The 56,508-nt window shown below is 68.8% G+C and carries 56 protein-coding genes and 1 other RNA gene (1 of these 57 only partly in view); 31 read left to right on the forward strand and 26 right to left on the reverse strand.

The genetic code is table 11. From position 1 onward, the window contains the following. Positions 1 to 112: 112 nt before the first annotated feature. On the forward strand, positions 113 to 1,498 hold the full coding sequence (locus BHQ18_RS02220; protein ID WP_109789159.1) for a glycoside hydrolase family 183 protein: 1,386 nt from the start codon (positions 113 to 115) through the stop codon (positions 1,496 to 1,498). Between the two features lie 4 nt (positions 1,499 to 1,502). On the opposite strand, the gene BHQ18_RS02225 is transcribed toward BHQ18_RS02220, so the two are convergent. From BHQ18_RS02225 to BHQ18_RS02240, 4 genes are all read right to left on the reverse strand, one after another. Next, positions 1,503 to 1,808, reverse strand: coding sequence for an STAS domain-containing protein (locus BHQ18_RS02225; protein WP_069411910.1), 306 nt, complete (start codon positions 1,806 to 1,808; stop codon positions 1,503 to 1,505). Then, positions 1,808 to 5,962, reverse strand: a complete 4,155-nt coding sequence (locus BHQ18_RS02230; protein WP_069411911.1) for a SpoIIE family protein phosphatase — start codon at positions 5,960 to 5,962, stop codon at positions 1,808 to 1,810. The genes BHQ18_RS02225 and BHQ18_RS02230 overlap by 1 nt, the downstream gene beginning before the upstream one ends. Continuing rightward, a complete protein-coding gene (locus BHQ18_RS02235; RefSeq protein WP_069411912.1) occupies positions 5,959 to 6,309 on the reverse strand; it encodes an STAS domain-containing protein in 351 nt (116 codons plus the stop codon). The genes BHQ18_RS02230 and BHQ18_RS02235 overlap by 4 nt, the downstream gene beginning before the upstream one ends. Positions 6,310 to 6,408: 99 nt before the next feature. After that, the gene (locus BHQ18_RS02240) at positions 6,409 to 7,104 is read right to left on the reverse strand and encodes a PAS and ANTAR domain-containing protein (protein ID WP_069411913.1); all 696 of its coding nucleotides are present in this window, start codon (positions 7,102 to 7,104) and stop codon (positions 6,409 to 6,411) included. 842 nt (positions 7,105 to 7,946) lie between these two features. Here BHQ18_RS02240 and BHQ18_RS02245 point away from each other — a divergent pair. Further along, positions 7,947 to 9,275 (forward strand): hypothetical protein, encoded by a 1,329-nt coding sequence (locus BHQ18_RS02245; RefSeq protein WP_069411914.1) that lies wholly within the window; start codon positions 7,947 to 7,949, stop codon positions 9,273 to 9,275. A 74-nt stretch (positions 9,276 to 9,349) separates the two neighbouring features. Here the strand turns inward: BHQ18_RS02245 and BHQ18_RS02250 are convergent, their stop codons facing one another. Continuing rightward, complete coding sequence (locus BHQ18_RS02250; RefSeq protein WP_069411915.1) at positions 9,350 to 11,110, reverse strand: N-acyl-D-amino-acid deacylase family protein; 1,761 nt, start codon at positions 11,108 to 11,110, stop codon at positions 9,350 to 9,352. Positions 11,111 to 11,175: 65 nt separating this feature from the next. Here BHQ18_RS02250 and BHQ18_RS02255 point away from each other — a divergent pair, with 65 nt between their 5' ends. Then, positions 11,176 to 12,528, forward strand: a complete 1,353-nt coding sequence (locus BHQ18_RS02255) for an aromatic ring-hydroxylating oxygenase subunit alpha (protein ID WP_372516619.1) — start codon at positions 11,176 to 11,178, stop codon at positions 12,526 to 12,528. Continuing rightward, positions 12,521 to 13,168: a TetR/AcrR family transcriptional regulator gene (locus BHQ18_RS02260; protein ID WP_069411917.1), complete on the forward strand. Its 648-nt coding sequence runs from the start codon at positions 12,521 to 12,523 to the stop codon at positions 13,166 to 13,168. Before BHQ18_RS02255 ends, BHQ18_RS02260 begins: the two co-directional genes overlap by 8 nt. 18 nt (positions 13,169 to 13,186) lie before the next feature. Here BHQ18_RS02260 and BHQ18_RS02265 read toward each other — a convergent pair whose 3' ends face one another. The 4 genes from BHQ18_RS02265 to BHQ18_RS02280 form a co-directional block, all read right to left on the reverse strand. Then, on the reverse strand, positions 13,187 to 15,397 hold the full coding sequence (locus BHQ18_RS02265; RefSeq protein ID WP_069411918.1) for an acyl-CoA dehydrogenase family protein: 2,211 nt from the start codon (positions 15,395 to 15,397) through the stop codon (positions 13,187 to 13,189). After that, entirely contained in the window at positions 15,394 to 16,401 is a 1,008-nt protein-coding gene (locus tag BHQ18_RS02270; RefSeq protein ID WP_069411919.1) for an NAD-dependent epimerase/dehydratase family protein, read from the reverse strand. Before BHQ18_RS02270 ends, BHQ18_RS02265 begins: the two co-directional genes overlap by 4 nt. 158 nt (positions 16,402 to 16,559) lie before the next feature. After that, positions 16,560 to 16,970 (reverse strand): pyridoxamine 5'-phosphate oxidase family protein, encoded by a 411-nt coding sequence (locus BHQ18_RS02275; RefSeq protein WP_069411920.1) that lies wholly within the window; start codon positions 16,968 to 16,970, stop codon positions 16,560 to 16,562. A 98-nt stretch (positions 16,971 to 17,068) separates the two neighbouring features. Then, positions 17,069 to 17,905: a universal stress protein gene (locus BHQ18_RS02280; protein WP_069411921.1), complete on the reverse strand. Its 837-nt coding sequence runs from the start codon at positions 17,903 to 17,905 to the stop codon at positions 17,069 to 17,071. Between the two features lie 141 nt (positions 17,906 to 18,046). On the opposite strand from BHQ18_RS02280, the gene BHQ18_RS02285 reads away from it, so the two are divergent. Next, a complete protein-coding gene (locus BHQ18_RS02285) occupies positions 18,047 to 18,892 on the forward strand; it encodes a mycofactocin-coupled SDR family oxidoreductase (RefSeq protein ID WP_069411922.1) in 846 nt (281 codons plus the stop codon). A 6-nt stretch (positions 18,893 to 18,898) separates the two neighbouring features. Here BHQ18_RS02285 and BHQ18_RS02290 read toward each other — a convergent pair whose 3' ends face one another. Both BHQ18_RS02290 and BHQ18_RS02295 read right to left on the reverse strand, forming a co-directional pair. Beyond that, positions 18,899 to 19,750 (reverse strand): SDR family oxidoreductase, encoded by an 852-nt coding sequence (locus BHQ18_RS02290; protein WP_069411923.1) that lies wholly within the window; start codon positions 19,748 to 19,750, stop codon positions 18,899 to 18,901. Between the two features lie 271 nt (positions 19,751 to 20,021). Further along, positions 20,022 to 21,245 carry a TerC family protein gene (locus BHQ18_RS02295; RefSeq protein ID WP_069411924.1) on the reverse strand — a complete coding sequence of 408 codons (1,224 nt, stop codon included), beginning with the start codon at positions 21,243 to 21,245 and terminating at the stop codon, positions 20,022 to 20,024. A 137-nt stretch (positions 21,246 to 21,382) separates the two neighbouring features. On the opposite strand from BHQ18_RS02295, the gene BHQ18_RS02300 reads away from it, so the two are divergent. Then, on the forward strand, positions 21,383 to 22,147 hold the full coding sequence (locus BHQ18_RS02300) for an SDR family NAD(P)-dependent oxidoreductase (RefSeq protein ID WP_069412014.1): 765 nt from the start codon (positions 21,383 to 21,385) through the stop codon (positions 22,145 to 22,147). Positions 22,148 to 22,207: 60 nt separating this feature from the next. Here the strand turns inward: BHQ18_RS02300 and BHQ18_RS02305 are convergent, their stop codons facing one another. Together BHQ18_RS02305 and BHQ18_RS02310 are read right to left on the reverse strand one after the other, a co-directional pair. After that, positions 22,208 to 22,918 carry a DUF4189 domain-containing protein gene (locus BHQ18_RS02305; protein WP_069411925.1) on the reverse strand — a complete coding sequence of 237 codons (711 nt, stop codon included), beginning with the start codon at positions 22,916 to 22,918 and terminating at the stop codon, positions 22,208 to 22,210. Between the two features lie 145 nt (positions 22,919 to 23,063). Beyond that, the gene (locus BHQ18_RS02310; protein ID WP_084293823.1) at positions 23,064 to 24,458 is read right to left on the reverse strand and encodes a serine hydrolase domain-containing protein; all 1,395 of its coding nucleotides are present in this window, start codon (positions 24,456 to 24,458) and stop codon (positions 23,064 to 23,066) included. A 161-nt stretch (positions 24,459 to 24,619) separates the two neighbouring features. Here BHQ18_RS02310 and BHQ18_RS02315 point away from each other — a divergent pair, with 161 nt between their 5' ends. From BHQ18_RS02315 to BHQ18_RS02325, 3 genes are all read left to right on the forward strand, one after another. Beyond that, positions 24,620 to 25,294, forward strand: a complete 675-nt coding sequence (locus BHQ18_RS02315; protein WP_276045618.1) for a DUF1906 domain-containing protein — start codon at positions 24,620 to 24,622, stop codon at positions 25,292 to 25,294. Between the two features lie 98 nt (positions 25,295 to 25,392). Then, the gene (locus tag BHQ18_RS02320) at positions 25,393 to 25,986 is read left to right on the forward strand and encodes a VOC family protein (RefSeq protein ID WP_069412016.1); all 594 of its coding nucleotides are present in this window, start codon (positions 25,393 to 25,395) and stop codon (positions 25,984 to 25,986) included. Then, positions 25,983 to 26,903 (forward strand): acyl-CoA thioesterase, encoded by a 921-nt coding sequence (locus BHQ18_RS02325; RefSeq protein ID WP_205866016.1) that lies wholly within the window; start codon positions 25,983 to 25,985, stop codon positions 26,901 to 26,903. Before BHQ18_RS02320 ends, BHQ18_RS02325 begins: the two co-directional genes overlap by 4 nt. 3 nt (positions 26,904 to 26,906) lie before the next feature. On the opposite strand, the gene BHQ18_RS02330 is transcribed toward BHQ18_RS02325, so the two are convergent. From BHQ18_RS02330 to prfB, 10 genes are all read right to left on the reverse strand, one after another. Continuing rightward, complete coding sequence (locus BHQ18_RS02330; protein WP_069411928.1) at positions 26,907 to 27,686, reverse strand: SDR family NAD(P)-dependent oxidoreductase; 780 nt, start codon at positions 27,684 to 27,686, stop codon at positions 26,907 to 26,909. Between the two features lie 126 nt (positions 27,687 to 27,812). Further along, positions 27,813 to 28,181: a transfer-messenger RNA gene (gene ssrA / locus BHQ18_RS02335) on the reverse strand. A gap of 181 nt (positions 28,182 to 28,362) precedes the next feature. Continuing rightward, positions 28,363 to 29,196 carry a maleylpyruvate isomerase family mycothiol-dependent enzyme gene (locus tag BHQ18_RS02340; RefSeq protein ID WP_069411929.1) on the reverse strand — a complete coding sequence of 278 codons (834 nt, stop codon included), beginning with the start codon at positions 29,194 to 29,196 and terminating at the stop codon, positions 28,363 to 28,365. Between the two features lie 30 nt (positions 29,197 to 29,226). Next, positions 29,227 to 30,072: an EamA family transporter gene (locus BHQ18_RS02345; protein ID WP_084293824.1), complete on the reverse strand. Its 846-nt coding sequence runs from the start codon at positions 30,070 to 30,072 to the stop codon at positions 29,227 to 29,229. Next, on the reverse strand, positions 30,069 to 30,569 hold the full coding sequence (smpB, locus tag BHQ18_RS02350) for an SsrA-binding protein SmpB (RefSeq protein ID WP_069411930.1): 501 nt from the start codon (positions 30,567 to 30,569) through the stop codon (positions 30,069 to 30,071). The genes BHQ18_RS02345 and smpB overlap by 4 nt, the downstream gene beginning before the upstream one ends. A 4-nt stretch (positions 30,570 to 30,573) precedes the next feature. After that, positions 30,574 to 31,470 (reverse strand): permease-like cell division protein FtsX, encoded by an 897-nt coding sequence (gene ftsX / locus BHQ18_RS02355; RefSeq protein WP_069411931.1) that lies wholly within the window; start codon positions 31,468 to 31,470, stop codon positions 30,574 to 30,576. Then, a complete protein-coding gene (gene ftsE, locus BHQ18_RS02360; protein WP_069412018.1) occupies positions 31,470 to 32,159 on the reverse strand; it encodes a cell division ATP-binding protein FtsE in 690 nt (229 codons plus the stop codon). The genes ftsX and ftsE overlap by 1 nt, the downstream gene beginning before the upstream one ends. Positions 32,160 to 32,194: 35 nt before the next feature. Beyond that, complete coding sequence (locus BHQ18_RS02365) at positions 32,195 to 32,650, reverse strand: Rv3103c family proline-rich protein (RefSeq protein ID WP_069411932.1); 456 nt, start codon at positions 32,648 to 32,650, stop codon at positions 32,195 to 32,197. Then, on the reverse strand, positions 32,647 to 33,624 hold the full coding sequence (locus BHQ18_RS02370; protein ID WP_069411933.1) for a mechanosensitive ion channel family protein: 978 nt from the start codon (positions 33,622 to 33,624) through the stop codon (positions 32,647 to 32,649). Before BHQ18_RS02370 ends, BHQ18_RS02365 begins: the two co-directional genes overlap by 4 nt. A 3-nt stretch (positions 33,625 to 33,627) precedes the next feature. Continuing rightward, positions 33,628 to 34,734, reverse strand: a complete 1,107-nt coding sequence (prfB, locus tag BHQ18_RS02375) for a peptide chain release factor 2 (protein ID WP_069411934.1) — start codon at positions 34,732 to 34,734, stop codon at positions 33,628 to 33,630. 153 nt (positions 34,735 to 34,887) lie between these two features. Between prfB and BHQ18_RS02380 the strand changes: the two genes are divergently transcribed. After that, positions 34,888 to 36,252, forward strand: coding sequence for an FAD-dependent oxidoreductase (locus tag BHQ18_RS02380; protein WP_069411935.1), 1,365 nt, complete (start codon positions 34,888 to 34,890; stop codon positions 36,250 to 36,252). Here the strand turns inward: BHQ18_RS02380 and BHQ18_RS02385 are convergent, their stop codons facing one another. Beyond that, a complete protein-coding gene (locus tag BHQ18_RS02385; RefSeq protein ID WP_069411936.1) occupies positions 36,253 to 36,594 on the reverse strand; it encodes a hypothetical protein in 342 nt (113 codons plus the stop codon). A 23-nt stretch (positions 36,595 to 36,617) separates the two neighbouring features. Here BHQ18_RS02385 and hisN point away from each other — a divergent pair, with 23 nt between their 5' ends. The 3 genes from hisN to BHQ18_RS02400 all read left to right on the forward strand — a co-directional run bounded on the left by hisN (position 36,618) and on the right by BHQ18_RS02400 (position 40,136). Continuing rightward, a complete protein-coding gene (gene hisN / locus BHQ18_RS02390; RefSeq protein ID WP_069411937.1) occupies positions 36,618 to 37,400 on the forward strand; it encodes a histidinol-phosphatase in 783 nt (260 codons plus the stop codon). 100 nt (positions 37,401 to 37,500) lie between these two features. Next, a complete protein-coding gene (locus BHQ18_RS02395) occupies positions 37,501 to 38,895 on the forward strand; it encodes an acyl-CoA dehydrogenase family protein (protein ID WP_069411938.1) in 1,395 nt (464 codons plus the stop codon). A 29-nt stretch (positions 38,896 to 38,924) separates the two neighbouring features. Next, complete coding sequence (locus BHQ18_RS02400; protein WP_069411939.1) at positions 38,925 to 40,136, forward strand: acyl-CoA dehydrogenase family protein; 1,212 nt, start codon at positions 38,925 to 38,927, stop codon at positions 40,134 to 40,136. Between the two features lie 148 nt (positions 40,137 to 40,284). On the opposite strand, the gene BHQ18_RS02405 is transcribed toward BHQ18_RS02400, so the two are convergent. Further along, on the reverse strand, positions 40,285 to 41,262 hold the full coding sequence (locus BHQ18_RS02405; RefSeq protein WP_069411940.1) for an esterase family protein: 978 nt from the start codon (positions 41,260 to 41,262) through the stop codon (positions 40,285 to 40,287). A 295-nt stretch (positions 41,263 to 41,557) separates the two neighbouring features. Between BHQ18_RS02405 and BHQ18_RS02410 the strand changes: the two genes are divergently transcribed. The 11 genes from BHQ18_RS02410 (at position 41,558) to BHQ18_RS30365 (ending at position 51,481) form a co-directional block, all read left to right on the forward strand. Further along, positions 41,558 to 42,115, forward strand: a complete 558-nt coding sequence (locus BHQ18_RS02410) for a TetR/AcrR family transcriptional regulator (protein WP_069411941.1) — start codon at positions 41,558 to 41,560, stop codon at positions 42,113 to 42,115. A gap of 113 nt (positions 42,116 to 42,228) precedes the next feature. Beyond that, the gene (locus BHQ18_RS02415) at positions 42,229 to 43,401 is read left to right on the forward strand and encodes an acyl-CoA dehydrogenase family protein (protein ID WP_069411942.1); all 1,173 of its coding nucleotides are present in this window, start codon (positions 42,229 to 42,231) and stop codon (positions 43,399 to 43,401) included. A gap of 9 nt (positions 43,402 to 43,410) precedes the next feature. Continuing rightward, positions 43,411 to 43,812: a nitroreductase/quinone reductase family protein gene (locus BHQ18_RS02420; protein ID WP_069411943.1), complete on the forward strand. Its 402-nt coding sequence runs from the start codon at positions 43,411 to 43,413 to the stop codon at positions 43,810 to 43,812. A 64-nt stretch (positions 43,813 to 43,876) separates the two neighbouring features. After that, entirely contained in the window at positions 43,877 to 44,983 is a 1,107-nt protein-coding gene (locus BHQ18_RS02425; RefSeq protein ID WP_069411944.1) for a homogentisate 1,2-dioxygenase, read from the forward strand. 2 nt (positions 44,984 to 44,985) lie between these two features. After that, positions 44,986 to 46,167 carry an alpha/beta hydrolase family protein gene (locus BHQ18_RS02430; RefSeq protein WP_069411945.1) on the forward strand — a complete coding sequence of 394 codons (1,182 nt, stop codon included), beginning with the start codon at positions 44,986 to 44,988 and terminating at the stop codon, positions 46,165 to 46,167. Continuing rightward, positions 46,164 to 47,375: a CaiB/BaiF CoA transferase family protein gene (locus BHQ18_RS02435; protein WP_069411946.1), complete on the forward strand. Its 1,212-nt coding sequence runs from the start codon at positions 46,164 to 46,166 to the stop codon at positions 47,373 to 47,375. Before BHQ18_RS02430 ends, BHQ18_RS02435 begins: the two co-directional genes overlap by 4 nt. Beyond that, on the forward strand, positions 47,372 to 48,286 hold the full coding sequence (locus BHQ18_RS02440; RefSeq protein ID WP_069411947.1) for a hydroxymethylglutaryl-CoA lyase: 915 nt from the start codon (positions 47,372 to 47,374) through the stop codon (positions 48,284 to 48,286). The genes BHQ18_RS02435 and BHQ18_RS02440 overlap by 4 nt, the downstream gene beginning before the upstream one ends. A gap of 6 nt (positions 48,287 to 48,292) precedes the next feature. After that, positions 48,293 to 48,907: a TetR/AcrR family transcriptional regulator gene (locus tag BHQ18_RS02445; protein WP_069411948.1), complete on the forward strand. Its 615-nt coding sequence runs from the start codon at positions 48,293 to 48,295 to the stop codon at positions 48,905 to 48,907. A 20-nt stretch (positions 48,908 to 48,927) separates the two neighbouring features. Further along, entirely contained in the window at positions 48,928 to 50,166 is a 1,239-nt protein-coding gene (locus tag BHQ18_RS02450) for an acyl-CoA dehydrogenase family protein (protein ID WP_069411949.1), read from the forward strand. Further along, positions 50,163 to 51,134, forward strand: coding sequence for a phosphotransferase family protein (locus BHQ18_RS02455; protein ID WP_069411950.1), 972 nt, complete (start codon positions 50,163 to 50,165; stop codon positions 51,132 to 51,134). The genes BHQ18_RS02450 and BHQ18_RS02455 overlap by 4 nt, the downstream gene beginning before the upstream one ends. Continuing rightward, positions 51,131 to 51,481 (forward strand): DUF6285 domain-containing protein, encoded by a 351-nt coding sequence (locus BHQ18_RS30365; RefSeq protein WP_069411951.1) that lies wholly within the window; start codon positions 51,131 to 51,133, stop codon positions 51,479 to 51,481. Before BHQ18_RS02455 ends, BHQ18_RS30365 begins: the two co-directional genes overlap by 4 nt. Here the strand turns inward: BHQ18_RS30365 and BHQ18_RS02465 are convergent. Beyond that, positions 51,462 to 52,112: a class I SAM-dependent methyltransferase gene (locus BHQ18_RS02465; protein ID WP_069411952.1), complete on the reverse strand. Its 651-nt coding sequence runs from the start codon at positions 52,110 to 52,112 to the stop codon at positions 51,462 to 51,464. The genes BHQ18_RS30365 and BHQ18_RS02465 overlap by 20 nt on opposite strands. Positions 52,113 to 52,160: 48 nt before the next feature. Here BHQ18_RS02465 and BHQ18_RS02470 point away from each other — a divergent pair, with 48 nt between their 5' ends. The 7 genes from BHQ18_RS02470 to nuoD form a co-directional block, all read left to right on the forward strand. Continuing rightward, positions 52,161 to 52,556 (forward strand): nuclear transport factor 2 family protein, encoded by a 396-nt coding sequence (locus BHQ18_RS02470; RefSeq protein ID WP_069411953.1) that lies wholly within the window; start codon positions 52,161 to 52,163, stop codon positions 52,554 to 52,556. 9 nt (positions 52,557 to 52,565) lie between these two features. Further along, positions 52,566 to 53,099 (forward strand): YceI family protein, encoded by a 534-nt coding sequence (locus BHQ18_RS02475; RefSeq protein WP_069411954.1) that lies wholly within the window; start codon positions 52,566 to 52,568, stop codon positions 53,097 to 53,099. Between the two features lie 15 nt (positions 53,100 to 53,114). Continuing rightward, complete coding sequence (locus BHQ18_RS02480) at positions 53,115 to 53,516, forward strand: Rv3143 family two-component system response regulator (RefSeq protein WP_069411955.1); 402 nt, start codon at positions 53,115 to 53,117, stop codon at positions 53,514 to 53,516. Between the two features lie 165 nt (positions 53,517 to 53,681). Next, the gene (locus tag BHQ18_RS02485; protein WP_069411956.1) at positions 53,682 to 54,056 is read left to right on the forward strand and encodes an NADH-quinone oxidoreductase subunit A; all 375 of its coding nucleotides are present in this window, start codon (positions 53,682 to 53,684) and stop codon (positions 54,054 to 54,056) included. Further along, the gene (locus BHQ18_RS02490) at positions 54,047 to 54,601 is read left to right on the forward strand and encodes a NuoB/complex I 20 kDa subunit family protein (RefSeq protein ID WP_069411957.1); all 555 of its coding nucleotides are present in this window, start codon (positions 54,047 to 54,049) and stop codon (positions 54,599 to 54,601) included. Before BHQ18_RS02485 ends, BHQ18_RS02490 begins: the two co-directional genes overlap by 10 nt. Continuing rightward, the gene (locus BHQ18_RS02495) at positions 54,598 to 55,296 is read left to right on the forward strand and encodes an NADH-quinone oxidoreductase subunit C (protein WP_069411958.1); all 699 of its coding nucleotides are present in this window, start codon (positions 54,598 to 54,600) and stop codon (positions 55,294 to 55,296) included. Before BHQ18_RS02490 ends, BHQ18_RS02495 begins: the two co-directional genes overlap by 4 nt. Further along, positions 55,296 to 56,508 carry the 5' portion of an NADH dehydrogenase (quinone) subunit D gene (gene nuoD / locus BHQ18_RS02500; RefSeq protein WP_069411959.1) on the forward strand. 125 nt of this gene lie beyond the right edge of the window, so the window shows 1,213 of its 1,338 coding nt (coding positions 1-1,213); its start codon is at positions 55,296 to 55,298; its stop codon lies beyond the right edge, outside the window. Before BHQ18_RS02495 ends, nuoD begins: the two co-directional genes overlap by 1 nt.

Below are 56,508 nucleotides of genomic sequence, written 5' to 3' on the forward strand. Positions count from 1 at the left end.
CACGGATGCATACCTATCCGCACACCAAGATCACTTTCGCCACAGCGGTCACTAACGTCACTTGCGCCCTATCGCTGACGTCGCCGCGACGTCCGCCGCGGAAAGGTGTGACATGGCGCCGCGCTCCCCTCTCCTGCCGCTCTCGGTGGCCACCGTGATCGGCCTGGGCATCGCGTTCGGGGTGGCGCCGGATGCGCTCGCCGAACCCTGCACGGGCGCGGCCGCGGCCGCGCAACCACCCGCGGCGCCCAACGCCGGTGCGACACCGGCGCTGCCGGGCGGTCCGCCGGTCGGGCACCGGCCGCGCGGCACCAACGACGGCGCCCCACTGCCGCCGCTGGGCCAACTCCCCCGCTCGGCCCAGATGCAGCAGCAGGCGGCGGTCGTACCGGCCCCTGCGCCGGTCGATGCCACCGCCCGTCAGGTCGCTGCGCCCGACCCGCCACCGCCGCCCGCCCCGCCGGGCACCTCGCTGGTGGGTTGGGTGACCGGACCGGAGAGCCCCAACGACACCATCGGGCGGTTCGCGATCACCGGCACCGACCTCGGGATCATGTGGGACAACGGCGATCCCGCCAACCGGCAGGTGCTGATGGCGTTCGGCGACACCTACGGCTACTGCGGTGTGCGCGGGCAGCAGTGGCGGTACAACACACTGTTCCGCACCCAGGACGGGGCGCTGTCGAAGACCGTCGCGGTGCCCGACGGCACGGTGGGCAACCGGTACTCGGGGTCCCCGCTGTGGGCGCCGGGGCTGTCCAAGCAGATCATCAACACCACCAAGTGGGCGTCGACCGAGAAGGGCATCATCCCGACCGCGGGCATCGCGGTGGGCGGTAATCAGTACGTCAACTTCATGTCGATCAAGAGCTGGGACAGCGACGGTCGCTGGACGACGAACTACTCGGCGATCGCGGTCTCACCGGACAACGGCGAGCACTGGGGCGTCTACCCCGGCTCGGTGCGCACCCCGCACGACGGCAGCATCGAGGGCGCCCGGCACATCCCGGGCAACCAGAACTTCCAGCAGGGCGCGTTCCTCAAACCCGGGCCCGGCGACTCGTACCTGTACTCCTTCGGCACCCCCGCGGGGCGGGGCGGTGCGGTGTACGTGTCGCGGGTGCCCGCCGACGGAGTGGCTGACCTGGGCCGGTACGAGTACTGGAGTACCGACCGGAATGCTTGGGTGCCAAGAGATCCTGGTGCCGCCACCGTCGTGATCCCGGGTCCGGTCGGTGAGATGACCGCACAGTTCAACACCTATCTCGACCAGTACCTGGTGATGTACTGCAACGGCGCCAACGACGTGGTCATCAGGACCGCGCCCGCGCCGCAGGGGCCCTGGAGCCCCGAACGGTTGCTGGTGAGGTCAACCGAGATCCCCGGCGGCATCTACGCGCCGTTCCTGCATCCGTGGTCGACGGGCAAGGAGCTGTACTTCAACCTGTCGTTGTGGTCGGCCTACAACGTGATGCTGATGCGTACGGTCCTGCCGTGATCTCTCAGTCCCCGTGCGCGGCTTGCACGTCGGCCACCTGAGTCAGCCCGCTCACGGTCAGCACCGGCATCAGGATCGGGTTCGCGACGATCCGCCTGATCCGGCCGGCATGTTCGAACAGCGCGTTGATGGCCCCGCTGTCGAGATACTCGATTCCGCTGAAGTCGACCACGACCGCGTCCGAGTCTCGAGCGGCCGCAATGGCTTCGGTGAACGCCTCGACGTTGCTCAGGTCGAGTTCACCGGCGACGCGCAGCAGCAGCGTGCCGTCATCCGCGCGGCCGGTGTGCACTTCCACTGAGGTGGCCATCACGCGATCCTGGCTTGCATGTTGATCGTGGTACCGCCGTCTCCGGGTTCGATCGTGACATCCTGCATCAACGCCCGCATCAGCTCGATCCCCCGGCCTCGGTGCGCTGCCGGGTCGAAGTGCGGCGGCTTCCAGACCCCGGTGTCGACGACCGCCACGTGCAACCGGTCGGCCAGCACGGTGGCTCGCAGGGACACGGTGCCGCCGGGGCGGTCACGGTGCCCGTGTTCGATGGCGTTGGCGAGCGCCTCGCCGACGGCGATCAGCACGTCGAGCGTCTGGGTCGGTGCGACGCCGGCCTTTTTCAGCCATCCCCGCAGGGCGCTTCGGGTGGCCGCGAGTTCGCCTGCGTCAGCGGCGAATTCGATTTCCAGAGGTGCGGGTTGGCGGTACAGCATGAGGGCCACGTCGTCCTGATATCCGTAGGTCGGGGTCAACTGCGTCATGATCTGGTCGGCCAGGTCGTCGAGCGCCACGCCGCGATGGTCGAGCAGCACCTCGGACACCCGGCCGATCCCGGTGTCGAGTGACTCGCGCCGACGCTCGACCAGACCGTCGGTGTAGAGCAGCAGCGTCGCCCGCGGCGGTATCACGTCGCGGCTCTCGGGCCGGACGTGGTCATACGGCAACCCGAGCGGGGTCACCGAGGCGTCGTCGAGGAGCCGGATGACGCCGTCCGGGGACACCAGCACCGGCGGCGGATGGCCCGCGCTCGAGTACAGGAGTTCACCGCTCTGCGGGTCGAGCACCGCGCAGAACGCCGTCGTGCACCGCGCGCCCGGCAGCCGGGCGGCGAACCGGTCCAGCGCCGACAGCGCAGCCGCCGGGCTGGGATGCTCGAGAAGCAGTGCGCGGCAGGCACTTCGGAGCTGGCCCATCACCGTCGCGGCGGGTAGCCCGTGGCCCACGCAGTCACCGACGATCAGCGCGATCCGGCCGTCGTCGAGGTCGACGACGTCGTACCAGTCCCCGCCGACCTGAAGCGGGCGGGTCGCGGGTTGGTATCGCACCGCGAACCCGCTGGACACCGTCGGGCCGAGGATCGCGTGCTGCAACGCCAGCGCGGTCTCACGCTGCTGGTCGAGCTGATGCACCCGTTGCAGCCCCTGCCCGAGCCGGCCGGCCAGCACCGTCAGCAGCGTGTGGTCCTCGGGCGTGAACGGGCGCCGCTCGGCCAGTTCGAGGTGCAGCACCAGCACCCCCTGCGGATGCTGCAGCGCGATGTGGGCCGTGCCCGGCCTGGTCTCGGCGACGAGCGAGTCGGCGGTGCGCAGCGCGAGGATCTCCCGCTGTGCCTGTGCGGGCAGTTCGTGCCACCGGACCGGTTTACCGGAGGACACGAAATCGATCGGCTCGCCGACGTCCTCGACGTCGGCAGACGGGAACGTCACCGCCAGTACCCGGTGGGCCCACCACACCGCGCGCAGCTCCTCGGCGGCCGCGCGGACCGCGTCGCGAAGGCTGTCCGCCTGGGCGAGTTGCTGGTTCAGCGCGGCCAGCGCGGTCTCACGCTGCACGGTGTAGTGCTCGGCGGTGACGTCGCGGAAGGTGCCGACGAGCACCTTGCGTCCGGTGTCGATCTCCTCGATCCGGTTGAACGCGATGGTGATCCACAGCCGGTGCCCGTCGCGGTGGGTGACCGGCATCGTGTGACGCCCCTGCGGTTCGCTCAGCATCCGGTCGAACGCGTCGCGGGCCTGCCGGTGCGCCTCGGGATCGTTGTCGGCGGCCGGCCACCACGGATGCTCCGGTAGGTAGGGCAGCCCGTCGACCCCGAACCCGAGGATCTCGGTGAACGCCGCGTTGATCTCGATCACCGCGCCGTCCTCGTCGCAGACGAAGAACGCCTCCTGCAGCGAGTCGATCAGCGCGGTGCGCCACCGGGCATGGTGGTTGCGCAGCCGGGCCAGCTTGACGTTGGTACGGACCCGGGCCAGCAGTTCGGCGGCGGCGAAGGGTTTGACCAGGTAGTCGTCGGCACCGGCCTGCAGACCGTCGATTGCGGCCTCCTGCCCGGCGCGCGCGGACAGCAGCAGCACGGGCACGGCGGCGGTGCGCGGATCGGCCCGCAGCGCGGCGACGAGTTGCAGCCCGTCCAGCCGCGGCATCATCACGTCGCTGACCACCATGTCGGGCGTGCCGGCGCGGATCGCGTCCAGCGCGCTCTGCCCGTCGGTCACCGCGTCGACGAGGTAGCCGTCGTTGCGCAGCAGCCGAGCCACGTAGTCGCGCATGTCGGCGTTGTCGTCGGCGATGAGCACCCGCGGTGTGGCGCCGATACCGGGCGCCGAGGACATCACCGGCTCCGACGCGGGCGGCGGGTCGGCCCCGTCGCGGTGCTCGGGTAACCAGCGCAACGCTTCCTGCAGATACGCTTCGGCACCCGCGGTCGTCGCGCGGGGATCGGACGCAGACCCGATCGCGTCGGCGGGCAGATGCGCGCTGCCGATCGGCAGCCGGATGGTGAATGTGGTGCCCGCACCCTCGGTGCTGTCGACGTCGATACTGCCGCTGTGCAGTTCGATGAGTTCCTTGACCAGCGCGAGGCCGATACCGCTGCCCTCGTTGGAGCGGGCCCGCACGTTGTCGATGCGGTGGAACCGCTCGAACAGCCGTGGCTTCTCCGCCGCGGCCACCCCGATTCCGGTGTCGCCGACGGTGACCACGGCGTCCGCACCGTCGCGGCGCACACTGATCGAGATCTCGCCCTCGAAGGTGAACTTCAGCGCGTTCGACAGCAGGTTGAAGACCACCTTCTCCCACATGTCCCGGTCGAGGTAGACCACCTCATCCAGTTCGGGGCAGTCGACGGTGAACACCAGCCCGGCCCGTTCGATCGCCGAGCGGAAGACGCTGGCTAGCTCGGCGGTGACCGCACCGAGGTCGACCGGTACGTACCGCGCCCGCATCCGGCCCGCCTCGATGCGGGAGAAGTCGAGCAACGTGTTGACCAGCTTGGCCAGCCGTAACCCGTTGCGCCAGACGATGTCCAGTTCACCGCGGGTGGCGTCGTCGAAATCGGCACCGCGGGTGCGTAGTTCGGCGACGGGGTCGAGGATCAACGTCAGCGGGGTGCGGAACTCGTGGCTGATGTTGGAGAAGAACGTCGTCTTGGCCCGGTCGAGTTCGGCCAGTTCCTCGGCCCGCTGCTGCTGCGCCTGGTAGTTGCGCGCGCTGCCGACGCCCGCGGCGATGTGTCCGGCGACGAGCGTGACGAAGCCGCGATACGCCTCGTCGAGTGGTCGGTACCGGTTCAACGCGGCGACCAGCAGTCCGCTCGGCGAACCGCCCTGCTGCAGCAGCGGCACCACCAGCGCCTGGGTGGGCGGAAGATCCCAGGCACCGGACGGCAGATCCCCGTGGCGGTCCGGGTCGAGTTCGACGACCGTCACCTCACCGCGCACCGCGGGGCTCATCGGCCACACCCCCGAGTCGTCGCCCGGCAGGTGTGGCGGCGCAATGCGGTGTCCGGCAACGACACCGGTCGAGCCGGCCAACCGCGCACCGCCGTCGTCGTCGAACAGATAGGTCAGCGTGAAGGGCAGGTCGCGCGTGTTGTTGCCGAGTTGACGGTCGGCGTAGGCGAGGATCTCCGCCTCGGTGCGCACCACGCTGGGGTCCGACCCCAGATCGCGCAGCGTCGTCATCTGGCGCTCGCTGATCACCTTCTGGGTGTCCTCGCTGACCACGCAGAGCATGCCGACGACCGCGCCGCCGTCGTCGCGCAGCGGGCTGTAGGAGAAAGTGTGGTAGGTCTCCTCCTGGTAACCGGACCGCTCGAGGAACAGCAGCAGCGCCGAGTCCCAGGTGGCCTCGCCGGTGGAGAGCACCCGGTCGATGCGCGGTCCGATGTCGGGCCAGATCTCGGCCCACACCTCGCGGGCCGGCCGCCCGAGCGCCCACGGGTACTTTCGGCCCAGCGTGTCGCGACGGTAGGCGGCGTTGCAGAAGAAGGTCAGTTCCGGACCCCACGCCATCCACATCGGGAACCGCGACGACAGCAGGATGCTGACCGCGGTGCGCAGGCTCTGCGGCCAGCCCCGCACCTCACCCAGCGGGGTGGTCTCCCACGGCACGTCGGCCAGGTCGGCACCGACGTGGGGGTCGGCGCTGAAGAGCGCGGGGACGGGCGGACGCCCCTTCGGCGCGCTCACCCGTCCACCGCGTCGGCCACCGACTTGTAAGGGCGAAGCACTTTGTCGAGGCGGGTCACCTCCAACGGCCGCACCACTTCGGGGCCGGTGGCCACCACCCGCACCGAAACGCCCGCTGCAGAACCCTTCTCGTAGCAGTCGAGGACGGCGTTCAGCCCCGCACTACCGAAGTAGGTGACCGCGCCGAGGTCGACGACCAGCAGCTTGGCCGGATGCCCGCCCGCGGCCTGCAGAGCCGCATCGAAGTGGGGTTCCAGCGTCGCCACGGTGCCCGAGTCGATCTCGCCGCCGACCCACACCACCACCGCGGCGTCGCGCACGTCTCGCTTGACCTCTAACAGCGCCACTGCCGCTCACCCGCCGCCACCGGCACAACCGGGCCTTTCGTCATGGATTCTTGATACCCCCACCGGAGCGATTTCAGCCGTGGAATACACGTGCTCTGCTCACCGGGTCTGGGCGTCGGCGTCACCGCCGGTGATGCGGGTGTGCGCGGTCAACAACAGATGGTCGAACTGGCGGCGCAGATCATCGCGCTGCGCGTCGACCGAGGTGAGATCCGCGACGACCTGAGCGGCCAGCACCCGCAGTTTGGTGTTGGTCTCCTGCGACCGCCACATGAGCAACTCGAACGCGGCCTCGGCGTCGATCTGGTAGACGAGCATCAGCGCGCCCTTGGCCTGTTCGATCGCCGCACGCGCCTCGAACAGTTCAGGCAGGGTCTCCGACAGCGCCTGGCGCCGCGTCTGGGCGAAGGTGTCGGTCAGGTCGATGTAGAACCCCTCGGTGCCGGCGACGGCGCCCGACTCGTCGACCATGCGGTCACCCAGCACGATGACGGTGTGCACTCTGCCGTTGGTGTCGATGAACCGGTGCCGGCTGGAGAATGACCCGCCGGCGTGCAGAGCGTGGTCCAGTAGATCCTGCACCTGCTGCCGGTCGTCGGGATGTTTGTGCGACAGCAGCAGTTCGGTCGTCGGCTGCACCGAACCCGGTTCGTAGCCGTGCATGCGGGCCACCTCATCGGACCATTCCCACCGTTGTCCGACGAACCAGAAGCGGAAGGTCCCGACGTTGTGGTCCGCGATCGCCCGGTCGGAGGCAGCCGGCACCGGGCTGTCTGCGGCGGCCGGGTTCGACATGCGCCCATCATCGCATTTCAACCGCTTCCAGGAGTCGGATCACGACGAGCCTTCTGCCCCGGCGGAGTTGTTCACCGTCGAGCCCGCGGCCGCACCGAGGTCACCTGTCTCGCTGATTATTGTTGTGACGCAACGGGTTTCATGTAGACGACGAGATCGACGACATTGACCACGGCGCCGAAGCGACGCGAGAGCGCAGCAGGGCCGAAATCAACGGTGCGGTAAGCGAATCGGCGTCCGGCCGGGGTGGCAGTCGTTCCCCACGAGCGATCAGGCCACCAGACCCACAGGCGAACCGACCACGGTTTGTTCGCATCCACCTTTGCTCACGGGGGCCGTCGCGCCAGTCAATCCCCACTCGCGGTCATCCCTGGTTGACGGCACGCGCGCCCTGCGCGAAGCGGGCATATACCACGCCAGGCCGGGGGCAACGGTGGACCGTCGGCCGTGGTGAAGACGATCCGGGCGGCCGACGAGGGTAGCTCTGGACAAGCGATGACTATCCGGTAAATTTCATCCGCGTCGGTGTATGACTCGTCAAGAACCGCAATCCAGCTGCGAATTCACCTCCTGGAATACGGCGCGGCCGGTGGTCATAAGTCCCCTTACTTAGTGACACAAACCACTTGTGTCTTAGGTAAGGCTCAGCTAATCTTCAGCTGCCGTTCGGCAAAACCACAGGCACAACAGGAGAAATCGTGCAGCTAGCAGTTCAGGCTGATCCGCCGGTCTATGGCCCCTCGCCCAGTTACTCACCTACGTCTCGCCGCAGCTCGAAGCTGATGGTTGCTGGCGTTGCGGTGGCAAGTGCTGGTGTTCTCGCGGTCAGCCCGGTAGCCCCCATGCCCAACATCCAGGACGTCTCGGAGCGCGCGGCACAGGCCGCGGCGGTCCAGTTGACGGCGGCCACCAACCCGTTCGTGGTGTGGGGCCAGTCGATCGCCGACACCTTCGACAGCCTGTCGACGCTGACGGCGGGCGCCACCGGCGCGACGTCGAACCTCGTCAGCGCCTTGGGTACCGGCTACATCTTCCAGGAAATCGCCAACGTCCTGGTGCAGAACGTCCTGAACCCCGGGCCTCTGCTCAACGAGTTCATGAACTTCAACACCAACTTCGGTCCCGTCATCGAGACCGCCCTCTCGGGCACGGCCACCGCGATGCAGACGGCGTTCGCGCAGCTCCCGGGCGTGCTGGAGGATTCGCTGGGCCACCTCGGGCAGGGTCAGTTCTTCGAGGCGTACTCGAAGATCAACGGCTGGTTCGTGCTCCAATACCTCGGTGGGATGCGTCCGCTCATCCCGATCCTGTCGATCCCCGCGCAGTTCGTGGCGAACCTGCCCGGCGCGGTGCAACTGCCCGCCCTGCTCGACGTCATTTCCGAGTTCGCGGTCACCAAGGCGATTTTCGAGCCGATCGTGGGCTCGATCGTCCAGACCACGGAGGTGCTCGACGCGGTCCGCGAGGCGGTCGTGGCGGGCAACCTGCTCGACGCCGTCACCAACCTGGTGAACCTGCCGGTTCTCGCGGTGAACGCTCTGTTCAACGGATTCACCCCGGCCGTCTCCACTGCGGAGTGGCAGGGCCTGCTCGACCGTGGTCTGTTCACCTACCTGGCGGTCACGCTGCCGAACCAGATCGCCAACGCGATCAAGCCGCCGGCTCCCCCGGCTCCTGAAGTGAGCACGTTGGGCGGACCGGCTGAGTTCAGCCTCGGCGCCGACACGGTCGGGATCAGCATCGTCAGCGAAGGCGAAGGCGAAGGCGAAGGCACCGGCGAGGGCACCGATGAGGGCGCTGCTGCCGGCGAAGGCGAAGGCACCGGTGCGGACGGGGGTGCCGCCGGCGGTGAGGGTGAAGGCTCCGGCGCAGGCGAGAACGCCGGCGGCGGAGGCACCGGCGGCGAGACCGGCACCGGCACCGACGAGACCGACGAAGGTGACGACGACACCGACGAGACCGACGAGGGTGACGACGACACCGAGACCGACGAGGGCGATGACGACACCGACGCCGGCGAGGGCGACGACGACACCGACGCCGGCGACGACGACAGCGACACCGGTGCGGGCAGCGGCTCGAACACCGGTGGCGGCTCCAACGGGGGCGGCGACTCGGACGGCGGCTCCAACGGGGGCGGCGACTCCGACGGTGGCTCCGACGACAAGTAAGTAGGTACGACGAGACGGCCCCCTCGGCAACGAGGGGGCCGTCTCCCGTGTGGGTCAGTAGCCGGGGCGCGCGGTCAGCGCGCGCCGCGCACCAGCCGGCCGGGGCGGGCCCCGGTGTCGGTGCCGTTGCGACGGGTCACGACGCCGGTGACGATCGTTGCGTCGTAACCGGAGGCGCCCTGCACCAACCGTTTTCCGCCCGCGGGCAGGTCGTAGGCCATGTGCGGGGCGTGCAAGGTCAACGCGTCCATGTCGATGACGTTGAGGTCGGCCTTCTTGCCCACCTGGATCACCCCGCGGTCGGACAGGCCGAACAGTTGCGCGGTGTCGTGGGACTGTTTGCGGATCACGTACTCCAACGGGAGCTTGTCGCCGCGGTGCCGGTCCCGCGCCCAGTGGGTGAGCAGGAACGTCGGATAGGACGCGTCGCAGATCATGCCGCAGTGCGCGCCGCCGTCCGACAGCCCGACGACGCCCGCCGGGTGCAGCAGCATCTCCCTGATCGCGTCGTGATTTCCGTAGAAGTAGTTGAAGAACGGCAGCATCAGCATCGCCGACGCATCCCGCTCCAGCATCAGGTCGTACAGCGTCGCCAGCGGATCCTCGCCGCGCTCGGCGGCGATGGTGGCGACCGCGCGGTCCGGTGTCGGCTCGTAATCCGGCGGCTCGCCGAGCGTGTAGATGCGTTCCAGCGAATACTGGACGAGCGCGAACATGTTGTCGAACAACAGGTTCGGGTCTGGCGGCAGATCGCCCTCGGCCAGGATCGCGGCCTTGACCGCGGGATCGGCAAGGCGCTCAGCCAGCTCGTCGCGGCTGCATTCGGCCTTGAGCCGGCGGAAGGTCGGGCGGTGGGTGAATGCGTGGTGGCCCGGGAATCCGAACAGCATCCCGAACGGGCGCGCGGCGATCTGCGGGTACAACTGGCTTCCGGCCGCGTGGGCCTCGGCCGAGATGTCGAGTTGTTCGCGCCACAGGTCGGGTGCGGCGTCGACCTGGATCATCCCGAATGAGATGGGGCGGTCGATCTCGCGGCCCAGCCGCGTCATCCACTCCAGTTCCTTCTTGGGCCCGATGATGTCCTCACCCGCGACGCCCTGCGGCGCGAGTTCGAACACCGCCCGCCCGCCGGCCGCCATCGCCCGGCCGAGGCCGAACAGTTCCTCTTCGGCGGCGAACGTGCCCGGCACCGGCTCACCGTCGATGGCCCGGTGCCCCAGCGTGCGCGAGGTCGAAAAGCCCAGCGCCCCAGCCTCGACGGCCTCCTGCACGATGCGGGCCATGGCGGCGATGTCCTCGGACGAGGCGGGCTCGTTGCGGGCGCCGCGCTCGCCCATCGCGTAGGCCCGCACCGCGCCGTGCGCGATCTGGCTTCCGACGTCGATGGCGAAGTGCTGGTCTCCGATGACGTCGAGGTACTCGGGGTAGCTCTCCCATCCCCACGAGATGCCCTCGGTGAGCGCCGTGCCGGGGATGTCTTCGACGCCTTCCATCAGCCCGATCAGCCAGTCCTCGCGGCCCGGCCGCACCGGCGCGAACCCGACGCCGCAGTTGCCGGTCACGACCGTGGTGACGCCGTGACCGCTGGACGGTTCGAGCATGCTGTCCCAGCTGACCTGCCCGTCGTAGTGGGTGTGGATGTCGACGAACCCGGGTGCGACGAACTTGCCTGTCGCGTCGATGGTTTCGGCGGCCTCCCCCTCGAGCGGCGGGTCGGCCGGACCGCGCCGGCGGACCTCGACGATCGCACCGTCCTTGATGCCGACGTCGGCGGTGAACCGGTCCGCGCCGGTGCCGTCGACGACCGTTCCGCCGGTGATCTTCAGATCGAACACGATTAGCCTCCGAAAGCACGCGTCAGCGGATACCCTCGGCGGGACTGTAACACCGTTACAGGGCGGTGGCGGCGACTTTGGGAGGACCGATCGTGACGCGTACAGCGCCGGATGTCCGCCGTGAGGACGCCATCGGCGTGCCGCCCGCGCGCCCCACCCTGGTACCCGCCCACCGCTACTACTCCGCCGAATTCGCCGGCCTCGAAACCGAGCGGATGTGGCCTCGGGTGTGGCAGGTGGCGTGCACGGTCGACCATGTCGCCGAGCCGGGTGACTTCTTCGAATACCGCTGCGGCTCTTATTCGGTACTCATCGTCCGCGGTGACGGCGGCGTACTGCGCGGCTTCCAGAACGCGTGTCGGCACCGCGGCAATTCGCTGTGCTCGGGCGCCGGCTCCGGCCTGCGCGAGGTGCGGTGCGGCTACCACGGCTGGACGTGGGACCTGGCCGGACAGCTGCGCCGGGTACCGAACCGCAAGGGGTTCGGCGAACTGCGGCTGCACGATCTGCCGCTGGTTGCGGTCGCGGTCGACACCTGGGAGCGGCTGGTGTTCGTCAACCTCGACCGCGACGCGATGCCGCTGCTGGACTACCTCGAGGAGATGCCCGGCGACGTGGCCTGGTGCCGGCTCGGCGACTTCCGCTGCTACGCGACGATGACCATCGACGTCGACGCGAACTGGAAGACCATCGCCGACGGATACAGCGAGACCTACCACATCCAGACCCTGCATCCCGAGCTGCACCGGTGCATGGACGACGTGTACGCGCCGCAACGGATCTGGGGCCACACCGGCAAGTCCGAACAGGTCTACGGCGTGCCGAGCCCGCAGCTGAAGGAACAGCTCAGCGACGCCGAGGTGTGGGACGCCTACGTCAGCACCCAGGGCGCGCTGATGGGCGTCGAGGAGGGCACGCCGCTACCGGATGACCGCGAGCCCGGCGCGTCGGTCGCCGACGTGATCGCCGCGCGCACACGGACGTTCGCCGCGTCGCGCGGGGTCGACCTGGGCTGGGCCACCACCGATCAGGTGATGCGGCTGCACCAGTACAACGTGTTCCCGAACATGACCTTGTTGGCCAACGCCGATCATCTGACGGTGATGACGTCGCACCCGGGTCCGGATCCGGATCACGGCGAGCTGGTGATGCTGCTGTGGTCGCGGATACCGCCGGGGTCGCCGCGCACCAAACCGGTCGACGTGCGGATGTCGGCGGACGAGGCCCACCCCGGGCTGGTCCTCACCCAGGACATCTCGGTGCTGCCCGGCCTTCAGCGCGGCCTGCACCAGCCGGGTTTCACCCACCTGACGCTGTCGAACGAGGAGCGCCGGGTGATCAACATGCACCGCAACCTCGAGCGCTATCTCGATCTGCCCGAGGCCGAGCGGATGACCGGAGGCGAGTCCGGTGCCTGAACCGGCGGTCACCGCCGAGGCCGTCTTCGACGCCGCCGCCGCCATGATCGAACTCGACGGCGTGGACCGCTTCACCATGCGCGGGCTGGCCAACCGGCTCAACGTCGCGGTGACGTCGATCTACTGGCATGTCGGCGGACGGGACAAACTGTTCGACGGCTTGGTGGACCGGCTGCTCGACGAGATGGCGCACCTGCCGATGACCGGGGACACGGCGGTCGACCGCATCGCCTCACTGGCGCACGCACAGCGGCGGCTGCTGATCCAGCGGCAGCACCTGCTGGCCATCGCGCACTCCCGCGACACCACCCCGAAGCTGTTCCTGCCGGTTCAGCGCGCGCTGGCAGGCCAACTGGCCGAACTCGGCGTGACCGGCGCAGACGCGGCGCTGGTGTTGCGCGCGGTCGAGGTGCACGTGATCTCCTCGGCGGTCATGCAGTTCGCCGCGGTGCGCGGCGACAAGCACGACGAGGAGGACCCGTCGCTGTGGACCGACGACTGGCCGGACCGGGCGCTGGTCGAGGCGCTGCAGTCACCGACCGACTACGACGCGGTGTTCACCTACGGGCTGCAGGCTCTGCTGGCACCGCTGCGGGCCGGGCAGCCCGATCCAACCGACGACGGCGGCGTCACCGCGTAGTCCCCTGCGAGTCCTGTCCTACTTGCGCGGCAGCCCGAGGATCATCTGGGCGATGATGTTGAGCTGAATCTCCTTGGTGCCACCGCCGATGAGTTCGGCGGGCACCCGCAGATACGGCCGCACGACGTCGGAGTCGACGGCCATCGCCGATCGGCCCGCTGACTCAAGCGTGGCCGGAAACGTGCGCCGCAGCAGCACGTTCATCGCGACTTTGGCGATGCTGGACGCCGGGCCGGAGGCCTGCCCGTCGAGCAGCCGGATGGTCTCGCGCACCCCCAGCGCCTTGATCGCGTTGGCGTACGCGTCGAGTTCGCCGAGTTGGCGCAGCACATCGCTGTCGGGCGCCCGGTCCAGCGTCCGCAGCGGCGCCGCGCGGTCGAACTGCACGTAACCGCTGATCGCGGAACGCTCTTCGGCCATCGTCGCGATGGCCAGCGCCCACCCCCCGGTCGGCTCGCCGAGCAGCATCGCGTCGGGCACGAACACGTCGGTCAGGAAGACCTCGTTGAACTCCTCCTCGCCGCTGGCCTGTTTGATCGGTTGGACTTCGATGCCGGCCGAGCGCATGTCGACGATGAAGTACCCGATGCCGCGGTGTCTGGGCGCATCCGGATCGGTGCGCGCCAGAAGTGCACCGTAGTCGGCCCGGTGCGCCGAGGACGTCCAGATTTTGTGCCCGTTGATCCGCCATCCGCCGTCGACTCTGGTCGCCCTGGTGGTGAGCGCGGCCAGGTCCGAGCCCGCACCCGGTTCGCTGAACAACTGGCACCAGGCGAGTTCACCGCGCTGTGTCGGCGGAATCAGCTGCTGGGCAAGCTCTTCGGAGCCCGCCCGGATCAGTGAGGGCAGAATCCACTCGGCGATCCCCAGCGACGGCCGCACCAGCGACGGCCGTTTGGTGAACTCCTCGTCGATGATCAGCTGCCGCAGCGGGCTGGCGTCGAGGCCCCACGGCGGCGGCCAGTGCGGCGCGATCAGACCCGCTTCGGCGATCGCCGTGCGTTGGGGCCCGGTGGCGAAATGCTCGTAGTCACCTTGTCGGCCGTGACCGTCGTTGCGCAGTGCGGCCGCCTCGTCGAGGGTCCGGGCCACGTGCGCCCGGAACTGCGCCTCGGCGTCGCCGAGGTCGACGGAGAAGTCGCGCGCGTGGGTGGTGGCGGTCTCGCCGAGCCGTCGGGCCCACCCGGTCCTGGCGCCGATCGACGCGGCCAGGCTGGTGGCCCGCCGCCAGTACAGATGCAGGTCGTGCTCCCAGGTGAAGCCGATGGCGCCGAACATGGTCAGCGTGTCGAGCACCAGGTCCGGACACGGCGCGACGGCCATCAGTGCGGCTCCGGCCGCGGCGATCGTGTGCTGTTCGATCGGGCCGCCTGCCGCGCGCACCGCGTCCCAGGTGGCGGCGCCGGCCAGTTCGCTGTTGACCAGCAGCATCGCGGCGTTGTGCTGCAGTGCCTGGAAGGTGCCGATCAGCCTGCCGAACTGCTCTCGGGTGCGCAGATGTGCGGTGGCCGCTTCCACGCACCAGCCCATGATCCCGGCGGCCACGGCCGCGGTCAGCGCGGTGGTGATGTGTCCGGCGCGTTCGGCGGCGATACCGTCGAGCACGTCGTCGGTTCGGACGGGGTAATCACGCAGGCGGAGCCGGCCCAGGTCGGTCAGCAGGTCGGTGCCCGGCACGGCGTCGACGGTGGCCGCCGGATGGGTGGTGTCCACAGCCAGCCACACGGTTTTCCCGTCATCGGTGGCAGCTCCGAGCAATACCATTGCGGCCGAGCAGATTCCGGCGGCCAGGTCCGATGTCCCGGAGAGGGTCCAGCCGTCTCGGCCGCGCCGCGCCGTGATACCCGAGTGCTCCGGGAGCAGCACCGCGGCCGCCGCCCCCTGCGCGAGACGCGTCAGCACCGACTCGGCAGGGCCGGCTTTGTCGGCGAGCAGCGTGACCGCGCCCGCGCAGACCGTGGGTAGCAGCGGACCGGGTAGCGCCGCCGTGCCCGCCGCCTCGAGTACACACGCGGCGTCGAGCAGGTCGCCGCCCTGGCCGCCGCATCGCTCCGGCAGGTGCACGGCGTGGAAACCGGTGCCGACGAACTCGTCCCACCACCGCGGCAGCGTTCCCTGCGCGAGGGTGTCGAACGATTCGCGGGTGGCGCTCAGCGGGGCGCGCCGTGCCGCGAACTGGGCGACCGCGTCGCTGATTTCGCGTTGTTCGGGGGTGAGCGCGAGGGTCATCGGGGCTCCGTACGGTTGCGGCGCGAGGTCCGGAAGAAGTGGGCGGCGGCGACGATCGCCTCGGGGGTCGGCGCCGGCTGCCAACCCAGATCGTGGACCGCCTTGGAGTGGTCCATCGGCGACATGATGTGCATCAGGCGGACGTTCAGCGGTGTCAGCATGCTGTCGCGCCGGCGGAGTCGGGCCACCCAGCTGCTGGGGTAACTCGCGGCGGCCATCAGGGCGATCGGGACACGTCGCTGCGGCGGTGTGACACCGACTGCGTTACAGCCGATCTCGAAGATCTCCCGGGCGCTCATCCAGCGCTCGGAGACGATGTAGCGCTCGCCGGCCCTGCCGTGCCGGCCGGCCAGGATCAGCGCACGGGCGGCGTCCTCGATGCCGACGGTCTCCGACTCGTAACCGTCGATGTAGAACGGCATCCTGCCGCTGACGGCCGCGGACAGCATCCGCCCGTGCGGGGTCGGCAGCCAGTCACCGGGGCCGTAGGTGTTGGCCACGCACATCGCGACGGCAGGCAGGTCTTTCTCGGCGCTGTAGCGCTGGACCATCCGCTCAGCGGCCACGCGGCTTCGGACGTATTCGCCGCCGACGTCGAGCCAGTTGTGTTCGGTGGTCTCGTCGGCAGGCCCGTCGGTGGAGCGTCCGATCGTGGCGATGGAACTGGTGAACACGAAGCGTTGCAGGTTTGCGGGTGCGGCCACGTCCAGCACCGCCCGCAGACCGTCGACGTTGGTGCGCCACATCGGCGCCGGGTCCAGCAACCACGGGCGGGCGTCGACCACGCAGTAGTACACGACGTCGCAGCCGCGCATCGCCGCGCGCACGCTGTCGGCGTCGAAGATGTCCCCGCGCCGGATGTCGACGTCGAGCCCCTCGATGCCGCGGGTCGAGCTGGTGGGGCGGATCAGTACCCGCACCCGTTCGCCGTCGGCGACCAGCTGCTTGGTGACGTGCGAACCCAGGAAGCCGCTGGCGCCGATGACCAGCTTCGTCGCTGTCACCGATGACCGGCCACTGTCGACGTCCCTTCGCTCCGACGAGTGTCACCATTCGCAGTGACGATCGCGTCGCAAAGCAGAGTAATCCATGGAGTAACCGCGAGTGTCCCGCGACCGGGAATAGGTTCGACGGCGCGGGGTTTGCAGGCCGCGCGTTCGGCTCAGGCGCCGCCGAACGCGAAGCGCCTGCCCGTCACACTGACCGGTTTGATCCGCACGTAATGCTGTTTGACGGTTCCGGTCCACGGAAGCAGTTGCGCGCGTTCCGCTTCGGCGATCTCGTCGTCGGTGCGCAGTGTGCCCGCGCGGCCCTTGACGATCACGCTCCACCCCTCGGCCACGTTGTGGTCGTCGGCTTCGAACAGCACGTCGTTGTTGATCATCGCGCTGACCAACTTGGTGCCCTCGGCGGTACGGAACAGCACCGTCCGGTTCTGCACCGCGAAGTTCACCGGGAAGATCTCGGGATGGCCGTCGACGCTGGTGACCAGCCGGCCCAGCGCGACGCCCGCGAGCAGGTCCCAGCATTCACTGGCCGGCAGGATGGTGACGGGATCGGTTCTCGTGGTCATACACCCGACGCTATTGCGCTGCCCGAACGTCGGGAAGTGACGGAAGTCCCTCACCGCCAGACCATATGGCCCCGATATGGCCCGGACACGGCTCAGGCTCAGCGTGACCGGACCACCAGCACCGGCATGCGGGCGGACTCGACGACCGCCGCGCTCACCGACCCCAGAAGCATCCCGGCCAAGCCGCCCCGACCGTGGCTGCCGACGACGGTCAGCTGGGCGGACTCGGACTGCCTGAGCAGTTCGCGGGCCGGACGGTCCATCACCACCACCCGCCGCACGGTGAGCGAGGGATGGCGCTCAGCCCACGGCGCGAGACGTTCGACCAGCAGCTGCATTGCCTGCCGCTGCAGGTCGGGCCAGCTTCCTTCGTGCAGTTCGTCGGCCGAGAAGTCGCTCCACGCGTGCACGGCGACCAGGTCGACCCCGCGCCGGTCCGCCTCGTCGAAGGCGATCCCGGTGGCGGCCTCGGACACCGCCGAGCCGTCGACACCCACCACCACCGGCGCGGTTGCGGGCCGGTCCATCAGCGGGTCCTCGTCATGGATGACCGCGACCGGGCATCGCGCCTGGCGGACGAGCGCCGAACTCACCGACCCCAGCAACCGCCGCCCCACCCGGCCGAGCCCACGGCGGCCGACGACGATCATGTCGGCTGTCGCGGACCGATCGACCAGCGACTCGACCACCGGGGCGTCGCGCTGTTCGGTCGATATCCCGACCGAGGCGCCGCCGACGGCACGCTCGGCGACCGCTACCGCGTCGTCGAGAACACCGTGCGGCTCGTGCGCGGAAGACACCGCAGCGATATGCACGATCGACAGCGGCACCTGCCGCAACGCGGCTTCGCGCGCGGCCCAGTCGGCGGCCACCCTTGCCGCCGGCGAGCCGTCGACGGCCGCCACGATGCCGTGAGGCGTTGTGCTGGCGGGCATCTGAACTCCTCCGATCGACGCACTGACCGCGGTCTGCCGCCAGTTTCACCCGGCGCCTGCCTCGCCGACGAGGGTCTGAAGTCCCCATCCGGGGCGCCGTTCGACGCTACCGTGTGTGACTGGTCAACACGGGAGGTCGTCATGGCGGGCAGCACGACAGGCAGGGTCGCCGGCAAGGTCGCGTTCATCACCGGCGCGGCGCGCGGTCAGGGCCGTGAACACGCGGTCCGGTTGGCCGAGGAGGGCGCCGACATCATCGCCGTCGACGTGTGCGAGGACATCGACACCGCGGGTTATCCGGGCCCGTCGGAGTCCGATCTGGCCGACACCGCCGCGCTGGTCGAGAAGTCGGGACGACGGGCGTTCACCGCCACCACCGACGTGCGCGATCTCGACGGGTTGCGCGCAGCGCTCGAGACCGGCGTCGCCGAGATCGGGCCGATCGACATCGTCGTCGCCAACGCCGGGATCAGCGCCAGCCCCGCTCCGGCCGCGAAGATCGAACCGTCGGCGTGGCAGACGATGTTCGACGTCAACGTGACCGGCGTCTGGCACACCGTCAAAGCGGCGCTGCCGCACATGACCAACCGCGGCGGGTCGATCATCCTGATCAGCTCGATGCTCGGGCTGCGCGGCGGCGGCTACATGGCCCACTACGCCTCGGCCAAACACGCGGTCGTAGGCCTGATGCATTCGTTGGCCAATGAGCTTGCCCCGCAGTGGATCCGGGTCAACACGATTCACCCGGGCAACATCCTGACGCCGATGATCGACAACGACCACTTCCGTCGCACCGTGCGCCCGGACCTCCCGGAGCCGACGATGGACGACGCGGTACAGGTCATCGGGCACTTCCACCTGCTGCCCGAGCCGGTGATCGAAGCGCGCGCGGTCAGCAACGCCGTGCTGTTCCTGGCCTCCGACGAGTCCCAGTACATCACCGGGGCGGCGCTGCCCGTCGACGCCGGGGCGGTCGCCAAGTTCTGAAAACGCCTACCCTCGGCCGAACCGCGCGAACCGCCACAGGTACGGGGGCAGCCGACGCACCGGGACGGCAGCCGGCCAGTCTTTCGCGCGGAAGTACGCATCCGATCCCCCGTCGACGAAGATCACGCTGCCGCAGAGAAAGTCAGCGGAATCCGACAGCATGAACAGCATCCAGTCGGCGAGTTGGCCGGGGTCACCGAAACCACCGATCGGCACGGGGAAGGCGTTGACGGCCTTGGATTCGCGCGGCGACGCGAGTTGCTGCTCGAGCAGCGGTGTCATGATCGCGCCGGGGGCGAGCACGTTGAGCCGGATGCCCTCGCCGGCCCATTGCGCGGTGACGGCGTTGCGGCGCACCCACTGCGAGACCGCGATTTTCGAGGCGGCGTATCCGAGGGCAGCAGAGAGCGGCCCGCGAAGCCGCACCGTGCGCACCGCCTTGTCGACGTCCCCGTCGAGCAGCGCGCGTACGGCCCGCCGCGGCACCGACGGCGTGGTTGTCGTCGAGTTGCTGCCGATCACAACGACTTTGGCGTTGCCCGACGCGGCGAGCGCCGGCCGGAAGGCCTGCAGCAGGTCGACGACGCCGCCGTAGTTGATCTCGAAGATGCGCCGCGCCCCCTCCGCGCCGGGGGTCGGCCCGATCCCCGCGGCCAGCACCGCCCCGTCGAGTCGCCCTTCGGCCGCGGCCAGCACGGCGTCGGCGGCCTGCCTGCGGCCGGCGACACCGGACAGGTCGGCCACGACGTCACCTTCTTTGACGTCGACCCCGATCACGGTGTGGCCGACCGCCCGGAGCTTGTCGGCGGCCTGCCGCCCCATCCCGGACGCGGACCCGGTGACCACGTACACACCCAATGTCGGCCCCCTGACCGTCGCGTCTGCTCTGCACCGCGGGGCGGTGCGCCCAGCGTCGTCGGGCAGCGTAGCGACCGGCCGGGGGCGTCGCCCCACAGGGCCGAGCCATCCGACTATTACGTTTGCGTCAATTTTTGGCTGAACCCTGTACAGGCCCAAGATCAGCGGTTATACCTGAGATGGGCCCGCCCCCGATTCCGAGACGATCGGCCGGCTCCGCGCGAGCTCCCGGCGAGAACGGCAACCATGTCGCCGGGAGCTCGGCGCGTCATCAGGTCAGTTTGCGCTCCGAGGGCGCGGCCTCTCCCCGGCCGACCGCGGCCTCGTGACTGCTGGCGGCCCGCTCGAGAAGATCCATCAGCGCGGCCTCGTCGCGAACCATCCTGCGGTACTTCGGCCCGAGCGCAAGGATCTGATCGCGCTCCCGCAGCAGTCGGTCGAAGATCCGTTCCCGCTCCTTCGGGTCGCGGGTGTACTCCGAATCCAGGTACGCCTCCGCGTGCCGCCGGGCGTTCCTGATCGCGTTCTGCGCCCGGCCTTTCGGGCTCGCCAACGAGGCCACCACGGTGACGATCAGGATGCCGACGATCACCGACAGCGACAGCCCGGTGCTGACCTCCACGACATTGACGGGTTCGCCGTCGTTGATGAACGGGACGTTGTTCTCGTGCAGCGCGTGCAAGAACAGCTTCACGCCGATGAAGCCCAGGATGGCCGCCAGACCGTAGGACAGGTAGATCAGCCGGTCGAGCAGACCGTCGATGAGGAAATACAGCTGCCGCAGGCCGAGCAGGGAGAACGCGGTCGCGGTGAACACGATGTAGACGTTCTGGGTCAGGCCGAAGATCGCGGGGATGGAGTCGAGCGCGAACAGGATGTCGGTGCCGCCGATGGCCACCATCACCAGCAGCATCGGGGTCAGCGCGCGTTTGCCGTCGACGACGGTGAACAGCTTGTCGCCGTCGTAGTAATCGGTGGTGTGAAAGACTTTTCTGGCCAGCCGGATGATGATGTTGTCGGCCGTACCGGAGTCGTCGTCCTTGTCCGGTGCCAGCATGTTGCCCGCGGTGAGCAGCAGGATCAGCCCGAAGACGTAGAAGACCCACGCGAACGTGTTGATCAGCGCGGCGCCCAGGAAGATGAAGCCGGTCCGCGCGATCAACGAGAACACGATGCCGAACAGCAGGACCTTCTGCTGGTCCTCGCGCGGCACCCGGAAGCTCGAGATGATGATCAGGAAGACGAACAGGTTGTCGACCGACAGCGCCTTCTCGGTGATGTAGCCGGCGAAGTACTCCCCGCCGGCGTCGACGCCCCCGAACCAGAGCACGCCGACACCGAACAGCAACGCGAACCCGACGTAGGCCGCCGACCAGACCGCGGCCTCCTTGAGCGTCGGTACATGCGCTTTGCGCACGTGGAAGATGTAGTCGAAGAGCAGCAGCGCGCCGATGCCGGCGATCGTCAGCGCCCAGACCCAGGTCGGAACCTCCATGCGCGTCCTTTGCTGTCGTCGACCGCCTTGTGGCGTCCCTCCCGGGATAACCGGATTGACCGCCTCGAACACCTCGAGCCGACGGCCCGAGCGTAGAACGTATCCTTCCTTGCGACGTTACGAGCGACGGGAGAATGATGACGATCTTGGACCGGTTCCGACTCGACGACAAGGTCGTCGTCATCACCGGCGCATCCTCGGGTCTGGGGGTCTTCTTCGCCGAGGCGTGCGCACAGGCGGGCGCCGACGTGGTGCTGGCTGCGCGGCGGGTCGAAAAGCTGGAGAGCACAGCAGAACTCGTCAGGAAGGCCGGTCGCCGGGCGCTCAGTGTGCAAACCGACGTCGTCGATCCCGACCAGTGCACGGCCCTGGTGGACGCCGCGATGCAGGAGTTCGGACGCGTCGACGTCCTGGTGAACAACGCCGGTGTCGGAACCGCCGTGCCCGCCGTGCGCGAGACCCCCGATCAGTTCCGCACGGTCGTCGATGTCAACCTCAACGGGTCGTACTGGGCCGCGCAGGCCTGCGGGCGGGTGATGCAGCCCGGCAGCTCGATCATCAACGTGGCCAGCATCCTGGGCATCACCACCGCCGCGCTCCCGCAGGCCGCCTACAGCGCCAGCAAGGCCGCGATTTTCGGGCTGACCCGCGACCTCGCCCAGCAGTGGGGATCGCGAAAAGGTATCCGGGTCAACGCGCTTGCGCCCGGGTTCTTCCAGTCGGAGATGACCGACGAGTACGCGCCCGGATATCTGGAAGAGACGTTGGCGACTCGCGCGGTGCTCAAGCGGATGGGCGACCCCGCGGAGTTGGCGGCCACGGTGGTCTGGCTGGCGTCCGAGGCCGGCGGCTACGTCACCGGTCAGACCATCGTCGTCGACGGTGGCGTGACGATCACCTGACGCCGCGCAGCGCCGACGCCCGGACCGTGGGGTCACGGCCCGGGCGGATCGGAGCGGGGCTCAGAAGTAGGTCGTCGCGGTCGTGCTGGTGCCGTTGTCGCAGGTGATCGTGACGGTCCAGTTCCGGAACCGCGGCACCGCCGGGACGATCCTCAGGTCGTACCTGGAGTTCGCGGCGAGCCCGAAGGCGCGGTTGTAGCCGTCGGTGGCGTAGGTGCACTGCGACGAGACACCGCTGCGGTCGGTGATATGGGCGACGAGCCCACCGATGACCGTGTCGAACGACACCGTCGGACCCAGTTTCGGCGGGGGCGGCGGCGGAGGCGGGTCGTTCGGCGGAGGCGGGGTCGATCCGTTCGCGCAACCCGACACGATGACCTTGGCGCCCTGCTGGTTCTGCAGCAGGGCCTTGGCCTTGCTCTCCGCGACGCCGCGCGAGGCGCCGGTGGCCCCGGTGCGCTCACCGTAATCGTTGGACGCCGCTGCGGCGCACTCGTTCTTGGCGATCACCTGCGTGACGCAGTGCCCGGCGCCGTTGCCCGAACAGTTCGTCAGGGATCCGACCGCGGCCTGCTGCTCGGTGCCGCTGATCGCCGAACCGCCGGCCATCGTGACGGGCGGATTCTCGTTGACGAATCCGATTGCCAGAGCGATGTACTGGTCGGCCGCGTGCGCCGGGGCCGCGCTGAGCATCCCGACCGCGGTGGCGGCAGCGGCCAGCACCACGGCCGCGGTGTGACGGGCGCGGCGGCCCGTGGCGATTGTTGTCATGATGTTCTCCTGTGCGTGTTCGACATGTGGTCACGGGAGCTGCCCGTGTGCCAATAGTCGCTTGGCACAACTGCTTCAGAGAATCGCCTGGGAGTGAGAAAGCGCTGTCGGCGGGACAGGTTTTCCTGTCGTTCGGGTAAGGGTCTCAGCCGAGGTGCAGCGCCCGCGCGGCCGCCGTCGCCACGTCACCCTGCAGACCTGAGATCGGCCGGCTCCCGCGCAGATGAATGACATTGGTCAGCAACACCACGTAGCTGTCGGAGGCCGGGTCGATCCACACCGAGGTTCCGGTGAAGCCGGTGTGCCCGAAGCTGGTTCCGGCCGGGAAGACGGTGCCGCGTGGGCGGGAGTGGGCGCTGTCGATATCCCACCCGAAGCCGCGCAGATCCCGGCCGCCGGGCTGCTGGGGCGTCGTCATCAGTTGCAGGGTGGACCGCTCGAGCGGGAACGTGCTCGGCCGGTCCGCCAGCCGATCCAGGAGCGCCTGCGCGAAAACGCTGACGTCGTGCACGGTGGAGAACACACCGGCGTGGCCGGCCACCCCGCCCATCCGGCGTGCGGTCGGGTCGTGGACGGTTCCGCGCAGCAGGCGGTCGAAGTCCGGATTGTGGCCGGGATCCGCGCGGTTCTCCTCGTCGCGTGCTGTCGGGGCGATCCGCGACAGCAGGCCGGTGCGCCAGCTGCCCGCCGGACACTGCGTCGGCTCCCGCCCGGGCGCCCAGGCGATCGCCGCTCCCCTGACCTCGTGCGGCCCACACGCCTCGGCAGGCGGGAGATAGCGGGTCTCGGACATCCCGAGCGGGGCGAAGACCGCACGCTGGACGTAGTCGTCCAAGGCCTCACCGGTGACGTGCTCGATCAGCGTGCCCAGCAACACGAAACCGATGTCGGAATAGCGGAACACCACGCCGGGCGGTGACTGCAGCGGGGTGGTCAACGCGCGCCGCACCCCCTCGGTCCTGTCCGCGCGGGCGAGTCCCCAGGGGTCGTGTAGATCCAGGTCGCCCGGCAGCCCCGAGGTGTGGGTCAGCAGCATGCGGACCGTCACCTTTGCCCGTTGCGGGTCGTACGACGGGTTGAACTCCGGCAGATGTGTCTGCACCGGGTCGTCGACGGACACTGCTCCCCGCTCGACGAGTTGCATGACGGCGGTGGCGGTGGCCAGCGGTTTCGTCAACGACGCCACGTCGAAGACGGTGTCGGCGGTCATCGGTTCGGCCGGGCCGGGTGAACCGTCGAGGCCCTGTTCACCGGCGAGTTTGCGCACGCCGTAGGCCCGCTGGAACACGACCCTGCCCCGGTGTCCCACCGCCACCACGGCACCCGGTAATCGGTGCGCGGCGATCGCGTCGTCGATCAGCCGTGAGATCTCCGGCATGTCCGGCAACGGCGCGGTTGTCGGCGCGGTTGTCGGTGAGGGCGCGACGTGGTGCGCCGGGGGCAGGGGCCTGGGCGGAGGCGGCTCCGCGCACGAGGTCAGCGCAAGCACGAGGACGCCCAGCACCGCGGCTGCGCGTGCGGTCAGTTCTCGCGTGCTCATCGCCGGTCGCCAGCTTAGGGCGTTGTGGGCGATCCCGCGGAAACCCGGCGCATTGTTGTTACCATCGCGACGTGCACGGTTCAGCCGATGGCGTGTCGCGGCGTGAGGTGCTCAAATATGCTGTCGCAGCGCCGTTTTTCGTGATCACCGCGGGGCTGGGCATGCCGGCGGCGTCGGCGCAGGGCCTGCGGATCATCGACTTCACGCACCGGCAGGTGCCCGCCGACCAGATCAAGGCCGCGGGCTACGACGGCGCGCTGGTCTACGTGTCCGAGCTGCGACCGGGGGCCGACTTCGACTTCAAACCCGTCACCCGGGCGTACGCGGATTCGCTGCGCGCCGAGGGCCTGCATGTCGCGAGCTGCTACCAGTACGGAAAGCCCGGATGGCCGACGCCGTCGGACTACACCCGCGGCTACGACGGCGGGGTGGCCGACGCCGAAACCGCGCTGCGCCTGCACACCGCGGCGGGCGGGCCGGCGTCGGCGCCGATCTTCTTCAGCATCGACGAGGACATCGACCACGAGACGTGGAAAACCACTGCTGTCGAATGGCTTCGGGGCATCAACTCGGTCCTCGGGGTGGACCGCACCGGCGTCTACGGACATGTCGGCGTGTGCGGATGGGCGATCGAGGATGGGGTGATCGGGCGCTCGACGTCCGAAGGGCACTGGTGGGCGTGGCAGACGAAGGCGTGGTCCGGCGGCGAACGCGACGACAGGGCGGTGTTGTATCAGGCCGTGGTGGTCAGCGGATCGGACCCTGGTATCGCCATGGGCGGAACGCACGTCGACGAAAACGAGGTGCTGGCAGCCGATTTCGGCCAGTGGGACTGACGTTCCTACCGCGAGCAGACACAGAATCGCACAGTTCGACGCTGGATCGTGCGAGTCTGCGTCTGCTCGCGAGGGTGGGTGCGTGCCATGATCGGCGCATGAAGCTGTTCGAACAGCCGTGTCCCGAAGGCGACTTCCGGTTCTTCCAGATCGGCCACGTCGTCGACGACGTGCTCGAAGCCTCCGCGAACTGGGCACGCACCTTCGGCGTCGGACCGTTCCACGTGCTGCCCGTCAGCGAGCAGCGGGCCGACTACGGCGGCGACGTCCGCACCATCCGGATCCAGGTCGCCGTCGCCCAGGCCGGGCCGGTGCAGATCGAGTTGATCCAGCAGCACTGTGACACCCCGAGCATCTACGCCGACTGGAGCGGGTGCGATGGAGTGCATCAGATCGCCACGCTGACAAAGGATTACGACGCGAAGCTGGCCCACTTCGTGTCGCTGGGTTACCGGGTGGCCGCGCAGAGTGAGGGTGGCGGGCTGCGGGTGGCCTACATCGATACGGTCGCCGACTTCGGCTTCTACACCGAGATCGTGCAGGGCCCGCCGGCATTCCTCGGCCAGTTGCAGGCGATCGCTTCGACGTGTGCCGACTGGGACGGCCGCGATCCGGTGCGGATTATGACCCGGGGCGGCTACCGGTTGCCCGACGGGGCGGGCGGCGAGCGTCTGGCAGGATCCACCCCGTGACCGTTGCCGACGACCTGACCGGACCGCTGCAGGGCACGACGCTGGAGAAGTCGGTGCTCACGTCGCTGGACAGCCTCGAGAGTGCGCTGTCGCTGGAGCGGCTGGATGAGAACCGGTTTCGGGCGGGCAACGAGCGCGACCGGTTCGGCCGGATCTTCGGCGGCCAGGTGCTCGCGCAGGCGTTGTACGCCGCCACCTGCACCGTCGCCGAGCACGCGCCGCACTCGCTGCACGCCTACTTCGTGCAGACCGGCGACACCGACATTCCGGTCGACATCGCCGTCGACGTCGTGCGCGACGGCCGCTCGATGGCGACCCGTCAGGTCACCGTCACACAGGGCGAGCGCACGCTGTTGACCGCGTTGGCGTCGTTCCACAGCAACCCGACGGAACCAGAACTCAAGCACCCGCGCCCCGACGTCGTCGCGCCCGAGCAGATGCCGCTGCTGCAGCACTGGGTGGCCCAGGCGCCGCCGAACCTGCAGCAGAAGGCGCAGGGCTGGGCCGATGTCCCCCCGGCGGTGGAGATGCGGATCGCGGAACCGACGATCTTCATGGGTGGCCGGCAGACGGCGACGGCACGACCGCATTGGATGCGGTTGCCGCGTCCGGTGGGCGACGACCCGGCGCTGCACAGCGCACTGCTCGCCTACGCCAGCGACTACCTGATGCTCGACACGGCGGTGCGCAATCATCCGGAACCGGTCGACTACGGGTCGATCGCGGCCGTCAGCCTCGACCACAGCCTGTGGCTGCACCGTCCCGTCCGCTTCGACCGGTGGCATCTGCACACCCAGGAGACGGTGGCCGTCAACGGTCACCGCGCGCTGATCCGCGGCGTCATCTACGACATCGACGGCCACGCCGTGGCCAGCACCTCGCAGGAGGTTCTGCTGCGGCCGGTCGCGGATCCGTAGCCTCTACTGCGCGAGGTAACCGCCGTCGACGGGCAGCACGGCGCCGGTGATGAAAGAGGCGTCGTCGGACGCGAGAAAGGCGATGGCGCTGGCGACTTCGGCCGGTTCGCCGAGCCGGCCCATCGGGTGCATGCTCTCGATCGCCGCCAGATATTCCGAGCCGCCCGGTTCGTCCGGGAGCTGCTTGACCCGTTCGGTTCGAATGGTGCCCGGGGCGACGGCGTTGACTCTGATCCCGCGGTCGGCCCACTCGACCGCGAGGTGCTTGGTCATACCGGTGGCGATGAACTTGGCGGGCCCGTACGCCGCCTGCCGCTTCTGCCCGGCCAGCCCGGAGATCGAGGACAGGCAGACGATGGCGCCCCCTCCGGTCGCCAGCATCGCCTCGATCGCGAACTTGCAGGTCAGGAACATGCCGCGGCCGTCGATCGCGACGACTTCGTCCCAGTCGGCGGCCGAGACCTCCATCACGTCGCCGAGCGGGATGATCCCGGCGTTGGCGACCAGTACGTCGAGCCGTCCGTAGCGGTCGGTCGCGGCGGTGATCATCCGGTTTGCGTCAGCCTCGACCGAGACGTCGCCGATGACGGTCGCTATCTCCGCGCCGGTCTCGCGGAGTTCGTCGGCGAGCTTGCGCAGCGGGTCGCCCTGGTTGTCGGTCACGATCAGGCGTGCACCTTCGCGGGCGAACTGCACGGCCGTCGCGCGGCCGATACCGAACGCCGCGCCGGTGATCACGGCGGACTTGCCGTGGAGACGTCCCGTTGCCCCTGCCGTCGACATATGGCCGCCCCCTTCGTGGTCGGCACAGCTTATGTGCCGACGCGCGGGGTTCCCGGTGAAACGCCGAGGTTGTCCGAGGGCACGACGAGAACTGGCCAGGGCGTGTCGCCCTGGCCAGTGTCATATCGGTGGAGCTGCCGGGAATTGAACCCGGGTCCTACGGCGTTCCCTCAAGGCTTCTCCGTGCGCAGTTCGCTATGTCTCTACTCGGATCTCCTGATCACGCGAACGAGTCAGGATGACGATCCCAGTCGCTGTTCGATGTCCCCACAAATCCCGCGACCGGACTCGTGGGTGGGTCCCTCTAGCTGATGCCAGGATCCGGGCCGAGGGCGCTCCCGGGCTGACAGACCAGCCGTCGCTTAGGCAGCGAGGGCGTAGTCGCGCTGATTGGAATCGGCGCTTAATTGGTTGCAACGACGCTTACGGTGGTCTCTTGCCTGCACCGGCACGCTTCCCTTGATTCGACGCTCGAAGTCGAAACCGTTCAGCCCCTTGTTCAGTTGTCGAAACAACACCCTGCCGAAGCGGCAGGACTATTCATGATACGCGTCCTACAACGAATCGCTCCAGCGGATTAATCCCGCGGCCACGCTGAGCCGCGGCGAGTGTGAACACAGGGCGAAAAACCGGGCGCGTTTCCGCCGTGGTTTCACAGTCGGCGACCGGCAGGTCATCAGATCACGTAGTTGAGCCGCTCGACGACGCGCCTGGCGACGGCGCTGTCTCCGCCGTAGGTGATCGCGTCGTGGTCCAGCGGTTGCCGTCCCCCGGCCAACCGGGCGAACAGCAGTGCGTCGAGCGTGATCGTCGCCGTCATGTCGGCATCCCCGAAGTCGTCGACCACCGAACCTCGGCCCGCGTCGACCGCGACGTTGATGGTCCGGCCGAGCGGGCCGGTCAGCACGATGGACACCCTTGACCCGTCCGGGGCCCCGCCCAGTTTGCCCACCACGAAGCCCATGCTGGTGGCCATCTCATCGAGTGCGAAATCCGGCCCGACGCCGGTCGCGTCGGTCGCCGGTCGGTCCACGGCGTCACGGATGTCGTGCTCGTGCAACCAGCAGTCGAAGATGCGCACCCGCATGAACCGGCCGTACGTGTCCGGGCCCGCCGGCGTCGCGCTGACGGTGTTCCACTCGTCGTCCGACATCGCTGCCAACGCACGGCGGCGTTCGGCGGTGACGCTGCGGAATCTGTTCAGCAACTCACCGGCCGAAAGGGATCGCAGCGTGCGGACCCACCGCTCGTTGAGCACGCCGATGTCATTGCGGACGTGTTCGAGCGTCGACACGTCGATGTCGGCCTCCGGTGTGCCGACCCCCAGCAGCATCGACTCGGTGCCGACGACGTGCGCCACCACGTCACGCACCGACCAGCCGGGCAGGGCCGTCGACGTCTGCCAGTCGGCGTCGGCGAGTCCGCCGAGGACGTCGTCGATGCTCTCCCACTCCGCGAACAGGGCGTTGAGTACCGCGGTTTTGTCGAGAACAGTCACGGGCCGGGCCACGAGCTGATGTTAGAGGGCGCTTCCCGCGCCTCAACCGGAGGCGATCATCGCCACCGCGGCCAGCGCCAGCACCATGCCGAGCGCCTGCCAGCGCGACACCCGTTCGCGCAGCACGACGATCGCCAACAACACCGTCGCCGCCGGATACAGCGACATCAGGACTCCGGCCAGCGACAGCAGCGACGCCTGCAGCGCCAACAGCATCGCGATGTTCGCGCCGACGTCGAGGAACGCCGCGAACACGGCCAGCTTCAGCGGGGTGCCGCTCGGCGGGCGCAGGTTGCGGCTCAGCAGCGCGATGACGACCACCAGCGTCGTCGCCGACATGCGCGCGAACACCAGCGGCCACAGCTTCGCCTCCACCGGCGCCTGGTCGATCAGCACGAAGTTCATGCCGAACGCCACGCCGGACCCGACCGTCAACCACGCCACCGTCGGGGTGAACCGGTGCGCGACCGAATCCTCGTCGGTGGTATCCCGGCTGACCAGCACCACCGCCACGAGCGCCACCACCACGCCGATGCCGGCGACAAGCCCGGGCCGCTCCCCCAGCGCCAGGCCCAAACCCACCGGGATCGCGGCCACCAGGATCGCGGTCAGCGGCGAGACCACCGAGATCGGTCCCGACCCGAGCGCCGCGTAGAACCACCACACGCCGAACGCCTGCGACACCCCGCACAGCACGCCCCACACCACCGCGCCCTCGGAGATGTCGCCGCCGACCACCGTCGCGATGATGGCGAGCAGCACCATCGCGATCGGATACGACACGAGCACGACCCGCAGCGCGGCGACCCGCCGGGACGCCAGCCCACCGACGAAGTCGCTGATCCCGTAGCCCAGGGCCGAGGCCAGCGCCAGGGCGATTCCGATCAGGTCATGCCTTTGGCACGCCGACCCAGTTCGCGGGTGATCTCGCGTTCGGCGTCGCGGCGTGCCAGGTCCTGGCGTTTGTCGCGGGCCTCTTTACCGCGCGCCAACGCCAGTTCGACCTTGACTTTTCCGTCGGTGAAGTACATCGACAGCGGCACCAACGTCAGGTTGCCGTCGCGGATCCGCCCGATCAGCTGATCGATCTGCTTGCGGTGCAACAACAGTTTGCGGTTGCGCCGCGGCGCGTGGTTGGTCCACGTGCCATGGTGATACTCCGGGATGTGCACGTTGCGCAGCCACACCTCGCCGTCGTCGACGGTGGCGAACGCGTCGGCCAGCGAAGCCTGTCCGTCGCGCAGGCTCTTGACCTCGGTGCCGACCAACTGCACGCCGGCCTCGTAGGTCTCCAGGATCGAATAGTTGTGCCGGGCCTTGCGATTCGTCGCGATGACCTTGTTGTTGCTGGACCGCGTCGGGTCCGCCTTCTTGGATTTGGCCATGCGGCTACCTTCGTATGTAGAGCCGCAGGGTGACGTAGGCCGTGATGCCCGACATCGCCAGACCGAGGAACAGCATCAGCGGGGCGCTGAAGTACAGCACGTCGGCGTAGTCGACCTTGGCAATCAGATTCGCTTGGTAGAACTGGTTGAGCGCGTTCTCCAGGAACAGCGCCCGCACCAGGATCAGGCCCACGATCGCGATCACCACACCGATCAGCGCGGCCAGCATCGCCTCGACCAGGAACGGCAACTGCGTGTACCAGCGGCTTGCCCCGACCAGCCGCATGATGCCGATCTCGGTTCGCCGCGTGTACGCGGCGACTTGAACCATGTTGGCTATCAACAACACCGCGCCGATGGCCTGGACCAGCGCGACCGCGAACGCGGCGTTGCTGATCCCGTCGAGCACCGCGAACAACCGGTCGATCAGGTCCTTCTGGTTCAGCACGTTCAACACGCCGGGTTGACCGACCATCGCCTCGTCGAAATCCGCGTGCTGCTCGGGGTTTTCGAGTTTGACGATGAACGACGCCGGGAACGCCTCGCGGCCCGCGACGTCCTTGTACTGCGGGAACTTCGTGATCGCGTCGTCGTAGGCCTCGTCGCGGTTGAGGAAGCGCACCGAACGGACGTCGTCGCGTTCCTCGATCTGCTGGCGCAGCGCCTTGCACGGGTCGGCGTCACACGACGGGTCGTTGGCCGACACGTCGTTGGTCAGGAAGACCTGGCTCTCCACGCGGTCGAGATAGATGTTGCGCGACTGGTCGGCCAGCCGGATCACCAGCAGGCCGCCGCCGAACAGTCCGATCGAGATCGCGGTGGTCAGGATCATCGCGACCGTCATCGTGACGTTGCGACGAAACCCGGTGAGAACCTCGTTGATGAGGAAGCCGAAGCGCACTAGCGATCCATTCCGTAGACGCCGCGCTGTTCGTCGCGAACCAGGCGGCCGAGTTCGAGTTCGACGACCCGCTGACGCATCGAGTCGACGATGTGGTGGTCGTGGGTGGCCATCAACACCGTGGTCCCGGTGCGGTTGATCCGCTCGAGCAGCTCCATGATGTCCTTGCTGGTTTCGGGGTCGAGGTTGCCGGTGGGCTCGTCGGCCAGCAGCACCAGCGGCCGGTTGACGAACGCGCGGGCGATCGCGACGCGCTGCTGTTCGCCGCCGGACAGTTCGGCGGGCAGCCGGTTGGCCTTACCGGACAGGCCGACCATCTCGAGCACGTCGGGCACCACCCGGTTGATCGTCTCGGCACGCTTGCCGATCACCTCCAGCGCGAACGCGACGTTCTCGAAGACCGTCTTCTGCTGCAGCAGCCGGAAATCCTGGAACACGCATCCGAGCACCTGGCGCAGGCTCGGGACGTGCCGGCCAGACAGCTTGTTGACGTGAAACTTCGACACCTGGATGTCGCCGTGGGTGGGTGTTTCCTCGGCCAGCAGCAGCCGCATGAACGTCGACTTGCCCGAACCCGAGGGACCGATCAGGAAGACGAACTCACCCTTGTCGATCTTGACCGAGACGTTGTCGAGCGCGGGCCGCGCGGACGACTTGTACTGCTTGGTCACGTTGTTGAGGGTGATCATCACGGGTCGCCAGTGTAGCCGGGCGCGGCCGCCGCCTAGCCCGGCGCAGTGGTGGCGGGCGACTCCGGCGGGAACAGCTGCGGCAGCCCCGGGAACGGCGCCGGCTCGGTGGTCGCAGGTTCCGATCCCGGCGCGATGGTCTGAGTGGTCGGCGTCCGCGGCCCCAGACCGTCCGGGTCGATGACCGTGGTCGTCGGGCTGGGTTCGGTGGTCGTCGGCTCGGTGGTGGTGGTCGTCGTCGTGGTGGTGGGCGGCGTCGTCGTGGTGGTGTACTCGGGCTCCTTTGGCCGACGCACGTTGGTCCGCGGCACCCAGGTGTAGTTCGGGTCCGGGACGAAACCGGGCGGCACCACCGCGGGCGTCGGCGGCGGCGGTGCGGCCGGCTGCGGTTCGACGGTCTGGTTGACCCAGAACAGCGCGATGAACGCGACGATGAGCACGATCGTCGAGACCCGCATCCGGCCCAGGCGCGCCTTGAGCCAGCCCCTCACTTCTTCGGCTCCGAGGGGTCTTGCGGTCTGGCCTCACTGCTCACGGTCGCCGACGAATGCGGCATGGCCTCCACCATCGGGGTGGCCCCGTCGGCCGGCGAGTTGATCCCGGCGCCGCGCAGCGCCGCGATCACCAGCACGCGGATGCGGCGGCCGACCTCGAACTGCTTACCCGGCAGCGTGCGGGCGACCATCCGCAGATTGACGCTGTCGATCCCGATGCTCTCCACACCCATCAGCTGGGGCGTGTCGAGCATCAGCGCGTTGAGATGCGGGTCCGCGTTCGCCTTGTCGGCGACGCCCTGGAGCAGGTCGTTGACGATGTTCAGGTCCGCCGACGTCGGCACCGGAATGTCGATGACGGCGCGCGCCCAGTCCTTCGACAGGTTCAGCGACCGGACGATGTTGCCGTTGGGGATGGTGTACATCTCGCCTTCGGCGGTGCGCAGCTTGGTCACCCGCAACGTCACCTCTTCGACCGTTCCGAGCGACTCCTCGGGTGCACCGATCATGCTGAGCTGCACCAGGTCGCCGAATCCGTACTGCCGTTCGCTGATGATGAAGAAGCCCGCCAGCAGGTCCTGCACCAATTTCTGGGCGCCGAAGCCCAGCGCCGCGCCGAGCACGGCGGCCGGCGCCACCAGCGATCCGATCGGGATGGCGAGCACGTCGGTGATCTGGACCGCGACCACGATGAACAGCAGGGCCACCGACACCCACGAGATCACCGAGGCGACGGCCTGCTGGTGCTTGGCGCTCTCCGTGCGCACCAGTTGGTCGCTCGTCTGGTACTCGGCGTCGATGCGGGTGACGACTCGGCGGGCCAGCCAGGTGATGAACCGTGCCGCCAGCAGCGCGCCGATCAGCAGCAGCGCGATCTCCACGCCGCGCTCGAGGATCCACACCCCGATGTCGCTGGACCAGAAGCCCCGCCAGACGTCGGCGAAACCGGCTGCGTAGACGGTTTCAGTCATCGGCTACTCAACACTCTGGCTCTGGCGCCAACGGATCCCGGCCTCCAGGAAGCCGTCGATGTCCCCGTCGAGCACGGCGGCCGGGTTGCCGACCTCGTACTCGGTGCGCAGATCCTTGACCATCTGGTACGGGTGCAGCACGTAGGAGCGCATCTGGTTGCCCCACGAACTGCCGCCGTCGCCCTTGAGCGCGTCCATCTCGGCGCGCTCCTCCAACCGCTTGCGCTCCAACAGTTTTGCCTGCAGCACGCGCATCGCCGACACCTTGTTCTGCAGCTGCGACTTCTCGTTCTGGCAGGTCACCACGATCCCGGTGGGGATGTGGGTGAGCCGGACCGCGGAGTCGGTGGTGTTGACCGACTGGCCGCCGGGCCCGCTGGAGCGGTACACGTCGACGCGCACGTCGCTTTCCGGGATCTCGATGTGGTCGGTGGTGTCGACCACCGGCAGCACCTCGACGTCGGCGAACGACGTCTGGCGGCGGCTCTGGTTGTCGAACGGGCTGATCCGCACCAGCCGGTGGGTGCCCTGCTCGACCGACAGCGTGCCGTACGCGAACGGGGCGTGCACCGCGAACGTCGCGCTCTTGATGCCCGCCTCCTCGGCGTAGGAGGTGTCGAACACCTCGACCGGGTAGTCGTGCTTCTCGGCCCAGCGGATGTACATCCGCATCAGCATCTCGGCCCAGTCCGCGGCGTCCACCCCGCCGGCGCCCGACCGGATGGTGACGACGGCCTCGCGCTCGTCGTACTCGCCGGACAGCAGCGTGCGCACCTCCATCGCCTCGATGTCCTCGCGCAGCTTGCCCCGCTCGGCGTCGGCTTCGGCGAGTTCCTCCTCGCCACCGTCCTCGGCGGCCAGCTCGTACATCACCGGCAGGTCGTCGAGACGCTGCCGCAGTCCCTCGACCCGGCGCAGCTCGTTCTGCGCGTGCGACAGGTCGCTGGTCACCTTCTGCGCGCGCGTCTGGTCGTCCCACAGGTTGGGGTCAGACGCTTCGTGCTCGAGCTTTTCGATCCGGCTGCGAAGACCCTCGATGTCGAGCACCCGCTCCACCGTCGTCAGGGTGGAGTCGAGGGCGGCGAGGTCGGCTTGACGATCAGGATCCACGGGAGTTCAGGTTACCCGGGGCGACACCACGCCGGTTCTCGCTGACAAGCCGCAACGAAGCGGGGAACCGATCTAGCATCGGGTGGGTAACCAGCCCGGGCCGCGACGCGACAGCCCCCTTGCGCGCGACCGGGCAGCGACAGAAGGCTGTAAATGCGCCCATACCATGTGGCGATCGTCGGCTCAGGACCCTCGGGTTATTTCGCCGCGTCGTCGTTGCTCAAGTTCGCCGACACCGCTGACGACATCGACGTGCGCGTCGACATGATCGAGATGCTGCCCACCCCGTGGGGCCTGGTGCGGTCCGGTGTGGCCCCCGACCATCCGAAGATCAAGTCGATCAGCGCGCAGTTCGAGAAGACCGCGCTCGACCCCCGGTTCCGGTTCTTCGGCAACGTCGAGGTCGGCCAGCACGTGCACCCCGCCGAGCTGGCCGAGCGCTATCACGCGGTGATCTACGCCGTCGGCGCGCAGTCGGACCGGTCGCTGGGCATCCCCGGCGAGGACCTGCCGGGCAGCGTCGCCGCGGTCGACTTCGTCGGCTGGTACAACGCCCACCCGCACTTCGCGGAGAGCGCACCCGACATCACCAACGGTCGCGCCGTGGTGATCGGCAACGGCAACGTCGCGCTCGACGTGGCCCGGATCCTGGTCACCGACCCCGACGCGCTGGCCGCGACCGACATCGCCGACCACGCGCTGGAGTCGCTGCACGACCGCGGTGTCGAGGAGGTTCTCGTCATCGGCAGGCGCGGCCCGCTGCAGGCCCCGTTCACCACGCTCGAGCTGCGCGAGCTCGGCCAGCTCGAGGGTCTGGGCGACGTCGACATCATGGTCGAGCCGGACGCCTTCGCCGGGATCACCGACGCGGACCTCGACGCGGCGGGCAAGACCGTCCGCAACAACGTCAAGGTGTTGCGCGGGTACGCCGACACCACCCCGAAGAACGCCAAGCGCCGCATCGTGTTCCGGTTCTGCACCTCACCGATCGAGATCAAGGGCGAGGGCCGCGTCGAGTCGATCGTGCTGGGCCGCAACGAGCTGGTCGAGGAGAACGGGCGCGTCGTCGCCCGGGACACCGGCGAGCGTGAGGAGGTGCCCGCGCAGCTGGTGGTGCGCGCGGTCGGGTACCGCGGGGTGCCGACTCCGGGCCTGCCGTTCGACGAGCGCAGCGGCACCATCCCGCACACCGCAGGGCGCGTCGAGGGCCGTCGCAACGAGTACGTCGTCGGCTGGATCAAGCGCGGTCCGACCGGGGTGATCGGCAGCAACAAGAGCGACTCGCAGGAGACCGTCGACACGCTGATCGCCGACCTGTCCGGCGGGCAGCTGGCCGATTTCGGCGACGATCACGCCGAGGCGCTGGCGCGCTGGCTGGTCGAGCGGCAGCCGAAGGTGGTCACCGACGACCACTGGCGGGTGATCGACGAGTACGAGCGCTCCGCCGGCGAACCGCACGGCCGGCCGCGGGTGAAGATCACCAGCGTCGCCGAGCTGCTGCGCATCGGCCACGGTTGATCAAGCGGACGGCGGCGGGGGCTCCTGCGGCGCGAACCGCCAGTTGTCCGGGTTCTTCGGCGAGTAGACCACCGGGAACAGCTGTCCCATCGTCGGCCAGTTGTCGACGTCGACCTCGAGGCGCTGGTACACGACGTGTTCGTTGACGGTCGGGCCGTTAATGACGCCGGTGACCGTCACGAACTGCGGCCCGGTGACGTCGGCCGGGCGGGGGCTGACGCCGGTGACCAGCAGTTGACCGGCCGGCCAGTCGGGTGGCGCGCCGCGGCGACGCATCAGCAGCGGCCGCGCCAGCAGAACCAGCGCGCCGACGAGCAGCAGGATCACCGCGAATTCGAACACACCGCCATGGTAGGACCTCAGGGGTGAACGCCGTCCCCGATGACCTGACGTTGGCGCTGGCTCTGGCCGACGAGGCCGATGCCCAGACCACCGCGCGCTTCGGCGCGGTCGACCTCGTCGTCGAGACCAAACCGGACATGACGCCGGCCACCGACGCCGACCTCGCGGTCGAGACGATGATCCGGCGCCGGCTCGGCGAGGCGCGGCCCGAGGATTCGGTGTTCGGCGAGGAGTTCGGCGGCACCAGGCAGTTCACCGGCCGGCAGTGGGTCGTCGACCCCATCGACGGGACCAAGAACTTCGTCCGCGGGGTGCCGGTGTGGGCGACGCTGATCGCGCTGCTGCACGACGGGGTGCCGGTGGTCGGGGTCGTCAGCGCGCCTGCGCTGCACCGCCGGTGGTGGGCGATGACCGGGCACGGCGCGTTCACCGCGGTCGCCGGGGGTCCGCAGCGGCGGGTGGGCGTGTCGAAGGTCGACGACCTGGGCTCGGCGAGCCTGGCGTTCTCCAGCCTGTCCGGCTGGGCGCAGCGCGGCATCCGCGACCGCTTCGTGGCGTTGACCGACGCGGTGTGGCGGGTGCGCGGTTACGGCGACTTCTACAACTACTGCCTGGTCGCCGAGGGGGCCGTCGACATCGCGCTGGAACCCGAGGTGTCGACGTGGGATCTGGCACCGTTGGATGTGCTGGTGCGCGAGGCCGGCGGCCGGTTCACCAACCTGGCCGGCGAACCGGGGCCGCACGGCGGCAGCGCGGTGGCCACCAACGCGCTCCTGCACGACGAGGTGCTGGCCCGCCTGCGCTGAGCGCGGCGGCCGCGGACCTTACCCGCGAGTCAGTTCTGGTACCTTACTCTGGAGTCAGTTCGACGAGTTCGGACATCCACCACAAAGCGAGGCAGCCGACATGACCGACACCCGGCCGTCGAAGAACGGGTCGAAACCGAAGCGAACCGGCCGCAAGGAAAGCGCTGTGGGTCTGCAGAAGCACCGCCGCACCGCGACCGACCTGGGATTGGCGTTGGTCACCCCGCTGGTCGGTCAGGAGTTCCTCGACCGCTACAACCTGCGCGACCCGCTCAACCGCGGAATCAAGTACGGCGTCAAGCAGGCCTTCTCGATGGCCGGCGCCGCAAGTCGCCAGTTCAAGCGGGTTTCGGGCAGCCAGGGCGGTCCGACCCGGCTCAAGACCAGCGGTTCGGACTACTTCGATCTGACCCCCGACGACGAACAGCAGATGATCGTCGACACCGTCACCGAGTTCGCCGCCGAGGTGATCCGCCCGGCCGCCCGCGAGTCCGACGAATCCGCAAGCCACCCAGCCGATCTGGTGACCCGCGCCTCCGAACTCGGCATCACCGCGATCAACGTGCCCGAGGATTTCGAGGGCATCGCGGCACACCGCGCGGCGGTCACCAACGTCCTGGTCGCCGAGGCGCTGGCCTACGGCGACATGGGTCTGGCGCTGCCGGTGCTGGCGCCGGCCGGGGTGGCGTCGGCGCTGACGCACTGGGGCAGCGCCGACCAGCAGGCCACCTACCTCAAGGAGTTCGCAGGCGAGAACGTCCCGCAGGCCTGTGTGGCGATCGCCGAACCGCGCGCGCTGTTCGACCCGACCGCGCTGAAGACGACGGCCGTGCGGACCCCCAGCGGCTACCGCATCGACGGCGTCAAGTCGCTGGTGCCGGCCGCCGCCGACGCCGAATTGTTCATCGTCGCAGCGCAACTCAACGGCAAGCCGGCGATGTTCATCGTCGAGTCGTCGTCGCAGGGCGTCAGCGTCACCCCCGATCCGGGTATGGGCATCCGCGCCGCAGCCATCGGCCAGGTCACCTTCGACGGGGTCAGCGTGCCGCTGTCGGCGCGCCTGGGCGAGGACGAAGCCACCGACGCGGACTACTCCGAGGCGATCGCGTTGTCGCGGCTGGGCTGGGCCGCGCTGGCCGTCGGCACCTCGCACGCCGTGCTCGACTACGTCGTCCCCTACGTCAAGGAGCGCCACGCGTTCGGTGAACCGATCGCGCACCGGCAGGCGGTCGCGTTCATGTGCGCGAACATGGCGATCGAGTTCGACGGGCTGCGGTTGATCACCTGGCGCGGGGCGTCGCGGGCCGACCAGGGGCTGTCGTTCGCCCGCGAGGCGGCGCTGGCCAAGCGGCTCGGCGCCGACAAGGGCATGCAGATCGGCCTGGACGGCGTGCAACTGCTCGGCGGCCACGGCTACACCAAGGAACACCCGGTGGAGCGCTGGTACCGCGACCTTCGCGCGGTCGGCGTCGCCGAGGGCGTCGTGGTCATCTAGTCGTCAGTCTTACGAGCGAAAGTCGAACCATGGCAATCAATCTGGAACTCCCCCGCAAACTCGAAGCGGTGATCGAGAAGGCGCATCAGGGCGCGGCCGAGATGCTGCGGCCGATCTCCCGCAAATGGGATCTGCGCGAGCACGAGTACCCGGTCGAACTCGACACCCTGGCCACCCTGTTCGAGGGGATTCAGGGCGCGAAGACGGTCGCGTTCGCCGGCGCGGAGGCTTTCGCGGCCGGCGAGCGCAAGGAGGTCAACCACAACGGCGCGAACATGTCGGCCGCGCTCAACGTGATGGAGATCAGTTGGGGCGACGTCGCTTTGATGCTGTCGGTGCCGCGGCAGGGGCTGGGCAACGCGGCGATCTCCAGCGTCGCCACCGGGGATCAGCTCGAACGCCTCGGCAAGGACGTGTGGGCGGCGATGGCCATCACCGAACCCGGCTTCGGTTCGGACTCGGCGGCGGTGTCGACGACGGCCAAACTCGACGGCGACGAGTACGTCATCAACGGTGAGAAGATCTTCGTCACGGCGGGTTCCCGCGCCACCCACATCGTGGTGTGGGCGACGCTGGACAAGTCGCGGGGCCGGGCGGCGATCAAATCGTTCATCGTCCCACGCGAGCATCCCGGCGTGACGGTCGAGCGCCTCGAGGACAAGCTCGGCATCAAGGCCTCCGACACCGCGGTGATCCGCTTCGACAACGTCCGGATTCCCAAGGACAACCTGCTCGGCAGCCCCGAGATCGAGGTGGAGAAGGGTTTCGCGGGGGTCATGGAGACCTTCGACAACACCCGCCCCGTGGTCGCTGCGATGGCCGTCGGCATCGCCCGCGCCGCGCTCGAGGAGGTCCGCAAGATCCTCACCGAGGCGGGTATCGAGATCTCCTACGACAAGCCGTCACACGCCCAGAGCGCACCCGCGGCGGAGTTCCTGCGCATGGAATCCGACTGGGAGGCAGCGTATCTGCTGATGGTGCGCTCGGCGTGGCAGGCGGACAACGCGATTCCGAACTCGAAGGAAGCGTCGATGGGCAAGGCCAAGGCCGGCCGGGTCGCCAGCGACATCACGCTCAAGGCCGTCGAGCTGGCCGGCACGGTCGGCTACTCGGAGGCGACGCTGCTGGAGAAGTGGGCCCGCGACAGCAAGATCCTCGACATCTTCGAGGGCACCCAGCAGATCCAGTTGCTGGTGGTGGCGCGTCGGCTGCTCGGGTTGTCGTCGGCCGAATTGAAGTAGGGCTCAGGACCGTCGCGCGAGCAGACACAGAATCGCACGAATCCGGTCTCGGGAGCGCGATTCTGTGTCTGCTCGGCGGTCAGGGGCCGCCACGCAAAAGGCAAAAGTCCCCGGACGCGGGTCGCGTCCGGGGACTTTCGCGATCTGACTACGAGCCGAGGTGCGAGATCAGGTCCGGCTTCATCTCCTGAAGCTGCTGACCCCAGTACTCCCAGCTGTGCGTGCCGTACGCCGGGAAGTTGAACACGCCGTTGTTGCCGCCCGCGGCGATGTAGTTGTCGCGGAACGTGATGTTGGTGCGGATGGTCAGGCCCTCGAGGAACTCGGCGGGCAGGTTCGCTCCACCCAACTCGTTGGGCTTGCCGTTACCGCAGTAGACCCACAGCCGGGTGCCGTTGGCCACCAGCGCCGGGATCTGCACCATCGGGTCGTTGCGCTTCCACGCGCTGTTCGGGTCCTCGGTGCGGCCCCACATGTCGTTGGCGTCGTAGCCGCCCGCGTCACCCATGGCCATGTTGATCAGGAACGGCCACGAACCCTCGGACGGGTTCAGGAACGCCGACAGCGCACCGGCGTAGATGAACTGGTCGGGGTGATAGACCGCCAGGATCATCGCCGAGTTACCCGACATCGACAGGCCGACGGCGGCGTTGCCGGTGGTCGACACCCCGCGGTTGGCGGAAAGCCACTGCGGCAGCTCGCTGGTCAGGAAGGTTTCCCACTTGTAGGTCTGGCAGCCGGTCTTACCGCAGGCCGGCGCGTACCAGTCGGCGTAGAAGCTGGACTGGCCGCCGACCGGCAGCACCAGCGACAGCGGCGAGTCGTAGTACCACTCGAACGCCTGGGTCTCGAGGTCCCAGCCGTTGTAGTCGTCGCGGGCGCGCAGGCCGTCGAGCAGATACACGGCCTTGGAGCCGGTGCCCTTCTGGAACTGCACCTTGATGTCGCGGCCCATCGAGGGCGACGGCACCATCAGGTACTCGACCGGCAGGCCGGGCCGGGAGAACGCCCCCGCACTCGCTGACTGCCCGGCGAGGCTCACCACACCCGGCAGCAGGGCCGCCACGACGGCAGCCACCGCGAAGCGTCGCGCCCACGGGCCACGAATCTTGTCAATCAAGCTCATACTGCAATTCCGTCCATCTTCCGGTTGCCTGTCAGGCGGTTCGGTTCCCCACGATCGAGCGATCGCCATCGACACCGCAGCAGGGTTGCGCTGCGCTGTCATGCCCGCTCGACTGACCCGGGGCCGTCGAACGGACCGAGAAAATTTCAGTTGTCGCGTGTGCAGTAAAACATGATGACCAGCGCAGGAGAAACCCGACGGGCCCCAACGGGGGCGTATCGACACGAAACAGAAACTGACGAATCCGTCGAACCGCCGGTGGTCGGGGTGTTCGCGCGGCTCTAGGCTGCCGGTCATGACCGAGGCCCGGGGTTCCCGACTGACCGTCGAGGATTGGATCAACGCCGGGTACGCCATCCTCGCCGAGGAGGGCATCAAAGGCCTCAAACTCGAGCCGCTGTGCGCGCGCGTGGACGCCACAAAAGGCAGCTTCTACTGGCATTTCTCCGGGATGGAGGGGTACCGCCAGGCGCTGGTGCAGGCCTGGGGCGAGGTGCGCGACGCCGACCGCAGCCACTTCGCCGGACTGCGCTCGCTGCCACCGCGCGAGCGGCTGTCGCAGATGATGGCCGCGTTGGTGGACGCGCGGCACTGGCGGCTGGAGCGGGCGATGCGGGAGTGGGCGCGCACCGACGACGCGGTGGCCGCCGGCGTCCGCGCGTCCGATGCCCGGGTGGTCGACGCGGTGCGCCAGGCGTTCGTCGACGACGGCTTCGATTCCGAGGACGCCGACGTGCGTGCGAACGCGACGTTCGCGGCCGGGATCGGCTTCCTGCATCTGTCGGGGTCCAGGCCCAGCGCGGCGGCGGCCGCGCGGCGCGAGCGGTTCCTCGACATCATGCTCACCCACTGATTTTCCGCACGCTCGGGGCGTGGTGAGCGTGCGCGGTTTGTCGAGATGAGACGGCGTGTCGTGGACAGACGCGCATGCTCGGCCATACAAAAAAGTATGGTAGCGTCCGGGCCATGACCGCCGCCTCGGCCATCTCCCCCGTCGACGCCGACTTCGTGCGCCGGCTCGCAGACCGCGCGCAGGATGCCGAACGGCTGCGCCAGCTGCCGGCCGCGACGGTCGAGGAGTTCACCGCCTCGGGGATCACCGACCTGCTGGTGCCCGCCCGCTTCGGCGGCAGGCAGGCGCCGTTCCCGGAGATCCTCGATCCGGTGCGACGGATGGCGCACGGCTGCGCGTCGAGCGCGTGGACCATCGGCTTCTTCGTCCTGCACAACTGGATGCTCGCGCTGTTCGGCGAGCAGGCCCAGCAGGAGGCGTTCGCGACGCGTCCGTTCCTGGCGCCCGCCCCGCTGGCGCCGACGGGCCGCGGCGTGCCCGCCGACGGCGGGATCCGGCTGACCGGCCGCTGGTCGTGGGCCACCGGCGTGATGCACGGCAACTGGATCATGGTCGGCGTCCTGTGCGGACCGCAGGACGATCTGAGCGCGATCTATCCCGCGCTCGCGCTGCTGTCGATCGAGGACGCCGTCATCGAGGACGTCTGGCACACCGACGGCATGCGCGCCACCGGATCCAACGACGTCGTCATCACCGACGTGTTCGTGCCCGAACACCGGTTGGTCCGCGTCACCGACATCTACACCGGCAACGCCCCCGGTGCCGGGCTGCACGACACCGCCACCTACCGGTGGCCGATGGTGCCGGCGCTGGCGCTGCTGGCGGCGATGCCGGCACTGGGCAGCGCCGAACGCGCCGTCGAGATCTACTCCGAGCGGCTCGCCGGCCGGGTGCTGGCCTACGAGGGCGTCACGCAGAAGGACAAACCGCTGGCCCAGGCCCGCCTCGGCGAGGCCGACGTCCGGCTGCGGGCGCTGCGCGGACTGCTGGCCGACACCGTCGACGAGATCGAAACCACGGTCGCCGCGGGCGATTCGGTGCCCCGGCCGGTTCGGGCGGCCGCGCGGATGGCCGCCGCGCACATCGTCTACGAGTCGCGCGCGGTGATCGGGCTGCTGCTCGAGGCGTCGGGGGCCAGCGCGCACTTCGTCGACAACCCGCTGCAGCGCCTCAAGCGCGACGTCGACGTCATCACCGGCCACGTCGTGTTCGACTACGACACCAGCCGCGAACTCGCCGGAGCACTGAAACTCGGAATGAAAGTGCCGCGAACCGCAATGGTGTAGGGAGAAGACATGGCCGACGACGTGCGCGACCGGATCACCAAACTGTTCCAGAAGAACGTCGCCAACCGGTTGATGAAAGTGCTGCCCTTCCAGACGCTGCTGGAGACGACGGGCCGCACGTCGGGCCGGCCCCGGCGCACCCCGCTGGGCGGCAGCCGTGTCGGCGACCAGTTCTGGTTCGTCTCGGAGTTCGGCGACCGGTCGCAGTACATCAAGAACATCAAGGCCGACCCGCACGTGCGTGTCCGACTGAACGGCCGCTGGCACAACGGAATTGCGCACCTGATGCCCGACGACGACCCGCACGAGCGGCTCAAGTCGCTGCCGCAGTTCAACAGCTTCGGGGTGCGCACGTTCGGCACCAACCTGCTGACCGTGCGGGTCGATTTCACCGACAGCTCCGGTGGTTGACCCGACCGGAAAGTAAAACTAAAGTCAGTTTTAGTTTCTTGCCGCCGCTGCCGAGGGAGTCACCGTGGAATCGTTCGTTCACCTGCGCAAGGGCAAGGGGCCGCGGCGGCTGCACGCCGACCTCGACGGCCTCAAGGACGACGAACTCGGCCGCGGCGGGTTCACCGGCCGCACGGCCAGCTTCTTCCGGCGCAACGACCCCACCGCCTACCGGACCGTCGGCCCGCTGCGCCCCACCGACGTGCTGTCCTCCGAACTCAAACCCAGCGACGCCACCGACGCCCACGGCGGTCCGCTCCTGATGTTCTCCAACGCCGACTGCCTGGTGTCGCTCAGTCGGCGCAGCGAGGAGATGCCGTTCTTCGTCCGCTACGTCGACGGCGACCTCTTGTCGTTCGTACACAAGGGTTCCGGCCGACTGGAGACCGAGTTCGGTCCGCTGGACTACCGCGAGGGCGACTGGGTCTACATCCCGAAGGCCTGCACCTGGCGCCAGATCCCCGCCGCAGAGACCACGCTGCTGATGATCCAGGCGACCGACGAGTTCCGGGTGCCGCCGGCCGGTTACCTGGGCAGGCACTTCCCGTTCGATCCGGGCCTGGCCGTGGTCCCCGAACCCGCGCCCATCGACGACGGCGCGGGACCGACCACCGCGGACGGCGAGTACGAGGTCCGGCTGATCCATGAGGGCGGCCCCACTTCGCTGTTCTACCAACACCATCCGCTCGACGTGGAGGGCTGGCGCGGGGACAACTTCGCGTTCACCTTCAACATCTCCGACTACCACGTCATCACGTCCGAGAGCGTGCACCTGCCGCCGACGGTGCACCTGTTCATGCAGGCCACCGGCGTCTACATCATGAACTTCCTGCCCAGGCCCGCCGAGAGCGTGCCGGGCACCGAACGCACGCCGTGGTACCACCGCAACGTCGACTACGACGAGATCGCGTTCTTCCACGCCGGCTCGCTGTACGGCATCCCGATGCCGCCGGGCCTGGTCTCCCACGCTCCGCAGGGCGTGCACCACGGCGCCCCCGAGAAGGCCCGTGAGCGCGCGCGCCGCAAGTTCGACGACTACGACAGGGTGGACTGGTCGGTGATCGCCATCGACACCCGCCGCCGACTGATCCCGTCCGACGAGATCCTGGCCAACGATCTGGGGCAGCACTGACAATGACCACCGCAGTCAAGCACGAATACGACCGTATCCCGTATCTGGTTGCCTTCCAAAATAATTCGGGGGTGCGCGATGTCTACGGCGGTGTCGCCGAACTGGTGGTGCTGGAAAGCCACCTGCTGCGGCCGAAAGACAAGCCGTCCGACACCGTGCTGGTCTTCATGCACCCGATCGGCGGCGGCGCCTACCTGCCGATGATGAACGGCCTGGCCCGCGCCGGTCATCACGTCATCTACTGCAACAGCCGGTTCCGCGGCACCGACTCGGCGCTGCTGATGGAGAAGGTCGTCGAGGACCTCGGCGAGTGCATCAAGGACGCCAAGAACCGCCTGGGCTACGAGAAGGTGGTGCTGGCCGGGTGGAGCGGCGGCGGGTCGCTGTCGGTGTTCTACCAGCAGCAGGCCCAGCATCCGACCGTCACGGCGAGCCCGTCGGGCGACGGCCCGGATCTGACCAAGCTGGGCCTGATCCCCGCCGACGGGTTGATGCTGCTGGCCGCCCACATCAGCCGTCACGGCACGATGACCGAGTGGCTCGACGCGTCGATCCTCGACGAGTCCGACCCGTCCAAGCGCGATCCCGAACTGGATCTGTACAACCCGGACAACCCGAACCAGCCGCCGTACACGCCGGAGTTCCTCGAGCGCTACCGGCAGGCGCAGATCGACCGCAACCGGCGAATCACCAAGTGGGTCAAGGACAAGCTCGCGGAGCTCAAGGCGGCGGGCCGCCCCGACGACGAGTTCGCGTTCGTCGTGCACGGCACCATGGCCGACCCGCGCTGGCTCGACCCCACCGTCGACCCGAACGAACGCAAACCCGGCACCTGCTATCTGGGGGACCCGCAGGTGGTCAACAACTCCCCCGTCGGGCTGGCCCGGTTCTGCACGCTGCGCAGCTGGCTGTCGCAGTGGAGCTACGACGACGCCAACGGCGACGCGGTCAAGTGCGGCGCCGACATCGCGGTGCCGACGCTGGTGATCGGCAACCTGGCCGACGACGCGTGCACACCGAGCCACACCCGCCGGCTGTTCGAGGCGATCGGGCATCATGACAAGGAGATGGCCGAGATCCCAGGCGCGAACCACTACTACGCCGGCGCCGACCAGCGCGACAAGCTGCGCGAGGCGGTCGGTGTGGTGACCGACTGGCTGCACCGGCACGGGTTCTCGCAATGACGGAGGCCGTCACGGGGCCGCTGGACGGCATCCGGGTCATCGAGGTCGGCACGCTGATCTCCGGTCCGTTCGCCGGGCGCCTGCTCGGCGACATGGGTGCCGAGGTCATCAAGATCGAGCCGCCCGGCGCCCCGGATCCGCTGCGCACCTGGGGGCAGGCCGAACTCGACGGGCACCACTTCTTCTGGACCGTGCACGCGCGCAACAAGAAAGCGGTCACGCTGAACCTGCGCACCGACCCCGGCCGGGAGTTGTTCCTCGACCTGGTCGAGCGCTCCGACATCATCGTCGAGAACTTCCGGCCCGGCACACTGGAGAAGTGGAACCTGGGTTACGACGTGCTGCGCGAACGTAATCGGGGCATCATCCTGGTCCGCGTCTCCGGCTACGGGCAGACCGGACCCGAGGCGCACAAAGCCGGCTACGCGTCGGTGGCCGAGGCCGCCAGCGGGCTGCGGCACATGAACGGTTTCCCCGGCGGGCCGCCCCCGCGGCTGGCGCTGTCGCTGGGCGACAGCCTGGCGGGCATGTTCGCCGCCCAGGGCGCGCTGGCCGCGCTGTACCGGCGGTCGGTCACCGGCGACGGACAGGTAGTCGACGCCGCGCTGACCGAGGCGTGCCTGGCCGTGCAGGAGTCCACCATCCCCGACTACGACGTCGGCGGCGTGGTGCGCGGCCCGTCGGGCACGCGGCTGGAGGGCATCGCGCCGTCGAACATCTACCGCAGCGCCGACGGCAGCTGGGTGGTGATCGCGGCGAACCAGGACACCGTGTTCCGGCGGCTGTGCGACGCGATGGGCCGCCCCGAACTGGCCACCGACGACCGGTTCGTCAACCACGTGGCCCGCGGCCGCAACCAGGACGAGCTCGACAAGATCATCGGCGACTGGGCCGCCGAGCGCCAACCCGGCGACATCATCGAAACCCTGTCCGCCGCAGGCGTGATCGCCGGACCGATCAACACGGTCGCCGAGGTCGTGGCCGATCCGCAGTTGCGCGCGCGCGGCATGCTCGTCGAGCACCACGACGAACGCATCGACCGTCCGGTGCTGGGGCCCGGTGTGGTGCCGGTGCTCTCGGAGACCCCGGGCACCGTGCGCTCGGCGGGTCCGGCCCGCCCCGGCCAGCACAACGAGGAGATCTACCGCGGCCTGCTCGGCAAGACCGCGGCCGAACTCGAGGCGTGGCAGTCGGAGGGAGTGCTGTGAGTACGTTGCCCGAACATGTGCGGATCCGCGACGTCTCGTTGCGCGACGGTCTGCAGATCGAGGACCCGATCCCGTTGTCGGCCAAGCTCGAACTGCTCGCGGCTATCGCCGCAACCGGGGTGCAGGAAATGGAGGCGACCGCGTTCGTGTCGCCGTCGAAGGTGCCGGCCCTGGCCGATGCGCCCGAACTGGCCGCGCACCTGCAGGAGTACCGGGATTCGCACGGCATCGAGTTCTCCGCGCTGGTGGCCAGTCCCAACGGCGCGAAACGCGCCATCGCGGCGGGCCTTTCGTCGATCGAGTACGTGGTCTCGGCGGCCGACGGGCACAGCCGCGCGAACGTCGGGCGCACATCGGCCGAGGCCACCGCGCTGATCCCGGAGATCATCGCGATCGCGCACGACAGCGGGGCCACCGTCGAGGTGATCGTGGCGACCGCGTGGGACTGCCCGTTCGACGGGCCCACCCCGCACCAGCGCGTGGTCGACGTGCTGAGCACCGCAGTGCAGCACGACGTCGACCGGCTGGCGATCGCCGACACCATCGGCACCACCACGCCGCGGCGGGTCACCGAAACCGTCGAGGCGGTGTCGCCGCTGATCGGCGACATCCCGCTCGGCGCGCACTTCCACAACACCCGCGGGGCCGGACTGGCCAGCGCCTACGCCGCGGTCAGCGCCGGGGTGACCCGGCTGGACGCGTCGGTCGGCGGCCTCGGCGGCTGCCCGTTCGCACCCGGCGCCAGCGGCAACATCGCCACCGAGGACCTGGTGTACCTGTTGCGCGACAGCGGAATCGGCGTCGATGTCGACCTGCCGGCCGCGATCGACGCGGCCGCCGTCGCGCAACGGCTGGTCGGCCACGACCTGCCCAGTTCCCTGCTGCGCGCGGGCGACCGGATCCTGGGCTGAGCCGGCGTGCCGTCGCAGACCCTGAGCGCCAAAGGCCGCCAGACCCGCGACGCCATCGAGCGGGCGGCGCGCAAGCTGTTCGCCGAGCGTGGATTTCACGGCACGACGCTCGGCGACATCACCTCCGCGGCGGGTAAGTCACCCGCGGCGTTCTACCGCTACTTCGCCGACAAGGAAGACCTGCTGGCCGTGCTGGCGCAGTCGTTCCTGCACGAGGTGGTCGCACCCTCGGGGTCCAGCATCGACCTGCCCGAATCGCCCGACGACGACGCGTTCTTCCGCGCGGTGGTGACCGGCTACTGGAACATGTTCAAGCAGAACATCGGCATCATGATCGCCGTCGCGCAACTGGCCGCGACCCAGCCGCGATTCGCCGCCGTGCAGAACGAGTTCCGCCGGCTAGGCATGGACGTCGTCGCCGCCTCGGTGCAGCGCGCCCAGGAGCAGGGCTACGCCGCCGACCTGAACCCCCAACACACCGCGGCCGCGATCGCGCTGCTGTTCGAGAACTTCACGTCCGTGTTCGTCGGCGGCTCCTCGGGTCTCGGTGTCGAGATCAGCGACGAGGACGCCATCGCTACGCTGTCGAGGATCTGGAAGAAGACGCTGTATGGCTTCTAGCAGTCTGAGAGGGAATCACCGTGGATTTCGCCCTGCCCGACCATCTGCCCGCAGTGCTCGCCGAGATGGACGCGTTCATCGAAGCCGAGATCAAACCGCTGGAACGCGAGAACATCCAGTACTTCGACAAACGCCGTGAGCACGCCCGCACCGACTGGGACAACGACGGGGTGCCCCGCCGCGAGTGGGAGGACCTGCTCGACGAGATGCGCAGGCGCGCCGACGCCGCGGGCTGGCTGCGCTACGGGCTGCCCTCGCGGTTCGGCGGCCGCGACGGCAGCAACATCGACACGGCGGTGATCCGCGAGCACCTCGCGCACAAGGGTCTGGGCCTGCACAACGACCTGCAGAACGAGTCGTCGATCGTCGGCAACTTCCCGCAGGTGATCATGATGGACCGGTTCGGCACCGAGACGCAGAAAGCCGAGTGGACCGAGGCGCTGATCACCGGCGAACGGTCGATGGCGTTCGGGCTGACCGAACCCGACCACGGCAGCGACGCCACCTGGATGGAGACCACCGCGGTGCGCGACGGCGACGACTGGGTCATCAACGGCGCCAAGCGGTTCAACACCGGCGTGCACCGCGCCACCCACGACCTGGTGTTCGCCCGCACGTCCGGGGAACGGGGCCAGGCCCGCGGCATCACCGCGTTCCTGGTGCCGACCGACGCGCCGGGCTTCACCGTCCCCTACTACTGGTGGTCGTTCAACATGCCGACCGATCACGGCGAGGTCGAGCTCAAGGACGTCCGGGTGCCCGCCGACGCGGTGCTCGGCGAGGTGGACCGCGGGCTCGAGGTCGGGCAGACGTTCCTGCACGAGAACCGGATCCGCCAGGCCGCCAGCAGCCTGGGCGCCGCGCAGTACTGCATCGACCGGGCCGTGCAGTACGCCCAGGACCGCAAGGTCTTCGGCAAGCCGCTGGCGGTCAACCAGGCGGTGCAGTGGCCGCTGGTCGAGTTGCAGACCGAGGCGCAGATGGTCCGGCTGCTGGTGTACTACGCGGCCACCGAGCTTGACCGCAACCACCACATGGAGGTTTCCGACAAGGTGTCGATGGCCAACTACCGCGCCAACCGGCTGGTGTGCGAGGCCTCCGACCGGGCGATGCAGGTGTTCGGTGGCGTCGGCTACAGCCGCCACGAACCGTTCGAGCACATCTACCGCCATCACCGCCGCTACCGCATCACCGAGGGCGCCGAGGAGATCCAGATCCGGCGGGTGGCGCAGCGGCTGTTCGGGTTCGGCAAGCGTTGAGCGCAGCACTTGCCGACGCGCTCGCCGGCGTGCTCCGTCCGGTGCTCGGCGACGGCGTCGTCGTGGAGAACCTGCACGCGCTGACCGGCGGGGCCAGCCGCACGACGTGGGCGTTCGACGCTCTCACCGACGCGCGGCGCGCCCTGATCCTGCGCACCGGTCCGCCCGACGACGTGCACGCCTCGATGGAACTCGAGGCCCGCGTGCAGCAGCGGGCGGCCGCGGCAGGCGCGCCGGTGCCGCACATCCTGGCCGCCGACAATTCACCTGCGGCGCTGGGAAATCCGTACCTCATCTGCGATGCGATCGGCGGCGAGACGATCGTGCGCAGGATCTACCGGTCCCTCGACGACGACGGCCGGGCGCGGCTGCTGCGCCAGTGCGCGCAGGCGCTGGCCGCCATCCACCGCGCCGACCACCGGGGTATCGGGGTGCCGCCCGCTGACCAGCTCACCGAGTGGCGGGACCGGCTCGACGAAATGGGCGACACCACCGCGACATTCGAGTGGGCGTTCCGGTGGTTGGCCGCGCACCGGCCCGCACCGTCCGAACAGGTCCTGGTGCACGGCGACTTCCGGATGGGCAACCTGATCGTCGACGACACCGGGCTGGCGGCGGTGCTGGACTGGGAACTCGTGCACATCGGCGAGCGGTACGAGGACCTGGCGTGGTTCTGCATCCGCGCGTGGCGCTTCGGCGCAGCCGAGGAGCTGGGTGCCGGCGGGCTCGGCAGCGTCGAGGCGTTCCTGTCGGCCTACGAGGACGCCGCCGGGCTGACACTGGACCGCGACGCGTTCCGCTGGTGGCTGACCGTCGCCACGCTGCGGTGGGGGGTGATCTGCCGGTACCAGGCCGAGCGGCACCTGTCCGGTCAGACCGAGTCGGTGGAGCTGGCCGCGATCGGCCGGCGGGTGGCCGAAACCGAATGGGACGTGCTGGATCTGCTGCAGGGAGGGGGTCCGCGATGAGCTGGCTCTACGGCCGTCCGACCGCCGCGGAACTCGTCGCCGCGGTCACCGGCTTCCTGGAGAACGACGTGCGCGCCGCGACCGGGCCCGACGGCGGTTCCGACAGGGGACAGGTGAATTTTCATGCGCGCGTGGCGGCCAACGTGCTGCGCATCGTCGAACGCGAACTGACCGACACCACCGCGGCCGAGGTGTTCGACGCGCTCGCCGCCATCGGTTACGACGACGAGCCGGCGCTGGCCGCGGCCATCCGCGCGGGTGACCTCGACGGCCGGGCCGACGACCTGCTGCCGGTGCTGCGCACGCTGGTGCGCCACCGCCTCGACATCAACCACCCCGGCTACTGAGCGATGGTCGACGGATGCGGGCCACCCAGGCCGGCTCGTCGACCAGCGAGCCCGCCGGGAGCCCGAAGGCCTGCGTATGCGCCTCGCCGATCACGCCGCGGTAGGTGGTGGCCGCGAGGTCTTCCAACACCCAGCCCTCGCCGAACGCGCCGCGGATGTCGGCCTCGCTGACCTGCGGTCCGAAGCCGCGGCCGCGGTCGGACAGCGCGAGGATGTGCACCAGCCCGCCCGGCAGGCAGGCGTCGTGCAGGCTTGCGACGTAGCGGGCGCGGTCGGTCGGCGAAAAGATGTGGAACAGGGCGCTGTCGAGGATCGTGTCGTAACGGGTGTCGCTGCCGAGATCGGTCGCATCGGCCACCGCGAACCGGGCGTCGACCTGCTGGGCGGCGGCGTTGGCGCGCGCGTGCTCGATCGCCGCCGGGGAGTAGTCGACGCCGAGCACGTCGTAACCCAGGCGGGTCAGCAGGATCGTGTGCTCACCGGCGCCGCAGCCGACGTCGAGCACCCGGCCGCTGAAACCGCCGGCGCGCTCGAGGTCGATGACCGCGGGCTGAGGTGCCCCGATCACCCACGGCGCGGTTCCGCTCTTGTAGGCGTCGTCGAACAGGGACAGAGTAGGCGTGGTATCCATGACGCCAGTCTTCAACCTCAACGCCGCTTGAGGTCAAGGAGGAAACCGATGACCGTTGCCGATGACACCATCGCCGTTGTGGCGGATCGACTGTTCGGCGCCATCGAGCGCGGCGACCGTGACGCGGTCGCGGCGCTCTGGAGCCAGGACGTGGTGGTGTGGAAGGTCGCCGACGGCAGCCGCGGCAGGGACCGGGCGTTGCGCGTCATCGACTGGTTCATCGGCGCGACGACCCAGCGGCGCTATGAGATCCTCGAACGGCAACTGTTCGACGGCGGGTTCGTCCAGCAGCACATCCTGCACGCCGGCGGGACCAACGGCAACGCGATCGCGATGCGGGTGTGCATCGTGATCAAGGTGGACGCCGACGGGCTGATCTGCTCGATCGACGAATACTTCGACCCGGCGGAGATCGCTCCGCTGCTCAGTACGACCGGTCAGTAAGGAGACGACATGGCAAGCCTGAGCGAGCTTTTCAGCGATCCGGGATCGGCGGGCCACTGGGTCCTCGACCCGCGGCAGTCCACGATCACGGTGAAAGCCAAGTCACTGTGGGGTCTGATGCCGGTCAAGGGGCGGTTCACCGAGTTCACCGGTGAGGGAGAACTCGCCGCGCCGCAAACCGTTTCCGGCCGCGTCGACATCAAGGCGGCTTCGCTTCGCACCGGCATCGGCAAGCGCGACGAGCACCTGCACTCCGCGGATTTCTTTGACGCCGAGACGTTTCCGGACATCGGCGTGGTCGTCACCGGCGCCGACACGATCGACGGCGACACCCTCGACCTGGCCGCCGAACTCACGATCCGGGGCAGCAGCAGGCCGCTGACCCTGCGGACCCGGGTGACCCCGGTCGGCGACGGCGGGATGCGGCTGTCCACCCAGGTGTCGGTCCGGCGGTCCGACTTCGGCGTCGACGGCAACATGGTCGGCATGATCAGTGACAACGCAACGATCTCCGGCGACTTGGTGTTCCGGCACGCCCGCTAGCCGTACCATCACGGCATGGTCGACTCTTCTCGTCCGCTGCGGGTCCTCGTATACAGCGACAACCCGAGAACCCGCGAAGAGGTGCAGCTGGCGCTCGGTAAGCGGGTCCATCCCGATCTGCCCGAGCTGACCTACTTCGAGGTGGCCACCGGCCCGATGGTCATCCGGCAGATGGACCAGGGCGGGTTCGATCTGGTCATCCTCGACGGCGAGGCGGCCCCCACCGGGGGAATGGGAATCGCCAAGCAACTCAAGGACGAGATCGCCGACTGCCCACCCATCCTGGTGCTCACCGGCCGACCCGACGATGCGTGGCTGGCCCGGTGGTCGCGGGCCGAGGCGGCAGTGCCGCACCCGATCGACCCGATCCGGCTCGGCGACGCTGTCGCGGGCCTCCTGCGCACTCTGGTTCAGTAACCGCAAATACGCGTATTCGCCTGTCGCACAGCCTGTTCCAGGCACGACGGCATCGCCGTGCGTTGCCAATAGCGATACTAACCAAAACGTGTGGCGTCCATCGCAAAGCCCGCTAGGGTGTGGGTAAGCTCACATCGACAGCCCACGAGGGAGCGTTTGCGCGGTATGGATTTGTACACGCCAATCCTGGTGCTTGGCGCGATCGCGGCTGCGTTCGCGGTCGGCTCGGTCGCCATTGCTCTGCTGGTCGGCCCCCGGCGCTACAACCGGGCCAAGCTCGAGGCCTACGAGTGCGGTATCGAGCCGGTGCCGCACGGCGGGCCGTCCGGGCAGCCCACCGGCCAGCGGTTTCCGATCAAGTACTACCTGACCGCGATGTTGTTCATCATCTTCGACATCGAGATCGTCTTCCTCTACCCGTGGGCGGTCGCGTTCGACAGCCTCGGGCTGTTTGCCCTGATAGAGATGCTGCTGTTCATGGCGACGGTGTTCGTTGCCTACGCCTATGTCTGGCGGCGAGGAGGCCTGCAATGGGACTAGAAGAGAAACTGCCCGGCGGAATCCTGCTCTCGACCGTCGAGAAGGTCGCCGGCTACATCCGCAAGGGTTCGCTGTGGCCGGCGACGTTCGGGCTGGCCTGCTGCGCGATCGAGATGATGGCCACGGCGGGACCGCGCTTCGACATCTCGCGGTTCGGCATGGAGCGGTTCTCCGCGACGCCGCGCCAGGCCGACCTGATGATCGTCGCGGGCCGGGTCAGCCAGAAGATGGCGCCGGTGCTGCGGCAGATCTACGACCAGATGGCCGAACCGAAGTGGGTGCTGGCGATGGGCGTGTGCGCGTCGTCGGGCGGGATGTTCAACAACTACGCGATCGTCCAGGGCGTCGACCACGTCGTCCCGGTGGACATCTACCTGCCCGGCTGCCCGCCGCGCCCGGAGATGCTGCTGCACGCGATCCTGAAGCTGCACGACAAGATTCAGGAGATGCCGCTCGGCGTGCACCGCGAGGAGGCGATCCGCGAAGCCGAGCAGGCGGCGCTGTCGATTCCGCCGACGATCGAGCTCAAAGGTCTGCTGCGGTGACGGACGACAACGGCCACAACGGTGCGCCCAGCGACAACGAACCCGACATCATCGGCGTGCGCCGCGGCATGTTCGGCGCCCGCGACACCGGCGACACATCCGGCTACGGCCGCCTGATCCGGCCGGTCGCGCTGCCGGGCGGTTCCCCGCGGCCCTACGGCGGATACTTCGACGAGGTCGTCGACCGGCTCGAGGCGGCGCTCGGCGAGGACGGGTACGCCGAATCCGTCGAGCGGGTCGTGGTCTACCGCGACCAGCTCACGCTCGAGGTGCACCGCACGCAGCTGCCGACGGTCGCCCAGGCGCTACGCGACGACCCGCAGCTGCACTTCGAACTGTGCCTGGGCGTCAGCGGGGTGCACTATCCCGGTGACACCGGGCGCGAACTGCACGCGGTGTATCCGCTGATGTCGATCACGCACAACCGCCGGATCCAGATGGAGGTCGCCGCACCCGACGACGACCCGCACATCCCGTCGTTGTTCGGGGTCTACCCCACCGTCGACTGGCACGAGCGCGAAACCTACGACTTCTTCGGCATCATCTTCGACGGCCATCCGGCACTGACCCGCATCGAGATGCCCGACGACTGGGTGGGCCACCCGCAACGCAAGGACTACCCGCTGGGCGGCATCCCGGTCGAGTACCACGGCGCCGAGATCCCGCCGCCCGACCAACGGAGGGCCTACTACTGATGAGCATCGACCACGCCGCGCCCGACAGCGGCGAGACCTTCGTCGTTGTCGGCGGCCAGGATTGGGACCACGTCGTCGAGGCCGCGCGGGAAGCCGCGGCCGCCAACGCCGGCGACCGCATCGTCGTCAACATGGGCCCGCAGCACCCCTCCACCCACGGCGTGCTGCGCCTGATCCTCGAGATCGACGGCGAGACCATCGTGTCGGCCCGGTGCGGAATCGGATACCTGCACACCGGGATCGAGAAGAACCTCGAGTTCCGCACCTGGACCCAGGGCGTCACGTTCGTCACCCGGATGGACTACCTGTCGCCGTTCTTCAACGAGGCGGCGTACTGCCTGGCGGTCGAGAAACTGCTCGGCGTCACCGACGACATCCCCGAGCGCGCCAGCGTCATCCGCGTGCTGATGATGGAGCTCAACCGGATCTCCTCACACCTGGTCGCGCTGGCCACCGGCGGGATGGAACTCGGCGCGATGAGCGCGATGTTCTACGGCTTCCGCGAACGCGAGTTGATCCTGTCGGTGTTCGAGACGATCACCGGCCTGCGCATGAACAGCGCCTACATCCGCCCCGGTGGGGTCGCGGTGGACCTGCCCGAGGAGGGGCTGCCGCAGATCCGCGAACTGCTCGACCTGCTTCCTACGCGGTTGCAGGACCTGTCGGATCTGCTCAACGAGAACTACATCTGGAAGGCCCGCACCCAGAACGTCGGCTACCTCGACCTGACCGGCTGCATGGCGCTGGGCATCACCGGGCCGTGCCTGCGCTCGACCGGACTGCCGCACGATCTGCGCCGGGCCCAACCCTATTGCGGCTACGAGACTTACGACTTCGACGTGATCACCGACGACGGCTGCGACTCCTACGGCCGCTACCTGATCCGGGTCAAGGAGATGGCGGAGTCCATCAAGATCATCGAGCAGTGCGTCGAACGCCTGGAACGGTCGACCGGACAGCCGGTGATGATCGAGGACAAGAAGCTGGCCTGGCCCGCCGACCTCAAGGTCGGACCGGACGGGTTGGGCAACTCTCCCGAACACATCGCCAAGATCATGGGACATTCGATGGAGGGGCTCATTCACCACTTCAAGATCGTCACCGAAGGAATCCGGGTGCCCGCCGGGCAGGTGTACGTCGGGATCGAGTCTCCCCGCGGTGAACTCGGCGTCCACATGGTTTCCGACGGCGGCACCCGCCCGTACCGGGTGC

The sequence above is a fragment of the Mycolicibacterium flavescens genome (assembly GCF_001722335.1).
Lineage (GTDB): Bacteria > Actinomycetota > Actinomycetes > Mycobacteriales > Mycobacteriaceae > Mycobacterium > Mycobacterium flavescens.

Bases quoted from the DNA above. Each gene is read 5' to 3' on its own strand.
- BHQ18_RS02310 (WP_084293823.1), bottom strand. From the start codon at position 24,458: ATGAGCACGCGAGAACTGACCGCACGCGCAGCCGCGGTGCTGGGCGTC.
- BHQ18_RS02435 (WP_069411946.1), top strand. From the start codon at position 46,164: ATGACGGAGGCCGTCACGGGGCCGCTGGACGGCATCCGGGTCATCGAG.
- BHQ18_RS02420 (WP_069411943.1), top strand. From the start codon at position 43,411: ATGGCCGACGACGTGCGCGACCGGATCACCAAACTGTTCCAGAAGAAC.
- ftsE (WP_069412018.1), bottom strand. From the start codon at position 32,159: ATGATCACCCTCAACAACGTGACCAAGCAGTACAAGTCGTCCGCGCGG.
- BHQ18_RS02300 (WP_069412014.1), top strand. From the start codon at position 21,383: ATGACGATCTTGGACCGGTTCCGACTCGACGACAAGGTCGTCGTCATC.
- BHQ18_RS02410 (WP_069411941.1), top strand. From the start codon at position 41,558: ATGACCGAGGCCCGGGGTTCCCGACTGACCGTCGAGGATTGGATCAAC.
- BHQ18_RS02430 (WP_069411945.1), top strand. From the start codon at position 44,986: ATGACCACCGCAGTCAAGCACGAATACGACCGTATCCCGTATCTGGTT.
- BHQ18_RS02220 (WP_109789159.1), top strand. From the start codon at position 113: ATGGCGCCGCGCTCCCCTCTCCTGCCGCTCTCGGTGGCCACCGTGATC.
- BHQ18_RS02485 (WP_069411956.1), top strand. From the start codon at position 53,682: ATGGATTTGTACACGCCAATCCTGGTGCTTGGCGCGATCGCGGCTGCG.
- BHQ18_RS02315 (WP_276045618.1), top strand. From the start codon at position 24,620: ATGCCGGCGGCGTCGGCGCAGGGCCTGCGGATCATCGACTTCACGCAC.
- BHQ18_RS02395 (WP_069411938.1), top strand. From the start codon at position 37,501: ATGACCGACACCCGGCCGTCGAAGAACGGGTCGAAACCGAAGCGAACC.
- BHQ18_RS30365 (WP_069411951.1), top strand. From the start codon at position 51,131: ATGAGCTGGCTCTACGGCCGTCCGACCGCCGCGGAACTCGTCGCCGCG.
- BHQ18_RS02470 (WP_069411953.1), top strand. From the start codon at position 52,161: ATGACCGTTGCCGATGACACCATCGCCGTTGTGGCGGATCGACTGTTC.
- BHQ18_RS02475 (WP_069411954.1), top strand. From the start codon at position 52,566: ATGGCAAGCCTGAGCGAGCTTTTCAGCGATCCGGGATCGGCGGGCCAC.
- BHQ18_RS02265 (WP_069411918.1), bottom strand. From the start codon at position 15,397: ATGACCCTCGCGCTCACCCCCGAACAACGCGAAATCAGCGACGCGGTC.
- BHQ18_RS02280 (WP_069411921.1), bottom strand. From the start codon at position 17,905: ATGCCCGCCAGCACAACGCCTCACGGCATCGTGGCGGCCGTCGACGGC.
- BHQ18_RS02305 (WP_069411925.1), bottom strand. From the start codon at position 22,918: ATGACAACAATCGCCACGGGCCGCCGCGCCCGTCACACCGCGGCCGTG.
- BHQ18_RS02400 (WP_069411939.1), top strand. From the start codon at position 38,925: ATGGCAATCAATCTGGAACTCCCCCGCAAACTCGAAGCGGTGATCGAG.
- BHQ18_RS02245 (WP_069411914.1), top strand. From the start codon at position 7,947: ATGCCCAACATCCAGGACGTCTCGGAGCGCGCGGCACAGGCCGCGGCG.
- BHQ18_RS02380 (WP_069411935.1), top strand. From the start codon at position 34,888: ATGCGCCCATACCATGTGGCGATCGTCGGCTCAGGACCCTCGGGTTAT.
- BHQ18_RS02240 (WP_069411913.1), bottom strand. From the start codon at position 7,104: ATGTCGAACCCGGCCGCCGCAGACAGCCCGGTGCCGGCTGCCTCCGAC.
- BHQ18_RS02465 (WP_069411952.1), bottom strand. From the start codon at position 52,112: ATGGATACCACGCCTACTCTGTCCCTGTTCGACGACGCCTACAAGAGC.
- BHQ18_RS02320 (WP_069412016.1), top strand. From the start codon at position 25,393: ATGAAGCTGTTCGAACAGCCGTGTCCCGAAGGCGACTTCCGGTTCTTC.
- BHQ18_RS02275 (WP_069411920.1), bottom strand. From the start codon at position 16,970: ATGACCACGAGAACCGATCCCGTCACCATCCTGCCGGCCAGTGAATGC.
- BHQ18_RS02370 (WP_069411933.1), bottom strand. From the start codon at position 33,624: ATGACTGAAACCGTCTACGCAGCCGGTTTCGCCGACGTCTGGCGGGGC.
- BHQ18_RS02480 (WP_069411955.1), top strand. From the start codon at position 53,115: ATGGTCGACTCTTCTCGTCCGCTGCGGGTCCTCGTATACAGCGACAAC.
- smpB (WP_069411930.1), bottom strand. From the start codon at position 30,569: ATGGCCAAATCCAAGAAGGCGGACCCGACGCGGTCCAGCAACAACAAG.
- BHQ18_RS02330 (WP_069411928.1), bottom strand. From the start codon at position 27,686: ATGTCGACGGCAGGGGCAACGGGACGTCTCCACGGCAAGTCCGCCGTG.
- BHQ18_RS02285 (WP_069411922.1), top strand. From the start codon at position 18,047: ATGGCGGGCAGCACGACAGGCAGGGTCGCCGGCAAGGTCGCGTTCATC.
- BHQ18_RS02225 (WP_069411910.1), bottom strand. From the start codon at position 1,808: ATGGCCACCTCAGTGGAAGTGCACACCGGCCGCGCGGATGACGGCACG.
- BHQ18_RS02405 (WP_069411940.1), bottom strand. From the start codon at position 41,262: ATGAGCTTGATTGACAAGATTCGTGGCCCGTGGGCGCGACGCTTCGCG.
- BHQ18_RS02490 (WP_069411957.1), top strand. From the start codon at position 54,047: ATGGGACTAGAAGAGAAACTGCCCGGCGGAATCCTGCTCTCGACCGTC.
- BHQ18_RS02415 (WP_069411942.1), top strand. From the start codon at position 42,229: ATGACCGCCGCCTCGGCCATCTCCCCCGTCGACGCCGACTTCGTGCGC.
- BHQ18_RS02295 (WP_069411924.1), bottom strand. From the start codon at position 21,245: ATGGAGGTTCCGACCTGGGTCTGGGCGCTGACGATCGCCGGCATCGGC.